The organism is Nocardia carnea NBRC 14403 (genome assembly GCF_000308515.1).
GTDB classification, from domain to species: domain Bacteria; phylum Actinomycetota; class Actinomycetes; order Mycobacteriales; family Mycobacteriaceae; genus Nocardia; species Nocardia carnea.
Window position 1 is genome coordinate 1 of the sequence record NZ_BAFV01000073.1, and the last position, 57,054, is coordinate 57,054.

The 57,054-nt window shown below is 67.3% G+C and carries 55 protein-coding genes and 1 pseudogene (1 of these 56 only partly in view); 27 read left to right on the forward strand and 29 right to left on the reverse strand.

The annotated features are described in order from the left end of the window. Positions 1 to 972, forward strand: a pseudogene (locus ON22_RS37635) (hypothetical protein); the annotation flags it as partial. 417 nt (positions 973 to 1,389) lie between these two features. On the opposite strand, the gene ON22_RS25790 reads toward ON22_RS37635, so the two are convergent. Then, a complete protein-coding gene (locus ON22_RS25790; protein WP_051158083.1) occupies positions 1,390 to 2,088 on the reverse strand; it encodes a DUF1707 SHOCT-like domain-containing protein in 699 nt (232 codons plus the stop codon). 75 nt (positions 2,089 to 2,163) lie between these two features. Beyond that, positions 2,164 to 3,561, reverse strand: coding sequence for an AI-2E family transporter (locus ON22_RS25795; RefSeq protein ID WP_081595843.1), 1,398 nt, complete (start codon positions 3,559 to 3,561; stop codon positions 2,164 to 2,166). A 147-nt stretch (positions 3,562 to 3,708) separates the two neighbouring features. Here ON22_RS25795 and ON22_RS25800 point away from each other — a divergent pair, with 147 nt between their 5' ends. From ON22_RS25800 to ON22_RS25810, 3 genes are all read left to right on the forward strand, one after another. Then, positions 3,709 to 5,256 (forward strand): adenylate/guanylate cyclase domain-containing protein, encoded by a 1,548-nt coding sequence (locus ON22_RS25800; protein ID WP_051158094.1) that lies wholly within the window; start codon positions 3,709 to 3,711, stop codon positions 5,254 to 5,256. Between the two features lie 68 nt (positions 5,257 to 5,324). Further along, a complete protein-coding gene (locus ON22_RS25805) occupies positions 5,325 to 6,428 on the forward strand; it encodes a lysylphosphatidylglycerol synthase transmembrane domain-containing protein (protein ID WP_051158084.1) in 1,104 nt (367 codons plus the stop codon). 73 nt (positions 6,429 to 6,501) lie between these two features. Next, positions 6,502 to 6,873, forward strand: coding sequence for a DUF3054 domain-containing protein (locus ON22_RS25810; RefSeq protein WP_373280892.1), 372 nt, complete (start codon positions 6,502 to 6,504; stop codon positions 6,871 to 6,873). Between the two features lie 9 nt (positions 6,874 to 6,882). Here ON22_RS25810 and ON22_RS25815 read toward each other — a convergent pair whose 3' ends face one another. After that, positions 6,883 to 8,499 carry an NTF2-like N-terminal transpeptidase domain-containing protein gene (locus ON22_RS25815; protein ID WP_255218558.1) on the reverse strand — a complete coding sequence of 539 codons (1,617 nt, stop codon included), beginning with the start codon at positions 8,497 to 8,499 and terminating at the stop codon, positions 6,883 to 6,885. A gap of 367 nt (positions 8,500 to 8,866) precedes the next feature. On the opposite strand from ON22_RS25815, the gene aroQ reads away from it, so the two are divergent. Continuing rightward, a complete protein-coding gene (gene aroQ / locus ON22_RS25820) occupies positions 8,867 to 9,340 on the forward strand; it encodes a type II 3-dehydroquinate dehydratase (protein WP_033246524.1) in 474 nt (157 codons plus the stop codon). Here the strand turns inward: aroQ and ON22_RS25825 are convergent, their stop codons facing one another. After that, the gene (locus ON22_RS25825; protein ID WP_033246525.1) at positions 9,341 to 9,796 is read right to left on the reverse strand and encodes a nitroreductase family deazaflavin-dependent oxidoreductase; all 456 of its coding nucleotides are present in this window, start codon (positions 9,794 to 9,796) and stop codon (positions 9,341 to 9,343) included. Positions 9,797 to 10,068: 272 nt separating this feature from the next. Between ON22_RS25825 and ON22_RS25830 the strand changes: the two genes are divergently transcribed. Together ON22_RS25830 and ON22_RS25835 are read left to right on the forward strand one after the other, a co-directional pair. Beyond that, positions 10,069 to 11,166, forward strand: a complete 1,098-nt coding sequence (locus tag ON22_RS25830; protein WP_033246710.1) for a zinc-binding dehydrogenase — start codon at positions 10,069 to 10,071, stop codon at positions 11,164 to 11,166. A 73-nt stretch (positions 11,167 to 11,239) separates the two neighbouring features. Further along, entirely contained in the window at positions 11,240 to 11,551 is a 312-nt protein-coding gene (locus ON22_RS25835; RefSeq protein ID WP_033246526.1) for a GNAT family N-acetyltransferase, read from the forward strand. Positions 11,552 to 11,836: 285 nt separating this feature from the next. Here the strand turns inward: ON22_RS25835 and ON22_RS25840 are convergent, their stop codons facing one another. Then, positions 11,837 to 12,598, reverse strand: coding sequence for a lysophospholipid acyltransferase family protein (locus ON22_RS25840; protein WP_033246527.1), 762 nt, complete (start codon positions 12,596 to 12,598; stop codon positions 11,837 to 11,839). A gap of 160 nt (positions 12,599 to 12,758) precedes the next feature. On the opposite strand from ON22_RS25840, the gene ON22_RS25845 reads away from it, so the two are divergent. Further along, a complete protein-coding gene (locus ON22_RS25845) occupies positions 12,759 to 13,418 on the forward strand; it encodes a YqgE/AlgH family protein (protein ID WP_033246711.1) in 660 nt (219 codons plus the stop codon). 55 nt (positions 13,419 to 13,473) lie between these two features. On the opposite strand, the gene ON22_RS25850 is transcribed toward ON22_RS25845, so the two are convergent. The 3 genes from ON22_RS25850 to ON22_RS25860 all read right to left on the reverse strand — a co-directional run bounded on the left by ON22_RS25850 (position 13,474) and on the right by ON22_RS25860 (position 15,856). After that, complete coding sequence (locus ON22_RS25850) at positions 13,474 to 14,262, reverse strand: ABC transporter permease (protein ID WP_033246528.1); 789 nt, start codon at positions 14,260 to 14,262, stop codon at positions 13,474 to 13,476. Further along, a complete protein-coding gene (locus tag ON22_RS25855) occupies positions 14,259 to 15,221 on the reverse strand; it encodes an ATP-binding cassette domain-containing protein (RefSeq protein WP_033246529.1) in 963 nt (320 codons plus the stop codon). The genes ON22_RS25850 and ON22_RS25855 overlap by 4 nt, the downstream gene beginning before the upstream one ends. 122 nt (positions 15,222 to 15,343) lie before the next feature. Continuing rightward, positions 15,344 to 15,856, reverse strand: a complete 513-nt coding sequence (locus ON22_RS25860) for an EXLDI protein (RefSeq protein ID WP_033246530.1) — start codon at positions 15,854 to 15,856, stop codon at positions 15,344 to 15,346. A gap of 329 nt (positions 15,857 to 16,185) precedes the next feature. Here ON22_RS25860 and ON22_RS25865 point away from each other — a divergent pair, with 329 nt between their 5' ends. Beyond that, a complete protein-coding gene (locus tag ON22_RS25865; protein ID WP_033246531.1) occupies positions 16,186 to 16,938 on the forward strand; it encodes an SDR family oxidoreductase in 753 nt (250 codons plus the stop codon). Positions 16,939 to 16,995: 57 nt separating this feature from the next. Here ON22_RS25865 and ON22_RS25870 read toward each other — a convergent pair whose 3' ends face one another. The 3 genes from ON22_RS25870 to ON22_RS25880 are packed head-to-tail and all read right to left on the reverse strand — an operon-like array spanning position 16,996 to position 19,145. Beyond that, positions 16,996 to 17,364, reverse strand: a complete 369-nt coding sequence (locus tag ON22_RS25870) for an SCO6045 C-terminal-like domain-containing protein (protein ID WP_063820661.1) — start codon at positions 17,362 to 17,364, stop codon at positions 16,996 to 16,998. Continuing rightward, positions 17,361 to 18,230 carry an MbnB/TglH/ChrH family RiPP precursor modification enzyme gene (locus ON22_RS25875; protein WP_033246532.1) on the reverse strand — a complete coding sequence of 290 codons (870 nt, stop codon included), beginning with the start codon at positions 18,228 to 18,230 and terminating at the stop codon, positions 17,361 to 17,363. Before ON22_RS25875 ends, ON22_RS25870 begins: the two co-directional genes overlap by 4 nt. 3 nt (positions 18,231 to 18,233) lie before the next feature. Beyond that, positions 18,234 to 19,145 (reverse strand): TIGR04222 domain-containing membrane protein, encoded by a 912-nt coding sequence (locus ON22_RS25880; RefSeq protein ID WP_063820662.1) that lies wholly within the window; start codon positions 19,143 to 19,145, stop codon positions 18,234 to 18,236. Positions 19,146 to 19,614: 469 nt separating this feature from the next. On the opposite strand from ON22_RS25880, the gene ON22_RS25885 reads away from it, so the two are divergent. Next, the gene (locus tag ON22_RS25885; RefSeq protein WP_231508741.1) at positions 19,615 to 20,310 is read left to right on the forward strand and encodes a glycoside hydrolase family 25 protein; all 696 of its coding nucleotides are present in this window, start codon (positions 19,615 to 19,617) and stop codon (positions 20,308 to 20,310) included. A gap of 40 nt (positions 20,311 to 20,350) precedes the next feature. Here the strand turns inward: ON22_RS25885 and ON22_RS25890 are convergent, their stop codons facing one another. Then, the gene (locus ON22_RS25890; protein WP_086007811.1) at positions 20,351 to 22,393 is read right to left on the reverse strand and encodes a PhoX family protein; all 2,043 of its coding nucleotides are present in this window, start codon (positions 22,391 to 22,393) and stop codon (positions 20,351 to 20,353) included. A 203-nt stretch (positions 22,394 to 22,596) separates the two neighbouring features. Next, positions 22,597 to 25,488 (reverse strand): leucine--tRNA ligase, encoded by a 2,892-nt coding sequence (gene leuS, locus ON22_RS25895; protein ID WP_033246534.1) that lies wholly within the window; start codon positions 25,486 to 25,488, stop codon positions 22,597 to 22,599. Positions 25,489 to 25,831: 343 nt separating this feature from the next. Here leuS and ON22_RS25900 point away from each other — a divergent pair, with 343 nt between their 5' ends. Next, on the forward strand, positions 25,832 to 26,254 hold the full coding sequence (locus ON22_RS25900; RefSeq protein ID WP_033246535.1) for an SdpI family protein: 423 nt from the start codon (positions 25,832 to 25,834) through the stop codon (positions 26,252 to 26,254). Positions 26,255 to 26,256: 2 nt separating this feature from the next. Here ON22_RS25900 and ggh read toward each other — a convergent pair whose 3' ends face one another. Further along, on the reverse strand, positions 26,257 to 27,597 hold the full coding sequence (gene ggh, locus ON22_RS25905; RefSeq protein ID WP_033246536.1) for a glucosylglycerate hydrolase: 1,341 nt from the start codon (positions 27,595 to 27,597) through the stop codon (positions 26,257 to 26,259). A gap of 402 nt (positions 27,598 to 27,999) precedes the next feature. On the opposite strand from ggh, the gene ON22_RS25910 reads away from it, so the two are divergent. Continuing rightward, on the forward strand, positions 28,000 to 28,701 hold the full coding sequence (locus ON22_RS25910) for an SDR family oxidoreductase (protein ID WP_051158086.1): 702 nt from the start codon (positions 28,000 to 28,002) through the stop codon (positions 28,699 to 28,701). Between the two features lie 252 nt (positions 28,702 to 28,953). After that, the gene (locus ON22_RS25915) at positions 28,954 to 29,604 is read left to right on the forward strand and encodes a DUF8020 domain-containing protein (RefSeq protein ID WP_033246538.1); all 651 of its coding nucleotides are present in this window, start codon (positions 28,954 to 28,956) and stop codon (positions 29,602 to 29,604) included. Between the two features lie 270 nt (positions 29,605 to 29,874). Here the strand turns inward: ON22_RS25915 and ON22_RS35990 are convergent, their stop codons facing one another. Continuing rightward, positions 29,875 to 30,171: a hypothetical protein gene (locus ON22_RS35990; protein ID WP_081595844.1), complete on the reverse strand. Its 297-nt coding sequence runs from the start codon at positions 30,169 to 30,171 to the stop codon at positions 29,875 to 29,877. 464 nt (positions 30,172 to 30,635) lie between these two features. Between ON22_RS35990 and ON22_RS25925 the strand changes: the two genes are divergently transcribed. After that, positions 30,636 to 31,280 (forward strand): DUF8020 domain-containing protein, encoded by a 645-nt coding sequence (locus tag ON22_RS25925; protein WP_033246539.1) that lies wholly within the window; start codon positions 30,636 to 30,638, stop codon positions 31,278 to 31,280. 87 nt (positions 31,281 to 31,367) lie between these two features. On the opposite strand, the gene ON22_RS25930 is transcribed toward ON22_RS25925, so the two are convergent. The 5 genes from ON22_RS25930 to ON22_RS25950 form a co-directional block, all read right to left on the reverse strand. Further along, positions 31,368 to 32,162, reverse strand: a complete 795-nt coding sequence (locus ON22_RS25930) for an LLM class F420-dependent oxidoreductase (RefSeq protein WP_033246715.1) — start codon at positions 32,160 to 32,162, stop codon at positions 31,368 to 31,370. A gap of 168 nt (positions 32,163 to 32,330) precedes the next feature. Then, the gene (locus tag ON22_RS25935) at positions 32,331 to 33,767 is read right to left on the reverse strand and encodes an MmgE/PrpD family protein (RefSeq protein ID WP_051158089.1); all 1,437 of its coding nucleotides are present in this window, start codon (positions 33,765 to 33,767) and stop codon (positions 32,331 to 32,333) included. A gap of 51 nt (positions 33,768 to 33,818) precedes the next feature. Next, the gene (locus ON22_RS25940; RefSeq protein ID WP_033246540.1) at positions 33,819 to 34,658 is read right to left on the reverse strand and encodes a cyclase family protein; all 840 of its coding nucleotides are present in this window, start codon (positions 34,656 to 34,658) and stop codon (positions 33,819 to 33,821) included. Then, the gene (locus ON22_RS25945; RefSeq protein ID WP_033246541.1) at positions 34,655 to 35,494 is read right to left on the reverse strand and encodes an HpcH/HpaI aldolase/citrate lyase family protein; all 840 of its coding nucleotides are present in this window, start codon (positions 35,492 to 35,494) and stop codon (positions 34,655 to 34,657) included. Before ON22_RS25945 ends, ON22_RS25940 begins: the two co-directional genes overlap by 4 nt. Continuing rightward, positions 35,491 to 36,273, reverse strand: a complete 783-nt coding sequence (locus tag ON22_RS25950; protein WP_033246717.1) for an IclR family transcriptional regulator — start codon at positions 36,271 to 36,273, stop codon at positions 35,491 to 35,493. Before ON22_RS25950 ends, ON22_RS25945 begins: the two co-directional genes overlap by 4 nt. A gap of 245 nt (positions 36,274 to 36,518) precedes the next feature. On the opposite strand from ON22_RS25950, the gene ON22_RS25955 reads away from it, so the two are divergent. The 4 genes from ON22_RS25955 (at position 36,519) to ON22_RS25970 (ending at position 41,970) form a co-directional block, all read left to right on the forward strand. Next, the gene (locus tag ON22_RS25955) at positions 36,519 to 37,886 is read left to right on the forward strand and encodes an FAD-dependent oxidoreductase (RefSeq protein WP_033246542.1); all 1,368 of its coding nucleotides are present in this window, start codon (positions 36,519 to 36,521) and stop codon (positions 37,884 to 37,886) included. Between the two features lie 79 nt (positions 37,887 to 37,965). Beyond that, entirely contained in the window at positions 37,966 to 39,426 is a 1,461-nt protein-coding gene (locus ON22_RS25960) for a dihydroorotase (RefSeq protein WP_033246543.1), read from the forward strand. Between the two features lie 11 nt (positions 39,427 to 39,437). Then, positions 39,438 to 40,646, forward strand: a complete 1,209-nt coding sequence (locus ON22_RS25965) for a CaiB/BaiF CoA transferase family protein (protein ID WP_033246718.1) — start codon at positions 39,438 to 39,440, stop codon at positions 40,644 to 40,646. A 31-nt stretch (positions 40,647 to 40,677) separates the two neighbouring features. Beyond that, the gene (locus ON22_RS25970; RefSeq protein ID WP_033246544.1) at positions 40,678 to 41,970 is read left to right on the forward strand and encodes an MFS transporter; all 1,293 of its coding nucleotides are present in this window, start codon (positions 40,678 to 40,680) and stop codon (positions 41,968 to 41,970) included. 135 nt (positions 41,971 to 42,105) lie between these two features. Here ON22_RS25970 and ON22_RS25975 read toward each other — a convergent pair whose 3' ends face one another. After that, positions 42,106 to 42,417 carry a hypothetical protein gene (locus ON22_RS25975; RefSeq protein ID WP_033246545.1) on the reverse strand — a complete coding sequence of 104 codons (312 nt, stop codon included), beginning with the start codon at positions 42,415 to 42,417 and terminating at the stop codon, positions 42,106 to 42,108. Continuing rightward, complete coding sequence (locus tag ON22_RS25980; protein WP_033246546.1) at positions 42,414 to 42,722, reverse strand: AbrB/MazE/SpoVT family DNA-binding domain-containing protein; 309 nt, start codon at positions 42,720 to 42,722, stop codon at positions 42,414 to 42,416. Before ON22_RS25980 ends, ON22_RS25975 begins: the two co-directional genes overlap by 4 nt. Before the next feature lie 108 nt (positions 42,723 to 42,830). Here ON22_RS25980 and pip point away from each other — a divergent pair, with 108 nt between their 5' ends. Beyond that, a complete protein-coding gene (gene pip / locus ON22_RS25985; RefSeq protein ID WP_033246547.1) occupies positions 42,831 to 43,802 on the forward strand; it encodes a prolyl aminopeptidase in 972 nt (323 codons plus the stop codon). 132 nt (positions 43,803 to 43,934) lie between these two features. On the opposite strand, the gene ON22_RS34950 is transcribed toward pip, so the two are convergent. Continuing rightward, the gene (locus ON22_RS34950) at positions 43,935 to 44,630 is read right to left on the reverse strand and encodes an Rpn family recombination-promoting nuclease/putative transposase (RefSeq protein WP_051158090.1); all 696 of its coding nucleotides are present in this window, start codon (positions 44,628 to 44,630) and stop codon (positions 43,935 to 43,937) included. Positions 44,631 to 44,638: 8 nt separating this feature from the next. Between ON22_RS34950 and ON22_RS25995 the strand changes: the two genes are divergently transcribed. Then, positions 44,639 to 45,280 (forward strand): SMP-30/gluconolactonase/LRE family protein, encoded by a 642-nt coding sequence (locus ON22_RS25995; protein ID WP_255218559.1) that lies wholly within the window; start codon positions 44,639 to 44,641, stop codon positions 45,278 to 45,280. Positions 45,281 to 45,353: 73 nt separating this feature from the next. Here the strand turns inward: ON22_RS25995 and ON22_RS26000 are convergent, their stop codons facing one another. After that, a complete protein-coding gene (locus tag ON22_RS26000; protein ID WP_231508737.1) occupies positions 45,354 to 45,836 on the reverse strand; it encodes a hypothetical protein in 483 nt (160 codons plus the stop codon). A 195-nt stretch (positions 45,837 to 46,031) separates the two neighbouring features. Between ON22_RS26000 and ON22_RS26005 the strand changes: the two genes are divergently transcribed. Next, a complete protein-coding gene (locus ON22_RS26005) occupies positions 46,032 to 47,105 on the forward strand; it encodes an ABC transporter ATP-binding protein (protein ID WP_033246548.1) in 1,074 nt (357 codons plus the stop codon). Positions 47,106 to 47,237: 132 nt separating this feature from the next. Here the strand turns inward: ON22_RS26005 and ON22_RS26010 are convergent, their stop codons facing one another. Next, on the reverse strand, positions 47,238 to 47,735 hold the full coding sequence (locus ON22_RS26010; protein WP_033246549.1) for a winged helix-turn-helix transcriptional regulator: 498 nt from the start codon (positions 47,733 to 47,735) through the stop codon (positions 47,238 to 47,240). A 105-nt stretch (positions 47,736 to 47,840) separates the two neighbouring features. On the opposite strand from ON22_RS26010, the gene ON22_RS26015 reads away from it, so the two are divergent. Next, the gene (locus ON22_RS26015) at positions 47,841 to 49,010 is read left to right on the forward strand and encodes a thiolase family protein (protein WP_033246722.1); all 1,170 of its coding nucleotides are present in this window, start codon (positions 47,841 to 47,843) and stop codon (positions 49,008 to 49,010) included. 17 nt (positions 49,011 to 49,027) lie between these two features. Here ON22_RS26015 and ON22_RS26020 read toward each other — a convergent pair whose 3' ends face one another. Further along, entirely contained in the window at positions 49,028 to 50,302 is a 1,275-nt protein-coding gene (locus ON22_RS26020; RefSeq protein WP_033246550.1) for an SGNH/GDSL hydrolase family protein, read from the reverse strand. After that, a complete protein-coding gene (locus ON22_RS37640; protein ID WP_051158092.1) occupies positions 50,299 to 50,886 on the reverse strand; it encodes a hypothetical protein in 588 nt (195 codons plus the stop codon). The genes ON22_RS26020 and ON22_RS37640 overlap by 4 nt, the downstream gene beginning before the upstream one ends. 82 nt (positions 50,887 to 50,968) lie before the next feature. Between ON22_RS37640 and ON22_RS38155 the strand changes: the two genes are divergently transcribed. After that, the gene (locus ON22_RS38155) at positions 50,969 to 51,277 is read left to right on the forward strand and encodes a helix-turn-helix transcriptional regulator (protein WP_051158093.1); all 309 of its coding nucleotides are present in this window, start codon (positions 50,969 to 50,971) and stop codon (positions 51,275 to 51,277) included. Between the two features lie 94 nt (positions 51,278 to 51,371). Beyond that, positions 51,372 to 52,352, forward strand: a complete 981-nt coding sequence (locus ON22_RS26035; protein ID WP_033246725.1) for an o-succinylbenzoate synthase — start codon at positions 51,372 to 51,374, stop codon at positions 52,350 to 52,352. Positions 52,353 to 52,372: 20 nt separating this feature from the next. Here ON22_RS26035 and ON22_RS26040 read toward each other — a convergent pair whose 3' ends face one another. Next, a complete protein-coding gene (locus ON22_RS26040; RefSeq protein WP_033246551.1) occupies positions 52,373 to 52,903 on the reverse strand; it encodes a TIGR04338 family metallohydrolase in 531 nt (176 codons plus the stop codon). A gap of 133 nt (positions 52,904 to 53,036) precedes the next feature. Continuing rightward, a complete protein-coding gene (locus ON22_RS26045; protein ID WP_033246552.1) occupies positions 53,037 to 53,906 on the reverse strand; it encodes a DUF2786 domain-containing protein in 870 nt (289 codons plus the stop codon). Between the two features lie 262 nt (positions 53,907 to 54,168). Between ON22_RS26045 and ON22_RS26050 the strand changes: the two genes are divergently transcribed. The 3 genes from ON22_RS26050 to ON22_RS26060 all read left to right on the forward strand — a co-directional run. After that, complete coding sequence (locus ON22_RS26050) at positions 54,169 to 55,452, forward strand: ABC transporter substrate-binding protein (RefSeq protein WP_033246553.1); 1,284 nt, start codon at positions 54,169 to 54,171, stop codon at positions 55,450 to 55,452. 148 nt (positions 55,453 to 55,600) lie between these two features. Further along, a complete protein-coding gene (locus ON22_RS26055) occupies positions 55,601 to 56,527 on the forward strand; it encodes a carbohydrate ABC transporter permease (RefSeq protein ID WP_033246726.1) in 927 nt (308 codons plus the stop codon). After that, on the forward strand, positions 56,524 to 57,054 hold the 5' portion of the coding sequence (locus ON22_RS26060; protein WP_081595848.1) for a carbohydrate ABC transporter permease. The gene runs 357 nt beyond the window's last position; 531 of the gene's 888 nt are visible here — the first part of the coding sequence; it begins with the start codon at positions 56,524 to 56,526; the stop codon falls past the right edge of the window. The genes ON22_RS26055 and ON22_RS26060 overlap by 4 nt, the downstream gene beginning before the upstream one ends.

Consider the following 57,054-nt stretch of genomic DNA (forward strand, 5'->3'; position numbering starts at 1 on the left):
CTCAGGCGGTCAATCAGGCCCGGCACGCCCCGGCAGCCAGCCCGGTTCACCGCGACCCGGGAGCCCGTCGGGCCCGCCCGGCCCGGCAACCAGCCCGGAGCCGGCCGGCCGGCGAATCAACCCCGCCCCGACCAGCCCGGAAACCAGGCAGGGCAGCAGACCCCGCCGGGTAGTGGTGCGCCCGGCCGCCCGAACGCCGGACCGCAGCCGGGTCGATCCGGATTCGCGACGCCGACGCTGCGTGGGCTGTTCGCCTCCGAACCGGTCGAGGACGCCGAGAGCCGCGAGGTATCCGGCCGCACGGTCTACCCGACCGCCGCGGACGCCCCGCCGCTGCCGCCGACACCGCAGCAGGCGCGGATAAACAACGATCCGGCAGCACCGCGGCAGGACAACTCCCTGCGGCTACCCGGCGTATCCGGCCGGCCCCCGGCGCCGCCGCGCCCGGCCGGTCCACAGCCGTCCGGTGGCAGGCCCGGCCCCGAGCCCGGTCGGCCGCCGGCCCCGCCGCGCCCGGTTCAGAACCAGCGGCAGCCCGGTTACCCGGACTCGGGTTCCGCACCCGATCAAGGCTCGCAACCGCGGCCGATGCCCCGCGTTTCCAACCCCGGCAGTGGATCTCCGGCCGCGCCGCAGTCGGGCCTGCCGGACCTGCCGCGCCGCGTACCGCGTGGCCTGCCACCGGAAATGCCCGCGCAGTCCCGTAATCCGGAACCGCCGGCGCGACCTGCCCCGCCGGCCCGGCCGCGACCCGACAGCTTGGCCGAGCAATCCGCCGGATCGGCGGGCCCACAACAGGAACCGGACCCCCGGGAACGCAACAGCATCGAATCCTGGATGGCAGGTCTGCGATCGGCGCGCCGGCAGCAGGCCGGGACGCCGGCTACCGCCGATGAGACGGGCCGGCACCACGGTGAAGGACGTTCGGTCAGCGTGAACGAATTGCTGCGCCGCCGCGAGGATCCCGAGTAGCGCTGCTGTTCGTGGGGTTATCGTGCTCTGGGCGAGGCTCGTGCACGTCGGTTGCACACCCGTGGCGTCCGCTGTCTCGGGTGCTGGTCGGCATTGCGGCGCCCGGGCGATGACCGTGCTGCAGATCGCTCCCGGCGACCGTAGTTCCGAGACCGGCTGTTACCCCGCCGATATCGGGGCGCTACGCAGCCGGTCGAACCACCGGCTGACCGCAGCCTCGAACGCGTGCGGGATGTCGCGGCCCAGTCGGGTCGCCGAGGGCCGTTCGAGGCACCACATCGACAGGTCACGGGAGGCGCTTGGCCTACACCGGTTCGAGCGATCGGTCAGTTGTGCTGTTTGCTCCCCCCGTGAACTTGTGCCGCGGCAACACCGCGAGGCTCGCGCCACGGCAACGCCGCGAGCCTCATACCCGGTTCAGTGGCCGAGCAGGCGCCGCCAGTGCGCCATGAAGGGCTGTTTGGCGGTGACCGATCCGAACCGGACCCGGCCGTGCACCAAGAGATGTAGCGGACCGATCGGGGGACCGCTGCGTACCTTGTTGTTCACGCTGGACCCGATCAGTTCCAGCCGGTCCAGGTCGACCGTCGCCTCCTGCGGAACGATCAGGGTGAGCGAACTGGCGTAATCGTCCACTTGGATCTCCACCACCTGGGTGGTCATCACCGCCTGGGTGAAATCCAGGGTTACGCCGGAGAGCCAGCTGTTGACCCGCAATACCGGCGCGACCTGCCAGTCGCCGCGGCGGGTGACCCCCGACATCCGCGGGCGGATGATTCCGCCCTGCACGACGCCCGACAGCGGCGCCCGCGCGGTATCGCCGGGCTGCGGCAGCGGCGCGGGTTTGCCCGGGCCCGCCTGCGGCGCGCTGGGTTCGCCGATCAACCGTACGCCCGGCAGATCGACGAGCACGGAATTCAGCTCACCCCGGGTCTTGGCGGCGAGCGCGGTATCCATCCGTTCGGTGAACTCGCCCAGCGACAGCATGCCCATACCCACCGCGCGTTGCAGCAACTGTCCGACGTGTTCCCGTTCGGCATCGGAAACACGCAGGTCCCGGTTGCCGACCTGGCTACCGGGACCCGCACCGTCGAATACCGGATCGGGGCCATTCATGGTGTCGAGATTACCCAGCAGCGGCCCGGTCCCGCATCAGGGCATTCCCCGATACGGTGGGCCTTCGCTGCCGGATCAGGCCTGGTGACCTCCGGTTTCATCGGCGGCCGCCGGATCGGACGGCGGAGTTTTCCCGGGGTGCCCATCCGATGGGCCGGCGTCCCCGACGGTGGTGGGCTCCGCAGCGGTGGCGAATACCGGCTTCGGCGCCGATTCCGGTGCGGGCGGATCCAGAGGTTCAGCGTCGGCCGACCGCGGCAGGACCAGCCTGCGCTGCGCTTCGGCGAGCAGCGCGGCGATCGCGAATCGCCCTGTCCCCTCCGAACCGGCGGCCGTGGGATATTCGGGTGAATCGGGTTCGGCCGTATAGATACCCTTGCGGTCCGCGGCCAATTCCGCGATCAGTTCCTCGGGGTCCTCGGCGAGTAGTGAGCGGATCGCGGTGTTCAGCACCGCCACCAGCGGTACCGCCAGCAGACCGCCCGCGATACCGCCCAGTACCAGGCCCGCGGCGATCGCCAGCACCACCGCGAGCGGGTGGATCCGCACGGCCCGGCCGAGCAGCAGCGGTTGCAGGACATGGCCTTCCACCTGCATCACCGCGACGATGATGCCCAGCACGATCAAGGCGGTGACGAAACCTTTGGTCACCAGGGCGATGAACACCGCCACGAAACCGGCCAGGAACGCGCCGATGATCGGGATGAACGCGCTGATGAACACCAGCGAGGCCAGCGGTAGCGCCAGCGGGACCCCCAGCAGCGCCAGTCCGGCGCCGATACCGATCGCGTCCACGGCCGCGACGGCGACGGTGGCCCGCACGAAGCCCACGAGCGACCCGAAGCCGAGTTCCCCCGCGGTCCGCACCCGTTCGCGGTGCGTGCGCGGCACGATCCGGGTCACGAATTCCCAGATCTGATAACCGCTGTAGAGGAAGAAGATGAGGATGAACAGGGTGAGGAAAATCCCGGTGAGGATATGGCCGATCATCGTCGCGGTGGTCAGCGCCCCGCTGGTCAGCGTGTCCTGATTGGACTGGATGGCCCGGATCGCCGCATCGCCGGCCGTACGGATCTGGTCGTCGCTCAGATGCATGGGGCCGTTGATGAGCCAGTCCTGCACCTTGTGAATGCTGCCGGTGAATTCGTCGGACAGCTGCGGCACACCCACCACGAACTGTTCCACCACAAAGGTGACGACCCCCGCCACCAAGCCGAGCGAACCGACCAGTGCGACCAGGACCCCGAGCCCCCGCGGCACACCGCGGCGCTGCATCCAATCCACCAGCGGAGCCAGCAACGCGGCCGCCAGCAACGCGATGGCCAGCGGAATCACCACGGTATCGAGCCTCCGCACGGCCGCCGCGAGCACCGCCACCAGGGCGAAGATCACCAGCAGACGCCAGGCCCATTCGGCGGTCTGCCGCACGATCGGGTGAACGGCGTCTGCAGCAGTCGGTTTCGGCTCGGTCACCCGGCCGAGCCTAACGAGCGCAGCGGGAACAGGCCCGGCACCGGGCCGCGCCCGGCCTGCGGCGCCCAACCCGGGAGCGCCGGGTCGTCGGGGCCGGACGCTAAGTTAGTACTTGTGTCAGCGCCATTGGAAGCGGTCAAACAGACCATGCATACGCGCTGGCCGCTGTACCTCACCTCGATGTTGCTCGCGAACGCTTTCGGTGCGGTGCTGGTGTGGGCGTTCATCCAATACGGGCTGCCGGTGCCGGAGGGCGAGCAACCCGGAACCCGCCAGATCGGGCTCCTCGTACCCGCGGTGGTGTTCGTCACCGGCGGGGTACTCAGTGTGGTCGCCTCGGCGCTGATGCTGCGGCCGGTGATGCGCTGGCAGGTGCGCGGCGGACCACCCAGCCGGCAGGAACAGATGGCGACCCTGCACGCTCCGCTGCGGCAGGCGATCCTGCATCTGGCGCTGTGGATTCTCGGTGGCGCCGTCCTGGCCACCGCCATCATCTCCGAGACTCCGGCGCTGGCCGGTACGGTGATCATCACCGAATGCATGGCCGCGACCATCGTGTTCGGTTTCACCTACATGCTGGGCGAACGGATTCTGCGCCCCGTCGCCGCCGAAGCTCTCAGCGCGGGCCGTTTCGACCACACCCTCACCCCCGGCGTCGGTACCCGGATGGCGATGACCTGGGGTATGGGGACCTTCGCCCCCACCATCGCGATCGTGCTGCTGTGCGTGACCCAGATCTCGTCGGACGTCAAATTCTCGGCGCAGTCGCTGGCTGTTTCGATCCTGCTGCTGTGCGGGGTGGTGATAATGCAGGCGCTGGCGCTGTCCATGCTGACGGCGTCGAGTATCTCCGACCCGGTCCGTCAGCTCAGTCAGGCCATCGACCAGGTGCAGAACGGTTCCCGCGATGTACAGGTCGAGGTTTTCGACGGGAGCGAGATCGGGCTGCTGCAGGTCGGTTTCAACCGGATGATGGAGGAGGCCGCGAGCCGGCAGCGTCTGCAGGAACTCTTCGGCCAGCATGTCGGCGCCGAAGTGGCGCAGCGGGCCCTGGATTACGGTACCGAGCTCGGCGGGGAGACCCGGTTCGTGGCGGTGCTGTTCGTCGATATGGTCGGTTCCACCGCGACCGCCGCCGAACATCCACCGACCGAGGTGGTGAATCTGCTCAACGAATTCTTCCGCGTGGTGGTCGATGTGATCGATCGCCATCACGGATTCGTGAACAAGTTCGTCGGTGATGCCGCGCTGGCGATATTCGGTGCCCCGCTGGACCGCCCGGACGCGCCGACGGCGGCGCTGGCCGCAGCCCGGGATCTCCGCATGGCATTGCGATCGGTTCCCGGCCTCGATATCGGTATCGGAGTTTCGGCCGGGTTGGCGGTGGCGGGCAATATCGGTGCGGCCAACCGATTCGAATACACGGTGATCGGTGACCCGGTGAACGAGGCTTCACGGCTCACCGAACTCGCGAAAGATCATCCGGGCCGGACGCTGGCCTCGGGGTCGGCGCTGTATTTCGCCGAGGAGAGCGAACAGCGGAATTGGACCGCCGGCGAGGAAGTGCAGTTGCGCGGACGGCGCCGGAAGACGAGATTGTCCTGGCCGAGCGATTCCGTGGACGCAACCAGCACAGTGCCGGCCGCGGCGGCCATCGAATCGGCACCCCCCGTCGACGAGGCGGAACGCGCATAGCACGCGCTCCCGGGAGCCCCGGCTGCGGGGCCGGGCCGCAGGCCACCGGCGTCCATTAGGCTGGGCTCGTGACTGCCAACGGTGATACAGCGGATACGCCTGCTGTGTCCCGGGCAGACGAAACGCCGGAGAATCGGAAACGCTCCCGGAGATTCCGCTGGCTCAAATGGCTGGCCGTTTCCGTACTGCTGCTGTTGTTGACCGGGGAAGGGATTTATCTCTATCCCCGGCTGCATGAGTCGTGGCAGAAACTGACCGAAATCCATTGGGGCTGGGTTGCGGCGTGTATCGCATTGCAAATGCTGTCCATGTCCGGTTTCGGCCGGGTGCAGAAGCAGTTGTTGAAAGCGGGCGGCGTCGAGGTCAGGCAGCATAAATCGGTGGCCGTTGTGTACGGCGCGACGGCCATGTCGGTCACGTTGCCGGCCGGCCAGGTCTTCTCCACCGCGTTCACCTACCGCCAGACCAGGCGCTGGGGCGCCAGCCCGGTGGTCGCCTCGTGGCAGCTCGTCTTCTCCGGGGTCGTATCGGCCGCCGGACTCGCCCTGCTCGGTGTCCTGGGCACGGTGCTGGCCGGTGGGCGGATCGGCCCGGTCAACCTCATCGTGTCGGTGGCCGCCGTGGTGGCGCTGGTCTGGGCGGGTAACTACGCATCCCGCCATCCGGGCACCCTCGAAGGGGTGTTCCGGCGCGGGCTGGCCCTGGCCAACCGCCTGCGCAAACGTCCCTCGGATGCGGGACGAGAGAAGATCCGGGAGATGCTGGCCCAGGTCGAATCGGTGGATATGGGCACCCGCGACGGCGCCTGGGTCACCGGTTGGGCGGTAGTCCACCGGCTCGCCGATGTCGCCTGCCTGGGCGCCGCCTGTTATGCCATCGGCGGCGACCCCCGGTGGGCAGGTCTGCTGATCGCCTTCGCGGCCGGTAAGGCGGTGGGGTCCATCCCGTTCGCACCCGGCGGCATCGTCTACGTGGACGCGACCTTGATCTACGGGCTCACCGCGGCTGCGGGGCTGCCCGCGGCCCAGGCGGTCGCCGCCGCGTTCGTCTACCGGCTGGTGAGTTTCGTCCTGATCGCCGTCATCGGCTGGGTCGTCTTCGCCTTCCTGTTCCGCAATCGCAATGCCGAGGACGACGAATACGAGCAGGAGTTCACCCGGCGCAACGCCTGACCCCCGTGCGGACGCATCGGGGACAGGTCTGCGGACGGAGTTCGCCGGATTGCGACCCATTATGCTGCGCAGTGTGAGATGGCTGGGACCGATCGTTGTCGATGCGCTGCTGGTGGTGCTGTTCTGCGTTATCGGGCGCCGCAGCCACGACGAGGCGATACTCGCCGGTCTGCTGCGTACCGCGTGGCCGTTCGTGATCGGACTCGCGGTCGGCTGGATCGCCGCCTACCTGCTGTACCGCCGGCGCCGGGAAACCGAATCGTTCAACGGTATGCGCCTGCGGCCGACCGGCCTGGTGATCTGGTCGAGCACCCTGGTCGTCGGTATGGCGCTGCGGGTGGTCAGCGGCCAGGGCACGGCGGTCAGTTTCATCATCGTGGCGGCGTCGGTACTGGCCTTGTTCCTGCTCGGCTGGCGGGCGGCGATCCGGGCGCTCAACCAGTAACGCCGGACCTCACTCGTCGGGTTTCGCGAACGATGCGAGCATCCGCTCACCCATCCGCACGACCATATCGCCGCTGTCGACATCGGCGATATGGATGGCGAAGGCCAGATCACCCATGGTGGCGATGAGCCAGCCGTCGTCGCCGGCCTTGGCGGAATACCCGGTGACATCGCGGAACCCGCGCAAGCGCGCCATCTGCGGTGCCTTCATCCCGTCGTGCAGCACCCGGCGCGCCGCATCGGCGACCGGTCCGGGTAGCGGCCCCGTCGGGGCGTCGGTTTCGCTCGGGCGGCCCCGTTCGATCATCGGTGGCCGCAGCGTGCCGTCACCGATGGCCGCCGCCGCGATCGCCATGCCGAAGGGGCTGGCCAGCAGTGCGTCCGAACCACCGCCCTGACGGACCGGTTCGGCGTCGCCGGCGCCCACGGGTCGACCGGTGACCTCCTCCAGGCCGGGCACCCGGAAGTCCACGCCCACACCGAGTGTGGCCGCGGCTTCCACTGCCTCGGCATCGGAGACATCCTTCGCGGACTTCCCCTCGGACGCCGCGGCGACCGCCCGGAACAGTTCCATCATCCCGCCCGCCGGGTACAACCCGGTGAACGCGACCGGCCCCTGGGCGCTGGAATAGTTGTTCTGGGCCACGGCTACCACAGCCCCGGTGGACGGCTGGGTGACCACGATCGAGGCCGGTGAACCGACGCTGACCACCGCATCCTCGGCGGCGCGTTGTAGCCGCTGGTCCATGGTGCCGGCGATATCCGGGCCGGCCGGGCCTTGATGACCGGCCAATTGTTTGACGAATTCCCCGTTTTCGAACAGTTGGACCGCCCAGCCGGAATGCTTGTCCTGGCTTTCCTCGAAAACATTGGTCATGGCGTCGAGCATCGGGGAGAAGACCCGGCGATCGGAGACGATCAGCCGCGGCTCCTTTTTCATCACGACACCCGGAATCGGGGCCATCTCGGGTTCCAGGATCGCGAAATCGCCTTCGCGCAGGCTCACGGCCGTAATGGGTTCACCGCCGGACGCGGCCAGCTTTTCCCGCAGCGCCGCACCGGTGATCAGCGGGGCGACCGGTTCGATGGCACGGGACAGTGCATCGGTGGAGGCGACCTGGTCGGGCATCCGCGCGGGATCGAGCTGGATGACATTGATCGTCTGCTGGGTCATCAGTGGTTTGCCGATATTGTCCACCACGCGCGGCGCCGGTTCGGGCGTGGTCCGCACCAGCCGGACGGTGCGATCGTGCTCGAGCTGCGGCATCACCACGGCCGGATCCCAGGAGATCTTCCACCCGTCGGAGAGTTTGCGGATGGTGCCTTCCAGATTGTAGGACCAGTCCTTGCGCTCGCCGAAGCTCCAATGCACGTCCAGGTTGAAGATCCCGGTTTCGGCATCCAGTCCGATGAATTGCGTTTTCTCGTAGTCGACATGGCCGGTTTCGAGCCCGTCGAACATTTGCTCCAGAGTTGCCGATGCGGCAGACGGGTAGGAGGTCAGTTCGGCTGCCGCGGTGTGATCACCCTCGTCGAGCAGTTCGGTGAATTGGTCGACGACCGATTCGGGACCGGCCTGCTCGGTGCCGGACCCGCACGATCCCATCGCGATTGCCAGAGCCGCCACCCCCGTAAGGGCCACTGCGCCCCGGAAGCGAAAGCGGCGGGATCCCCACACATCCATGTCGCCCACTCTTCACTCTTGCCACTCCAGTAACAAGACCACCGTACCTGAAAAATGCCTGCTTGCGAGTGCCCGCAAACCCGAAACCATAGCTCGTTCCACTGTGTGTAGTTGTGGCCGTACCCAACTCGCCGCCGAACCGGCCGTGATCGTTTACCGGACCGTCGGAGGACACCCGGCTTCGCTACGCTACCGATCGATCCACGGCGCTGTGGCGTTACCCCGCAAGTCCGGTTCCACTGCAGAGATACCCCGTAACGGTAGCCCAGAACCCTCGGCGCGCGTTCGGGGTGTCGGTAGGGTTGCTGTCATGCCCGACGCCTCCTTCCCGCAAACCTCGAGCAGTCCGATCCTCGTTCTCAACGGGCCCAATCTGAATATGCTCGGTACTCGCCAGCCCGCGGTGTACGGCACGGAAACCCTCGAGGATGTAATCGAATTGTGCCGTCGGGCCGCCGCGGCGCGGGGCCGGGAGATCGCGCATTTCCAATCCAATTCCGAAGGCGAGCTGATCGACCGTATCCACGGCGCGCGCGGGACGACGTCCGGAATCGTGATCAACCCGGGCGGGTTGACCCACACCTCGGTCGCGTTGCGGGACGCATTGGTCATACCGGAGGTGCCGATCGTCGAGGTGCACATCAGCAATGTGCACGCCCGTGAAGAGTTCCGCCGGCACTCCTACATCTCACCCATCGCCGAGGCGGTGGTCGCCGGAATGGGCAGCTACGGCTATGTCGCCGCCATCGATTTCCTACTGTCCCGCGGCGCGACCACAGCCTGATCAGCGCTCGGAAGCCAACCGGAAAACCGGGAACCCCGGCGCGATTTCGGCGAGCTGCGCGTCGGTGGCGTTCTTGGTGACGCCTTCGAAGAACCGGTCGACCTCCCAGCCCCAGCGTTCCAGGTAGTGCCGCAGCAGCGGGATCTTGTCGGCATCGGCGACCTCGGCCGCGGTGAACGTCTCGGTTTTGCGACCGAGCCGCAACTCGCCCGTACCGGCGACCCGCAGATTGCGCACCCATTGGGTATGCCCGCGCGGCGCGACGAGATAGCGCTCACCGTCGGCAGCGGTCATCACATTGACCATCGTGGTCCGCCACTCGCCGGATTTGCGGCCGCGTACGGCCAGCAACCGGGAGCCGGCGATGCTGATGCCCAGTTTGGGCAGCACATTGACGATGCGGTTGAAGATCGGGTCGAAACCGGTGGGGGCGAGGTAACGGGTGGCGGCGGTCATCGAGTCCTCCTTAGCGAGCAGTGCTCTCTGTTGTGAATAACGATCGCACTTTGCGGCCACTAAGTCAAGAGCACTGCTCTCTGAAATGTCGCGCAACAAACGTCCACTGGGTGGGTTGGCGGATATCAGCACGGCGGAGGGCCGGCGGCCGGGACGGGGTGTCGGGGGATTTCGCCGAAGTAGGTCCCGTGGCGGGGTGGTTCTGAGACGGTGATGGGAGCGCCCCCAGTCGCGAGTTCGGGGGCAACGAGTGAGTGGCGGAGGAGGATGCTGTGCAGGCCGCAGTTTTCTACGGAGGCGAACCCCGGCTGGTCGTCGAGGACATCCCGGTACCGCAGCCCCGGCGGGGCGAGGTACTGCTGCGGGTGACCGCCTGCGGGGTCTGCCACACCGACCTGCATGTTCTCAGGTCCGAGGTGAAGTTCCCGGCCCCCGCAGTGCTGGGCCACGAGGTTTCCGGTGTCGTCGAACAACTCGGCGAAGGCGTGGCGAATATAGCGGTGGGCGATAACGTGGTGTGCAGCTTCATCATGCCGTGCGGGGATTGCCGGCACTGCGTGCGCGGAGCCGAGGATCTGTGCGAGAAATTCTTCGCACACAACCGGCTCAACGGCACCCTCTACGACGGTACGAGCCGACTCGCCCGCCACGACGGGACACCGCTGGCCATGTACTCGATGGGCGGACTGGCCGAATACTGTGTCGTGCCCGCCTCCGATGTCTTCGCCGTGCCCGCGGAGGTCGGCCTCGACGCGGTCTCGATCCTGGGTTGCAGCTCGTTCACCGCGCTCGGCGCGATCCACACCGCCGAACTCGGTCTCGGCGATCGGATCGCGGTGGTCGCGGCGGGCGGTGTCGGCTCCTCGATCGTGCAATTCGCGGCGGCCGCGGGGGTCGCCCAGATCATCGCCGTCGATATCAGCGACGAAAAGCTTTCCGCCGTCGCGAAACTCGGCGCAACACAGACGGTGAACTCCCGCACCGAGGACGCCGCCGCGCGCGTCCGGGAACTCACCGGCGGCCACGGTGTGGACGTGGCCTTCGAGGCGCTCGGCAGCCCCGCCACCTTCGCGACGGCGCTGGATATCCTCGACGACGGCGGCCGGGCGGTGGTAGTGGGTATCGCGCCCGCGGGCTCTACCGGCAGTATCGACCTGGCCCGGCTGGTCCGGCGCAAGCTCCAGATATTGGGCTCCTACGGCGCGAAAGCCCGCACCGATATGCCGGCCCTGTTGCGGATGGTCGCCGCGGATACGGTGCGACCGCAGGAGGTCATCACCCGCCGCTACCCCCTCGCGCAGGCCGACGAGGCGTACCAGGCGCTCGCCCGCGGGGAGATCGTCGGGCGAGCGATCATCGAAATGTCCTGACGCCAGAGGCGACTCGCCGCACCGACTACCCGATCGAGGCGAATTTTCGTGGTCGAACGAGTAGCGTCGAGCCATGCCGACGGACGTCCGCAACAACACCGCACTGGAACGCTTCGAGATCACGGTCGACGGCGAGGTAGCGGGCTATATCGAATATCAGGACACCGCCGGTGAACGGGCGTTCGTCCATACCGAGATCGACCCGCGCTTCGAAGGCCAGGGTTACGCCCGCGACCTGGTCGAAGCGGCATTGCATGCGACCGGCGCCGAAGGGCTCGGCGCGCTGCCGATGTGCCGGGTGGTCGGGCATTTCATCGAAACCCGGCCGCAGTACCTGTCGATGGTCCCGCACTGGGCCCGCGACCGGCTCGGACTGCCGCAATGACGCGCTCCGCTGCGCAGGCAGACGCAGCAGGCCGCTGGAAACGCGGTACGCACACCGCACTGTTGCGCCGACGTCTCAGAACTACCCCGCCACGGGACCTACTTCGGTAGAGATCCCCCGGCATTCCCGCCCGTCCCCTCCGCCGTACCGATACCCACCCAATAGACGTTTGCTGCGGCCCAACCCGCCCCTTTACGGATGGTCGACCCCGACGGCAGGGATATCCGGATAAGACTGCTCGGCTCGAGCGGGGAGACTGCCGACGCGACGCGGCACGCCCTCCGATCAGTACCCGGCGACCGCTCCGTCCAGCGCCAGCTGTAGATCGGTGCGGACCAGGCGGGCGATCTCGGCCGGGCGGGCCGGTAGCTCGGTGCGGGGGACGGTGAAATGGAAGCTCGCCGATTTCGCTTCTTCCTTGGTCGGCTCCACGGTGGGGTCGGCGCGCGGACCGTAACTCAGCCCGAGGCACAGCAGCGCGGGCGCGACACCCAGCTTGGCGGCCCGGAACGCGATATGCCCGATCCCGGTGCCGACCGGCTGAACCTGTGCCGGGTCCACATCGTTGCAGGTGCCCTCCGGGAAAACGGCCAGGCTGTCGCCCTCGGCCAGGCGTTCGGCGCAGATATCCATCATGCGCTGCCCGGCGGCGTTCACCGCCCGCAATCCGTGATCGGTGCCGCGGAACACCGGGATCCCACCCATCATGTCGATCCGACGCCGCAGTTTCTCCTCGACGAACAGTTCGTCCTTGGCCAGCACGCGGGTCCGCCCGATAACCGGCCGCAACTCACTGCGCCACGCGGCCGCCGCCAGCGTGTACGGATCCAGCCGGGAGAGGTGGTTGACCGCGACCAGCAGCGGAGTGCGGGCACGAACGAGTTCGCGGATGGCGGTGCGGGCACCGTCGGAGTAGCTGACCCGCGGCCGGTAACGCCGCCCGAGCAGGGCATAGGCCCCCGTCGCCTGGATCCGGTTCTGCCGGTGCGCACGGTAGAAGTCGTACACGTCGTCGCTGTTGCCGAGAAGCACCTCAGGGGGTCGCATACGGCTGACTCTACGAGCATGGGGCAGGCGCGTCAGGCCGGGAGTCGGCGGGCAGCGGCGTATGTCCGGATGGCCCGGAACCGGCGCCCATCCGAACACTGCGTGAAGCGAACGGGTGATCAGAGGGGCGCAATCGCGCAATAACTGCGATGATGGCCTGGTGGCGCAGGCAGATGACCCCGATGATCGCAAGACCCGGGGCGGCCGCGGTGGCGGGCACGAACCCGACCCTGGTCGTCGCGGTAGCCGGCAGGACGAGCAGATGGTGCGGGCCGGCTCACTACTCGTTTCCTCGACCGATCTGGCCGAGCCGACGTTCCGCCGGACGGTCGTCTACATCATCGAGCACAACGACGCCGGAACCCTGGGTGTGGTGCTGAACCGGCCCAGCGAAACCGCGGTGCACGATGTGCTGCCGCAGTGGAGCGAGGTCTGCGCGCAGCCGCGCATGCTGTTCGTGGGTGGCCCGGTCAAACGTGATGCGGCGCTGTGCCTGGCTACCGTCCGGGTCGGTGCGTCCATCGACGGCGTGCCCGGCGTACGGCGGGTCGACGGCCGGGTGGTGCTGGTGGATCTGGACGCCGCCCCGGAGCGGATCGGAGCACTGGTCGAGGGTGTCCGGATTTTCGCCGGGTACGCCGGCTGGACCTTCGGTCAGCTGGACAGCGAGCTGGACAACGAGGATTGGATCGTGGTGTCGGCGCTGCCCAGCGATCCGATCACCAGCCGACGCACCGATATGTGGGCCGAGGTGCTGCGCCGGCAGCCGTTGCCGTTGTCGCTGCTGGCCACCCACCCGATCGAGGTCGAACGCAACTAGACGCCGAGATCCCCGCCGCAGGACGGCGGGGATCCGGGGGTGTCCGGCAGTGGTCTCAGCGGCCCTGCCGCCGGAACACCGTGGTCGACCAGAGGAAACCGCCGAGGCCGAGCACCAGGCACCAGCCCAGCGAGATCAGTGCGTTGTTGCCGATCTCGGAACCCATCAGCAGGCCGCGCAGGGTTTCGGTGAACGGTGTGAACGGCTGATAGTCGGCGAACCAGCGCATCACGGTCGGCATGGTGTCGGTCGGCACCAGGCCGGACCCGAGGAACGGCAGCATCATGATCGGGAACGGCAGATTGCTGGCGCTCTCCGGATTCGGTGCGATCAGGCCGAAGGCAACCGACAGCCAGGTCAGTGCGAACACCACGAGCAACAGGAAACCGATCGCGAGGACCCATTCCACCGGGGTCGCCGACGGCCGGAAACCCATCAGCAGCGAAACCCCCAGCATGGCGGCGACGGCCAGGAAGGCCTGGATCAGCACACCCAGCACATGCCCGGTGAGCAGCGCGGACTGGGCGATGGCCATGGTCCGGAACCGGTTGACGATGCCCTTGGTGACATCACTGCACACCGAGACCGCCACCGATGCGGTCAGGTAGGCCGGCAGCATCAGCAGCATCCCGGGCACCAGATAATCGATGTATTCGCCGCCGAGACCGGGCTCCAGGGCACCGCCGAAAACGTAGTTGAAAATGGCCAGCAGGACGATCGGCATGACCGTGACGGAGATCGTCATACTCGGGTAGCGACGCGCCTGCAGGAGGTTGCGGCGCAGCATGGTCCAGGAATCGGCCAGTGGGGCGGCCGCGCGCGGCGCGTGGGTCAGGGTGGTCATCGCACGGGTTCCTTGTCTGCGGTGGGGGTTCCGGTGAGGGTGAGGAAAACATCGTCGAGGTTGGGGGTGTGCACGGACAGGCCTTCGGCGGGCAGTCCGTAGGAATCGATCCGGTCGAGTACCGCCCTGAGCGAGCCGAGGCCGCCGTCGCCGGGGACGGCCAGGGTGAACTCGTCGGTGAGCGGGCGCGCGGCGGAACCGAAGACGTCGGCCGCGGCCCGGAGTCCGGCGGCGTCGGCGAACTGCACCCGGATATGACCGCCCGGTACGAGCCGTTTCAGCTCCGCGGATGTGCCCTCGGCGACGATCCGGCCCTGGTCCAGTACCGCGATCCGGTCGGCCAGCTGGTCGGCTTCCTCCAGGTATTGGGTGGTGAGGAAGACGGTGACGCCGTAATCCTGGACCAGGCCGCCGATGATGTCCCACATGGTGCGCCGGCTGCGCGGATCGAGCCCGGTGGTGGGTTCGTCGAGGAAGATGATGCGCGGATCGCCGACCAGGGTCATCGCCAGATCGAGCCGGCGGGTCATACCGCCCGAATAGGTCGAGGCGGGTTTGTCACCGGCGTCGGTCAGTTCGAAACGGTCCAGCAGTTCCTGGGCGAGTTCCTTGGTGCGCCGCCTGGGCAGGTGGTGCAGATCGCCCATCAGGTGCAGGTTCTCTCGCCCGGTCAGGAGTTCGTCGACGGCCGCGAACTGTCCCGTGACCCCGATGACCGAGCGCACGGCGTCGGGTTCTTCGGCGGGGTCGTATCCGCCGACGCGGATCTCGCCGGCGTCGGCGGCGATGAGGGTGCTCAGGATCTGCACCGTGGTGGTTTTCCCGGCACCGTTCGGGCCGAGTAGCGAGAATATCGTCGCCTCGGGGACGGCGATATCGACTCCGCCGAGCACGATCTTGTCCCCGTAGGATTTCCGCAGGCCGGTGGCGCGGATCGCGGGGCTGCGCCCGTTGTTCATGATGTTCCTTCCGTGTAATACATATTCGAATGCGAATAAGGGCATGTTTTATCGACACCGCTCCCCCGGTCGCGGTGTGGGTGTTTCAGTCGGTCAGCGGCGCGCGCCGCATCCGGAAAAGATCAGATATCGAGTTCTTCCACCTGGGGCCGATCGGCTATATCGGAGACCCGCCGGTACAGCTCATCCGGGATCTTTCCCTTCAATTCCGCCAGCGTGTCGGTGACGGTGAGCTGGTAATCGCCCCAGTCCTGTTCGATACCGAGCATGCGCCGCCAGTTCTTCAGATCGCGCAACCAGTTCTGCGATTCGGGATAGTCCGACCACTTCGAATACTGCGCATGCAAGGCAAATTTGCCTTTCCTGCCCTGGAACACCCGCAAGTGCTCCATCCCTTCGTCGTTGACGTCCCGGTGTTCACCGAGCAGCGAACCCTGGAATCGCACCTGCCGGACCCCGTTGTGACCGACCCGAAGCACCACTTCGTCGAAGCCTTCGAGCCGGCCTTCTTCGAGCTCGATGAATCGCCGCAGCGCGGTGACCACCGCGCCGGACAGATTGCCGCCGACGAGCTCCTGCGCTCGCTGGAACAGGGGCAGATCGTCATCGGCGACGTAGATGGTCTTATTCGGCATGAACCCACTATATGTAGAAGTATACGTATAGACAAGAGGGTGGTTCCGATCAATCGGAAAACCCATCTTCAACAGGGAGGATGCCGCCGACTTCTACCGAGGTGACAACTGCTGGATACAGGCCGTCCGGCCAACCTCACCCGAGCCGGGTGATCCCCTACCGGGGCCTGCTCCTGGTTTCCTTGAACCCGCAGCGCGGTGACCGATAGCCCGGCCACCGCAGCACGGCGGGACCACTCCCGCGCCGTGCGCAACACCGGACACCCAGAGCAACCGACTTCCGTGAAATTCCCCGGCGCGACCGGGGCCATGCCGTGAAAGGCGGGAGAATGAAACACGTAGTCGTAGGCGGTACCGGACGAATCGGCTCGCAGGTGGTGCAGAAACTGGCGGCGGCCGGCCACGAGGCCGTTCCCGCGGCACCGTCCACCGGCGTCGACCTCATCACCGGGAAGGGTTTGGACGAGGTGCTGGCCGGCGCCGATGTGGTGACCAATGTGGCCAACTCGCCCACCTTCGGCGAAGCATCCCTGGATTTCTTCCGCACCTCGATGGACAACCTGCTCGCCGCGGGCGAGCAAGCAGGTGTGAAACATCAGGTCGTGCTCTCGATCGTCGGCGTGGACAAGGTGCCACAACTGGACTACTACCGCGCCAAAGCGCGGCAGGAGCAGATGGTGAAGTGGGGTCCCACGCCGTACTCCATCCTCCGGGCCACCCAGTTCTTCGAGTTCATGGATTCGGTGCTGTCCTGGACCGCCGACGGAAATACCGTCCGGCTGCCCGGCACCCGTCTGCAGCCGATGGCGGCCGCCGATGTCGTCGACGCGGTGGTCGAAGTCGCCACCCGCGCTCCGCTACAGGGGATCCGCAATATCGCCGGGCCGGAGGTCTTCACATTGGACGAACTCGGCCGGATCACCCTGGCGGCGCAGCACGACGACCGTCTCGTCGTCACCGACGAATCGGCCGGTATGTTCGCTGCCGTCCCCGGCGACGCCCTCCTCGCGAGCCCGGACACCCCGCTGGCCGGTACCCACTACCGCGATTGGCTCCGCGACCACGCCGCGGCCGCCCCATAGACCCGGAACCGGTCGAACGCCGCCCTCCGAGCCCCGGCACTCAGGCCGTCGGACTGCTCAACGACTACGGCAGCCACTCAGCATGCGACGGAACCGGGACAACAACATGGTGCGTCCGCCGGATGGCTGCGGCTCCGGCGGCCACTGCACACCGTTGTCGCGGGCGAACGCGAGCGCGTCGGCCACGGTGGTTGCCTTCGGGCGGCCACGGGCCCAATCGATGTAGCGGGCAGTGAAATCCGGACCGGTGGCGTGGACCAGGGCGGGATAGTGCACGGCCGTTTCACGGGCACGTTTGCGCAGGAGCGCCTCCGCTGTGGCCTGCACTGTGACCGGGTCGAAACCGGGCGGCACGGGTCCACCCGCCACCAGTGCGCGCACCAGCGCGGCCTGCCGCTCGGCCAGGCCGGAACCCGGTTCGGTCATCGCCGGACCGCCCGGGCCGTCGCAGTGATCGGGGCGCGGGCGGCGGCATTGCTGATCGCGTCGAGTTCATCGAGCAGTTCGTCGGCCGGTGGGTAGTTACCGTCTCGTTCGAGCATCAGTGGAACAGGGTGGTCGCGGACGAATTCGGCGACGAGTGTCAGGACCTCGGCCGGGACCGGATGCAGGTGGGTGTCGTGATACCGGCCGCCGGCTTCCACACCACCGGCGATATGGCAGTAGGCGATTCGCTCGGTGGGCAGCCGGCGCAGTTCGGCCAGCGGGTCGCGGCCCCGATTACGAGCATTGGCATAGACATTCGCGATATCCAGCAACAGGTGGACCCCTGTCCGCTCGACTATTTCGGTGAGGAATTCCGCCTCGGTCAGCTCGTCGTCGGGCCATTCGAGCAATGCGGCGATATTCTCCACCGCCAGCGGAACCCCGATGCCGTCCTGGGTCCGGGTGATATTGGTGACGAGCACCTCCAGCGCTTCGGCCGTCCGCGGTACCGGAAGCAGATGGCCGGCCTCCAGGCCACCGGCCCGTACGAAGGCGATATGTTCGCTCACCAGCGGCGCCGCGAGGGCCTCGGCGCAGAGCGCTAATCGGCGCACGCGGGCTTCGGACACCGGTTCCGCGCCGCCGAGCGACAGCGAGACACCGTGCGGCACAACATACGTGCCGTGCCCCCGGAGCGTAGCCAGCTCCACCGGAACGACAACCTCATTCGCATTCGGCCCGTTCTTCACAGGCAACGATTCGGCGATGACCTCGCAGAAATCGAGTCCGTCCAGTTCCGCGATCACACCGCATATCTCTGGGCGCCAGCCGATTCCGAGCGCGGTTTCGGGTAGCGGGCCGATCATCGGTCAGCCACCGCATCCACCACCGCAACCACCGCCGCCACAGCCACCACCGTCGCCCCCGCCGCCGCCGCCGTCGCCGCCGCTTCCGCCTTCGCCCCCGCTTCCTGCCGGTTCCGCGCTGTAACCCGACATCGCGGTATTCAACCCGGGATCGATCAGCATCAGTGCCTGCACACCGAACAATGCGACCGCCAGACCGGCGGCTGCGGGGCCGAAGGACGGGTACGACGGTATTGCCGACGGACGCAGGTGAAAGTTTCCGATGAGCGCCTCCTGCTTTGCGGCCTTGCCCCTTCCGGTGACCCGCCGCACGGTCACCACGCGCCACCAGGCCACGCCCAGCAGTACCAGTACAACCCCCAGGAAGAACACCGGATTGCTGTTGGACAGCCCCGCGATCAACCGGACCACCCCGAAGAGACCGACCACCACGATCGGCAGGCCCGCCTCCCGTAGCTCCTTCGAAAACTGCGGCCCGGTCATATATCCGCGGTCCACCAAGCCCGCGCGCAACCGGTCCAGGTCCGTGCGCATACGGCGCGTCACCTCGGTGATGCTCTGCGGCGACTTACCGAGATGGCCTGATACCGCGACCGTGAACAGGTCGAGCCCGGCGGGAGCCCGCGACCCGGTGGAACATCCCTGCGCATCGATCAGTTCATGACTGCGCAGCAGCGCGACCGAGGCCATCACCGCGCGCTCATCGCTGGTGAGCAGGCCGAGCTCGGGTGCGCTCAGATCCGCCGCGAGAGCGCTCGCCGGCGCATGGACGACCCGGTGCCGCAACCAGAACGCGACACCGACCGCGAAAATCGCGACCGGAACATACAGTTGCAGGAAACCGGTACCGGAGATACCCCAGGTCTCCGCCGCCGCCAGCGCGACCTCCGCAGCCGGCCAAGGCACCGTGCGCATACCCACCTCCGGTGTTCCATGTTGTCCAACCAGTATCCGGGCTGTTCCCGACCGCGCCACGCCGATTCGGTGGCAAAACCGTGAACCGCGAATGGCAGCTCGGGTATCCGCCCTGCTCACGCGCGGCGGCGGCCCGAGCCCCGGCGGAACCGGCCGCGACGATATCGGTGCCGATTCACGGCGCGGTCTTACCCGGTAGCCGCCCTGACGGTGCATAGGGTCGGTGTCCATGAACCCTGTCCGTTGGAGACCGACTGCACCGTTGCGCCGCCTCCTGCGGCGCGGACCCGGCGACCCGCACGACCATCGCACGGCGGCGGAAAACCATCCCCCGGCCGCGGCCTGTGCGCCGGGTAGCGAACGAGCGATACCCCGCACAGAGCAGCCGCTATCCCGAGCCCGGACGGTCCTGAACCGAACCGGCAACCGGGTAGGCGGGCGCCTGCTGCGAAAGGCCGCGGTGGGCGGGGTGGTGGTGTGCGCGGCAGCTTTCGGCGCCTGTCCCGCGGCAACCGCCCAGCCGACCGGCCCCGACGTCTCGTCCTGGCAGCACGACAGCGGGCGGCCCATCGACTGGTTCGCCGTGCGCGGCGCGGGCCACGGTTTCGCCATGGTCAAGGCCACCGAGGGCCTGCACTACGTCAACCCGTACTTCGTCCAGGACAGCCTGCACATGCGGGTCGCCGGGATGGCTCGCGGCACCTACCACTACGCCCACCCGGATCTCCCGCCGGAACCGCAGGCTGCGCTCTACGCCGCGGTCGTACTGGGACAGAACGGCCCGCTGGATCTGCCGCCGGTACTGGATATCGAGCATTCCGGCGGACTCCCGCCCGCCGCGCTGATCGACTGGACCCACCGCTACCTCAACACGGTCCAGGCGCTGACCGGCCGCGTTCCGATCATCTACACCTACCCGACCTTCTGGAAGACCGCGATGGCCGACAGCGACCAGTTCCACCGCTACCCGCTGTGGATCGCCGACTACCGCGACCGCCCGCAACCGGAGGTCCCCGGCCGCTGGCCGGCGTGGACGTTCTGGCAGCAGACCGATTCCGGTTCCATCCCCGGTATCCACGGCCCCACCGATGTGAACGTCTACAGCGGTGCCCAAGGAGATTTCAACCGGTTCGCCCGGATGGGCGGTCTCACCGGCAGCGGATAGAACGACCCCGCCTCCGGCCGGAACCGTTGCGGCGCAGCGGTTACTCGACGCCGATCCGGCCACCACCGGCCTTCCAGACCGCCACCACGGCCGGGCGCGGCTGCGAGGTGCCGCCGTCCGGCCAGTGCGACGCCGGTGCCTCCACCGAGGCGTCGTCGGTTTCGCCCGGATGCTGGACGCAGACGATGACCCGTTCCTCGGTGATCACCGGGCCGCAGGTCTCGCCGCCGACGGGGACCGACAGGAACTGTTTGGTCTCGCCGCGGCGGTCACCGTCGAGGACCACCGCGAACAGTCCGTCGTTGGCATCCAGGGCGTTACCGTCGGTGCTGATCCAGAGGTTGCCGTACGGGTCGAAGGCGAGGTTGTCGGGGCAGGAGATGGGGCTGACCTTCGTCTTGTCGTAGCCGGCGAAATAGGTGTCGGCGGCGGCCGGGTCACCGCAGACGAGCAGCAGCGACCAGGTGAATTCGGTGCCCGCGTGATCGTCGGTGAGCTCGAGGACCTGCCCGTTCTTGTTCTCGTTGCGCGGGTTGGCCTCGTCGGCGGCGGCTTCGCCGTCGGTGCCGCGTTTGCTGTTGTTGGTCAGCGCCACGTACACCTTGCCGGTTTTCGGGCTGGCCTCGAAATCCTCGGGACGGTCCATTTTGGTGGCGCCCATCTTGTCGCCGGCGAGGCGGGTGAACACCGCGACCTCTTCGGCGGTCATCCCGTCCACCAGCGATTCTCCGCGGCCGTCTTCCCCGGTGCGCAGGATCGGGATCCACTGCCCCTTACCGGTGAAGCCCTGATCCGAGGGCACGGTGCCGGAACCGTCGATCCGGTCCGGGTGATCGCCGGTGAGTTTCGCGACGTAGAGGGTGCCGACATCCAGGATGGTGCGGTTGTGGCGGCGGCTCGCGGCACCGGTGCCGGGTTCGATCTTGCGGGTGGAGACGAACTTGTACATGTAGTCGAAGCGTTCGTCGTCGCCGCTGTAGGCGACCACGGTGCCGTCGGCCGTGACATGGATATTCGCGGCCTCGTGCTTGAACCGGCCCAGCGCGGTGTGCTTGACCGGTGTGGACTGCGGATCCCACGGATCCACCTCCACCACCCAGCCGAAACGGTTGGCCTCGTTGGGTTCGGCCGCGATATCGAAACGTTTGTCGAACTTCTCCCAGAAATGCGGGGAATCGGATTCGCCGATGCCGTAACGGTCCAGCCGTTCGGCGGCGACGGGGTCGGCTGCCTTACCGATGAAATAGGCGTTGAAATTCTCTTCCCCGGAAAGCACGGTGCCCCAGGGAGTCACCCCGCCGGAGCAGTTGTTGATCGTGCCCAGGACCTTGGTGCCGGTGGGGTCGGCGGTGGTCTTCAGCAGGGCGCTACCGGCGGCAGGACCGGTCAGCTCGAACTCGGTTGTCGCGGTGATGCGCCGGTTGTACTTGCCGAAAACGGGTTTCAGCCGTCCGGTTCCGGGCTCACCGTGCACCTCGACCACCGATAGGCCGTGCGCCGCCATGGCGATGTCGACCTGCTCCTTGCTGATGGCCTCGGGTTCGTACCCGGGGAACATGAACACCTCGGTGGAGTATTCGTGGTTCACCACCAGCAGGTATTTACCGGGCTGTCCCTCGATCGGCAGCAGTCCCGCGAAATCGTTGTTGTAACCGAACTGCCTGGCCTGGGCGGCGGGAGTCTGGCCGTAGAAATCGAATTCGGGTGCGTCCTCGAACAGCGGGTCGCCCCAGCGGATCACCACACCCTGTTCGTAGCCGTCCGGAATGACGACGGCATCCTCGGTGTTCGGCGCGACCGGCGCGAACCCGGTCCCCATTCCCTGCCCGCTCTCGGCGCTCCCGGCCCCGGCGTCGTCACCGCAGGCCGCGAGGGTACCGGCGGCGCCGATCGCGACCACCGCGGCCGCCCCGCCCTGCAGCACCCGGCGCCGGGAGATCCCGGCCACGATATCGCCGAAGTAGGTGTTCGACGAGGTGTTGGGCACCTCGTGGAAGCAGGCGTTACCGCATTTGTACTGGCAGGTCACGCGCGACCGGGATCCGGCCGGTTGGTGTGCGACGAAGAGCGCAAGAGGTTTCACAGTGGACTCCTGTTCCGGGCTGAACGCACGCACGCTAGCCGACGCAGGCAAGTCCGAAGAGTCTCGCAGATTAACTACCGGCCAACACGGTAGCCCGGGAATTGCCGAGCCACCGTGTCGGGCGGTCACGAGTCAGGCCGTGACCCGGCGCATGAGCGAGGGCCAGGTGGTGGCGCTGTGCTACCACTTCCGGGCCGACTCGCTCATGCGACGATATTGACCAGCCGGCCCGGCACCACGATCAGTTTGCGCGGCGCCTTCCCGCCCAGCAGCGCGGCGATCTTCTCGTCGGCCAGCGCAGCCGCCTCGATCGCGGCCTGATCGGCCTCCGGATCCACCTGGATACGGCCGCGGACCTTCCCGTTCACCTGGATCGGATACTCCACGGTTTCCGCCGTCAGCAACGCCGGATCGGCCACCGGGAACGGGCCGTGCGCCAGCGAACCGGTGTGCCCCAGGCGTTCCCACAGTTCCTCGGTCATATGCGGAGCCAGCGGCGCCAGCATCAGCACCACCGGTTCCACGGCCGAACGCGGCGCACCCTTCGGGTAGGCCTTGGTCAGGTGATTGGTCAGCTCGATCAGTTTGGCGCCGGCGGTGTTGTCGCGCATGGCCGCCAGATCCTCGTCGACCCCGGCGATGGTCCGGTGCAGCAACCGCAACGTCTCATCGGACGGATTGTCCTCGGTGACCCGGGTCGCGCCGGTCTCCTCGTCCACCACCAGCCGCCACACCCGCTGCAGGAAACGGTGCGCGCCGATAACGTCCTTGGTGGCCCACGGCCGGGACGTATCCAGCGGGCCCATCGACATCTCGTAGAACCGGAACGTATCGGCCCCGTACAGATCGCAGATCTCGTCGGGGGCGATGGCGTTCTTCAGCGATTTGCCGATCTTGCCGTATTCCTGGTTCACCTCGATCTCGGTGCCGGTGGCGTCGGTCCAGTAGAACTTGCCGTCCCGGTCGACCACCTCGGCCGCGGGAACGTAGACGCCACGTGGATCGGTGTAGGCGAATCCCTGGACATAGCCCTGGTTGAACAGGCGCCGGTACGGTTCACTGCCGCTCACCTCACCCAGGTCGAACAGCACCTTCTGCCAGAACCGGGCGTACAGCAAGTGCAGTACGGCATGTTCGACACCGCCCACGTACAGATCCACACCACCCGGATCGTCCGCACCGTGCTCGGCCGGGCGCGGACCCAGCCAGTAGTTCTCGTTCTCCTTCGCGCAGAACACCGCGGAATTGCTGGGATCGGCGTAGCGCAGCTGATACCACGAACTGCCCGCCCACTGGGGCATGACATTGGTATCGCGGCGGTAGGTGCGCGAGCCGTCCCCCAGATCCAGTTCCACCTCCACCCAGTCGGTGGCCTTTGCCAGCGGCGGGGAAGGTTCGGAATGCCTATCGTCCGGGTCGAAGGTGACCGGGGCGAAATCGTCGAGTTCGGGTAGCCGCACCGGCAGCATGGATTCCGGCAGGGCGTGCGGGGCACCGGATTCGTCGTAGACGATCGGGAACGGTTCGCCCCAGTACCGCTGCCGCGCGAACAGCCAGTCCCGCAGCTTGTACTGCACGGTGCCGGCACCGCGGCCGTCCGCTTCCAGCCGCGCGATCACGGCGGCCTTGGCGTCGGCGATGGTCAACCCGTTCAGGTAGTCGGAGTTGATCGCCGGGCCGTCACCGGTGTAGGCGTCACCGTCGAAATCTTCCGGCGGCTGCACGGTCCGGATGATCGGCAGGCCGAATGCGGTCGCGAAATCCCAGTCGCGCTGGTCCTGGCCCGGTACAGCCATGATCGCGCCCGTTCCGTACCCGCTCAGGACATAGTCGGCGATGAAGACCGGCACCTGCGCGCCGTTCACCGGGTTGGTGGCGAAGGCCCCCAGGAAGACGCCGGTCTTCTCCTTGTTCTCCTGCCGCTCCAGATCCGATTTCGCCGCGATGGCCTTGCGGTAGGCGGCGACGGCGTCGGCCGGGGTCGCGCTGCCTCCGGTCCAGCGGGTATCGGTATCGGCCGGCCAGGTGGCCGCGGTCAGCGCATCGACCATCGCGTGTTCCGGGGCCAGCACCATGTAGGTCGCGCCGAACAGGGTATCGGGGCGGGTGGTGAACACCTCCACATCGCCCGCCGCGGTGGCGAACTCGACCCGGGCACCACGCGAACGCCCGATCCAGTTGCGCTGCATGGCCTTGACGTTCTCCGGCCAATCCACATGGTCCAGGTCGTCGATCAGCCGGTCGGAGTAGGCGGTGATCCGCATCATCCACTGCCACAGCTGCTTCCGGAACACCGGGAAGTTGCCGCGTTCGCTGCGGCCGTCGGCGGTGACCTCCTCGTTGGACAGCACGGTCCCCAGGCCGGGGCACCAGTTCACCATCGAATCGGTCTGGTACACCAGCCGGTACGAGTCGATCAGCGCGCGCCGCTCGGCGGCGGACATACTCGCCCAGTCCTTGTCGCCGGGCGCCGGGCGGGCACCCGAGGCGAACTGCCGCTCCAGCTCCTCGATCGGCCGGGCCCGGTCGGCCTCCTGGTCGTACCAGGCGTTGTAGATCCGCAGGAAGATCCACTGCGTCCACTTGTAGTACTCGGGGTCGGTGGTGGCGAAGGACCGCCGCCGATCGTGCCCCAGGCCCAGCCGGTCCAGCTGCCGCTGCATGGTCGCGATATTGGCCTCGGTGGTGTCGCGCGGATGCGCGCCGGTCTGCACGGCGTACTGCTCGGCGGGCAGGCCGAACGCGTCGTAGCCCAGCGCGTGCAGCACATTGCGCCCGTGCATCCGGTGGTACCGGGCGAACACGTCGGTGGCGATATAGCCCAGGGGATGCCCCACGTGCAGCCCCGCCCCCGACGGGTACGGGAACATGTCCTGCACGAACAGTTTGTCCGCCGGCACGTCCCCGGCCAGCGGGCCCACCGGGTTCGGCGCATGGAAGGTGCCGCGCTCGATCCAGCGCTCCTGCCACCGGCTTTCGATCTCCCCGGCGAGCGCAGCGGTGTACCGATGGGCGGGCGTATCGTCGCCCCGGCCGGGGGCGCCGGTGTCTACCGAGCTCTGCCCGGCCGTCTCGGTTGCGCGGGAGTCCTGCACGGTCCTGCCTTCTTCTAGCTGCTGATGGGGAGAAATCCGTCGTCGAACAGCGTAAGACTTGCCCCCTGACAAGCCCAAAAGGGTGGGTGAATCCGTCGCGCCCAGCCACCGGACCGAATGAGACACAGCCCGCGCGTCGCAGCCAATGCTGCTCGCGGACCTCGGCGCCGACGTGGTCGAGGAGGCCATCACGACCGGTTGGCGCGGTACTTACGGTGCATACCGACGGGCCGATCTCGGTCGGCGACCGGGCCCTTGCACGAGGGTGTGACCTGGGTCTACTTCCCCGCGACCGCTCCGGCCGAGCTTCGGCCCGGCAAACCCTCTGCGGTATTCTCGGCTGGTGCTTGTCGTCGCGATTCTGCTGTTCGTCCTGGCCCTCGTTGCCCTGACGACGGGCGTGCTCGGCTTCTTCGGCCGTCTGCCCGGCAACCGGTATATCGGTGTGCACACCGAAGCCGCCCTGCGCGATGAGACCGCATTCCGCACCGCGAACCGGATCGCTGCCCCCACCTCGGTGGTTTCCGGCGCGCTACTCGCCGCCGGCGGGCTGGTGGTGCTGGCCGCGAGTACGCTCACCGGCATCCTCGTGACCGTGGGCGTGCTGGTCATCGCGCTGTTCACCCTCGGCGCGGGCGCCAATGCGGGCGCGCGGGCCGCCGAGGCCATCGCCCCGCCGCCGGAGACCGGCGGCTGCGGCGGATCCTGCGGGGGATGCTCGCTGAAGAGCACCTGCGAACCGGCCGCCGGCTCACTGCCGGCCTGATCTCAGCCCAGCCAGTCCAGCACGCTGGCCGCCGTCCACGACTGCTGCATACTGCCCAGCGGCTCCCCGGTGAACGGTTCGTAGTACTCCGCGAAACTGCCGTCACTGGCCTGGCGCAACGCTTCGGCGCGCAGCAAGAAGGAACGCTCCGCCCAGCCGCGGTGGGCGAAAACCCAGGAGAACAGCCAGCTCATCACCGGCCAGACCGGGCCACGCCAGTACTCACGCGGGCGGAAATCCTTCGATACCGGCGATGTGGAGGGCGGTAGCGCGTACCGCAGGTCGGGGTGGCCGCAGAACCGCGGACCTTCGAAGATCCGTAGCAGGCTGCGCTCGGTGGCCCGCGGCAACCCGCCACTGATGAGGGGCGCGAACATCGCCAGCGTTTCGGTGGTGATCCAGCGGCCCAGCCGGGTGTCGTAATCGCGGGCGGCGCCGGTGCGGGCGTCGGTGGTGGCGATCACGCCGGCACGGAACCGGTCGGCCCACGCGAAGAGTTCCCGGGTATCGGCCTTCGGCTGGTGGTATTCCTCGCCGATCTGCCCCAGCACTTCGCAGGCCATGGCGAAAATCGCGGTGACGAACACATCCTCCACGGCGAAATCCATCACCGTACTCAGTTCGGCGTCGTCGTAGCGGGAGCGCCGCATCTGCTCCACCAGCCACAGGTACCGGTCGTATTCGCGGTCGGTGGGGCGCTGGGTGGGGTCGTCGATGACGAGCACATCCTCACGCCGATACGGCGGCAGATCCAAGCCGGGCGCGACATTGCCGTAGGCCCGGTCCCAGCGCGGCGAATTGTCCATCCCCGACTCCCAGCCGTGATACAGGGTGATCCGGCCGTTGCCGAGCGGGTCCCGGGCGTGTGCCAGCCAGCGATGCCAGCGCACGAGATCGGACCAGCGGCGGTTCAGGAACTCCTCGGCCACGGCGCGGGTGCTGCGGCCGTGCCGGCGCGAATGGTCCAGGATCCGCTGTACCGCGATGGCATGTACCGGCGGCTGGGTGATCCCGGAGGTATCCGGGCCGTCGGGCGCCTGAACTGCCAGCAACCGGCATTCCCAGCGGGCCGGGCCCGGGAAATAACCGTCCACGCCGTTGGCGAATACGATGTGCGGGATCATCCCGTTCTTCCACTGCGCCGAAAGCAGCGTATCGAGTTCCATCACCGCGCGTTCCACACTCAACGGCGCCAGACCCACCGCAACGAAGGCCGCGTCCCAGCTCCACATATGCGGATACAGTCGCGGGGCGGCGCTGGTCATGGTTCCCAAATCGTTGCCACGCAGCAGATATGCCGCGCGGGCAGCGAGCTGCGTCGGGGTGAAGCCGGGATGTGCCATTTCTATATCTTGCTCGCTGTCTCCCTGGCGCCCCTCGGTGCCGCGGGATCGGCGGGGCGTAGATCGGGGTATGTCCGGAGCAATTGCTCGAAGGGTGGGGGCTGTAATTTTGGAGACGCTCCGCGTCTCGAGGGTGGGGCCCTTATGGGCCCGGTTCTTCACTCCTGCGCTCCTCCGCTTCGCTCCCCCGCTCCGTCGCTCCAGAACCGGGCGGGCCCCACCCAGGGATTCAGAGGTGAACGAGGCTGGCCGTCTTTCTGGGTTCGGCGGGGTTCGGGCTGGTCATAATCTTTACCGGGGCGGGTTTCACCGGGATGAGGACACTGTTAATTCGGGTTGTCTCCGGCGCGGCGAGAACAGGGCCTGGGTCAGCGCAGATCTGTGCGGCAATAGACTTCTGCTGTGCAACGTGGAGCTGAAGGGGCCGACCGGGACCGTGCCGTCGCATTGGTCACCGGAGCGGGGCGCGGGCTGGGGGCGGCGATTGCGCGGGAGCTGGCTCCCGACCACGAGCTGCTGCTGGGCGCGCGGACTACCGCGAGCCTGGAATCGATTCTGACCGAGCTACCCGGAGCGACGGGCTGGCCGGTCGAGCTCACCGACTATCCGGCCGTGGCTGCCGCGGCGGCGCCGATCGAGCGACTCGATGTTCTCGTGCACAACGCCGGGATCGCCGACCTGGGCACTATCGCCGAATCCTCGGTACGCCAGTGGCGCGAAACGCTCGAAGCCAACCTGATCGCGGTGGTGGAGCTGACCAGGCTGCTGCTCCCCGCCCTGCGCGCGGCGCACGGTCACGTGGTCCTGATCAATTCGGGGGCCGGGCTGCGTGCGAACGCCGGATGGTCCTCGTATGCGGCCAGCAAGTTCGGTCTGCGGGCGTTCGGGGACGCGCTGCGGCTGGAGGAGCCGTCGATCCGGGTGACCTCCGTCCATCCCGGGCGGATCGATACCGATATGCAGCGCGAGATCGTGGCCGGGGAGGGCCGGACCTACGATCCGGCCCAGTTCCTGCGTCCGGAGACCGTCGCTCGTACTGTCCGGACCGCAATCGACACCCCGCGGGACGGCCATCCCACCGAGATCGTTCTGCGCCCACGCTGATCCGCCCGGACCGCTTCGCTCGGCGGATAGCTGGACATTCACCGATCCGCCGATATACAGTGCGGCCCACTACGCCTGGTACCGCGGCGTTTCCACGAAATCCGGCCACCCGCAAGCCTGCCGGAGCGTAGTGTCCCGAATGTTCGATTATGCCGGTGAGCAGGTAATTGATCCCGGCGTACCGGACAGCGTGCTCGTACCGGCTGTAAACCATCCTTTGCGACGAAGTGATCAGATCGGACGTGTGAACTCATGAGGATCCGCAAGTTTGCCGCGGCCGTCGTGCCGCTGATAGCCACCGCGACCTTCGGCGCGGCAACCGCATACGCTGCGCCCGCCACCACCCCGGATATCGGTTACCGCACCGAACTGGCCGGCGAAACCGTTATCACCTCCCTCACCCACGGCACCTTCGAACTGGACGGCGAAAACGTCGATATCGTCGACGAATCCGGTGCCACCGTGGTCACTCTGCCGCTGGCCGTACGCGAGGGCACCACCGAATACCCTCTGCCCCACGAGATCCGGGAGGAGGGTCGAGTCCTGGAGCTCACTGCGGTGAAGGACCCCGCGACAGCGCGGCCGGCCACCGAATTCGTGGCTTCACCGCAGGAGAATTTGGCGGCCCAGAACAATTTCGCATCGCAGTTCGGCATCGCGACCGCCATCGGCGGCTTCGTCGGTACCGCAATCGGCGCGCTCGTGGGTCTCACCGGAATCGTCACCGGGCCGGGCGTTGTCGCCAGTGTTATCGCCGGGGCCACCATCGGTGGGATCATCGGCACGATCGCCGTCGGCGGCCCCACGCTGGTCATTGCGGCGGTGGAGCTGGTCAACACCCTCAATGCGGCACCGGGGACCACCCAGTGGGCGCCGAAGAACCAGGCGACTCCGCAGAACTGACACCCGGAGGAATCGAACGCCGGACCCATTGCGTATTCATCGGGACCTGCCGTTGCGGCAGGTCCCGATGAATACAACCGGGGCCGGCCTGTTCAGTGAGATTCTCGATGTCCGGCCGGTCGGCACCGACGCTTGAATTTCGTCGTTTCGAGGGCCGGACGACAGGTCGAGATCGCCCCCGCACCGCGGCCCGATATGCCGCGAACAGTTGCCCGCCCGAGTAATTCCGTCGTTACCGGCAGTCGACGCGCGACGGTCGGATTCTCCGGGTCAGTGTTCGTCGTAGTGCCCGTCGTGGGGCGCGTGGCGGTGGCCGTCGTGGATGTAGTCGACATGATCGCCGTGCGGGACGGCCACGTGGCCGCAGCCCTCGCCGTGCACATGGTCATGGCTGGCGTGTTCGGTATGCGCTGCGGGCTCACATTCGTCGTAGTGGCCGGCATGCTCGCGGTGTAGGTGGCCGTCGTGGACGTAGTCCACGTGGTCGCCGTGCGGTACCGCGACATGCCCGCAGTCCGGTCCGTGTTCGTGCCTGTGTTCGGTGTGCTGAGCATGCGCCGTAGTCATGGGTGTTCCTTCTTTCCTCGAAACGGTCAGCTGGAACTACGCACACAGTTACATTATCAAGTGCGCATCAGTGCAGGTAGCCACATATTCGCCGATCTCGCGACCTGGGTCGCGAGCGACACGCATGCGGAGACCGATTCCACGCCGGAAGGCGGGTAGCGCGGTGGTTTCTCCGGATGCCAGGGCGACCGCTACCCCGACGTCTGCCACAGTCGGCGAACTGTTGCCGGCAGCCGCTCGAGCCTCGACGGCGCTTTGGTATTGCCAATTCATCCCATCTTTAAACTTTACCGGAAGAAATTCCACTAAAATATGTCGCACTTGCGCCCTCGGCGGCGTAGTGTCTCAAATGTTCGAAACCGCCGGGACCCAGCCGTTTCGGTCCGGCGGAACTCGGTCGGCGCGGCCGTCCCGACGGTCAACCACCCTTGGCGACACCGTGATCAGATCGGACATGTGAACCAATGAGGATCCGCAAGATTGCCGCGGCCGTCGTGCCGCTCATAGCCACCGCGACCTTCGGCGCGGCAACCGCACAAGCGGTACCGGCCGCCGCGCCCGATATCGGTTACCGCACCGAACTGGTGGGCAAAACCGTTGTCACCACCCTCACGCACGGCACCTTCGAGGTAGCCGGGGAAACGGTCGATATCGTCGACGAATCCGGCGCCACCGTGGTCACCCTGCCGCTGTCGATCCGTGAGGGCGGCACCGAGTACCCGCTGCCGCACGCGGTCCGCGACGAGGGCCGCGTCCTGGAACTCACCGCAGTAAAGGACCCGGCGGCAGCGCGACCGGCCGCCGAACTGGTGGCTTCCCCGCAGGAGAACCTCGCGGCCCAGGACAATCTCACCTCCCAGATCGGTCTCGCCTCCGCCATCGGCGGGCTCATCGGCACCGTTGTCGGTGCAGTTGCCGGGCTGCTCATCACCGCCGGAAGTGGCGTCGGAATACCCGCAATTCCTGCCGGGATCGTCGCAGGCGCGGCCCTCGGCGGCGTGATCGGCACGATCGTCGTCGGCGGTCCCACCCTGATCATCGCCGGGGTGGACATGGTCAATACCTTCACCGCGCCCCCGGGCACCACCCGCTGGGCGGAGGACAAGTAGGAAGCCGTCCGGTAGCGGACCCCTGAAAGCGAGTACGGCCATGTCCTGAACTGTTCAGAACATGGCCGTACTGCGTGACAGCGACTCTCAGGCGATACCGCTGACCGGCTCCGGGTTGGTCCGGTCCCGCCAGGCGACCGCCTCCCGGACCTGGGTCAGGTCGTAATCCGGCCCGTTGATCCCCACGGTGAACAGCGTCGCCCCCGCAGCGTGGTAGGCGGGCGCCGATTCGACACCCGGCCAGGCCACCGACCGCTCGATTTTCGCCGGTTCCGTACCGACCCGGGAGCAGTGCTCCTCCAAGACCTGGCTCTTGTGGGTGAACACATCCAGTTCACCGAAGCTGTGCCAGATATGGGCGTACTCGGCGACCAGCCGCAGCGTTTTCTTCTCCCCGCCGCCGCCGATGAGGATCGGGATCTCGCGGACCGGCTGCGGATTCAGTTTCCCCAGCCGCCCGGTGATCCGGGGCAGGTATTCCTTGAGCAGGTCCAGGCGGCTGCCCGCGGTACCGAAGTCGTAGCCGTATTCGTCGTAGTCGCGCTCGAACCAGCCGGAACCGATACCCAGGATGAGCCGGCCGCCACTGATCTGATCGACGGTGCGCGCCATATCGGCGAGCAGATCGGGATTGCGGTAGCCGCCGCCGGTGACCAGGGCACCGATCTCGACCCGTTCGGTCTGCTCGGCGAACGCGCCGAGCATGGTCCAGCATTCGAAGTGGGCGCCGTCGGGGTCGCCGTAGAGGGGATAGAAGTGGTCCCAGTTGAACACGATATCCACGCCGGCGTCCTCGGCCCGCAATACCGCGTCGCGAATGAGTCCGTATTCGGGGGCGTGCTGGGGCTGGAGTTGAATTCCGATCCGGACCGGTCGGCTCATCTGCATGACTCCTCGTCGTCGCGTTGATCTCCCGGACCGAGGCTACCGGCGGGGCATCGCCCGGGCCGGTTTGTTCGCGCTGGGCGCAGCGTCACCTCGCGCTGAACCGCGGCGGACCGCGTCCCCCGTTGTGCGGGGTGACGCGGTCCGCTGCGAGGCCGGGCGGGATCAGCCGCGCACGGCAGCCATGAGGGTTTCGAGAGAATCGGCCGCGGGGAGCGCGAGCGCGTAGCCGGCGACGGTACGGGCCGCTTCCGGCGTCAGCCGGTCCTCGACATTGAGATCGAACTTGAGGGTCAGTTCGTCGTCGGAGAGCGGATTCGCCGGGCCGCCGCGGTTGTGGTCCACCCGGGCCTGATGCCAGGCTCCGTCGCGGGTGCGCACCCGCAGGACCGCCGGGAACTGGTGCGGGTAGATCTCGTCGCACCGGTCGTCGCTGTGGCTGGTGACCAGCCGGGCCAGTTCGAGGGTGCGCGGATCCTTCGCTGCCTCATCGGTGAAATCGGCATGCCCCACACCGAGACCCGAGCCGCCGAGCAGCGCGCGCGCCACCGTGAACGGGCCGGAGAATGCCGCGTGATAGCCCGATTCCGGGGCGGCCTTCGCCGCGGGCGGTTCGGCAATGGTGCGCAGGACCGGTTTCGGTACGCCCAGTTCGATTTCCACGATATCGGCGGGGTCCACATCGCGACGCAGGATACGGGCCGCGTCGATACCCGCGTGGGTGAAGTGATTGCAGGGGTAGGGCTTGAAGAAGATGCCGGGGAGTTCCCAGTGGTCGCCGAGCCGATCGAGAACTTTCGCGGTGTCGGCGCGGTCACCGCAGAAGGCGTGCAGGAAACCGAAGCGGCCTTCGATCACCGTGGGCGGACCGGTCAGACCGTGCCGGGCGAATTCCGCTGCAGTGACAGCGGAATGGGCGGCCCAGCCGCAGTGGGCACGTTTGACGGTGCCGCCGGTTCGGTTGGCCTCCAGCAGGCCCGCGCCGAAGCTGGCCGCGATACCCATGGCATCGGCAATACCTTCGACATCCAGGCCGTACAGCATGGCCGCGGCGGCGGCCGACCCGACGGCACCACAGATGGACGTAGCGTGCTGGCCGCGTTCGAAGAACTCCGAATTGCCGAGTTCTTCGTCGTAACCGCCCATACCGAGCCGGACGGCGATTTCGATACCCACGCCCGCGGCGTCGAGGACGGCGGCACCCGTGGCACCGGTCGCCTCACCGACCGCCAGGGCGGCGGGGACCACCGACGCCGAGGGGTGCAGCACCGACGGGAGGTGCGTGTCGTCGGAATCCATCGAATGGGCGAGGGTGCCGTTGACCAGGGCCGCAGTGGCGGCGGGGAATTGTTCGCCGGTGCCGATACCGGTGGCGCGGGGAGCACCGGCCCAATCGCGGGCCACTGCGGTGACCGCTCGGGCCGAGGGCTGGTCGTGTGCCGCGAGGGAGTTGCCGAGAACGTCCAGGACGCGGCGGGCCACGTCGGTGCGGAGGTCGCCGGGGAGCCCTTCGGTGCGGGTCCGGACGGCCAGCGCCGCGAGGCGGCCGACAACGGTGTTCTCCAGATCGTGGCGAGTGTTCGCGCCGCGCTGATCAGGCATTACAGAATCCTCCGTGGTTACGTTTCACTGCCGCTTCCGGGCCCGATCGGCTCATTTGGCGACTACCGCGACCGGGCGCACGGGCGAACCGGTGCCGCCGGTGATCCGCAGCGGCGCCATGACGAAGGTGAACTCGGTGAGGCCGCGTTCGCTCGCCGCCTCCAGGTTCAGATGCTCGATGATATGGATCCCGTTCTCCACCAGCAGCACCCGGTGCACGGGGAGCACGCTGTGCCCCTTACCTGCCGGAATGTGTTCGAAAGCAGTGGTATCCGCACCGGCCGCGACGATTCCCGCGTCCGCCAGCCACTGCGCCGCGGCCACATCGGGACCCGGAACACCGTCCTGCTGGCCGAGATAGCGTGGGGCGTCGTCGAAGTGCCGGGCCCAGCCGGTGCGGATGAGCACGACATCGCCGCTGCGCGGAGTCACGCCGGCAGCGTCGGCGGCATCGCGCAGATCCTGTTCCGTAACGGCCTGGCCTGCCTCGAGGGCGTCGACGCCGCGCACCCGCGGAATATCCAGCAGCACACCGCGGCAGAGCATGAAAGGGATGTTCTCCGCGCCGTGTTTCGAATGGCGGCCGCCGCGCTGCGCTTCCTCGGCGTCGATATCACCGTGCAGTTTGCCGCAGTGGCTGACATGCGAGAGGGCGTCCACATGGGTGCCCACGTGACCACCGGTCACGATGATCTCGTTGGAGGCCGAGCCGCCGTCGGGGCGGACCATATCGCCGTGCCGGCGGATGAGGGTCATCCGGAAACCGGGGTGGTTGGGCGAACACGGCATACCGGTCGTATACGGATGCCCGAGCTCGACCACGTCGAGTTCGCTGCCCACCACGGCGTTCAACAGGGTGTCGGGGCCCGCGGTGACGGTTTGTTCGGTCATGCTTTCACTCCTCGTGCTGCTGTGGCCTGCGCTCGATCGAGGACCACGCGGGCGTTGGCGACCACGGCGGGGTCGATGAATCTGCCGTTCTCGTCGAGAACCGCGGATTCGCCCGCCGCCATGGACGCGGCCGCGCGGTCGACGATCCGGCGCGCCCGGTCCTGTTCCTCTGCCGTCGGCGTGTAGGCCGTATTGACGATGTCGATCTGATTCGGGTGGATGACGGAGCGACCGAAGAACCCCTGGGCGCGGCCGGCCCGCGAGGTTTCGGCCAGGCCTGCGGAATCATCCACAGCCGTCCACACGCTCTGCACAGGTGAAGACAGGCCGGCCGCCCGGGCCGCGGTGACGATCCAGCCGCGCGCCCAGGCCAGCCCTTCGGGTTCGGTGCGCATATCGGCGGCGAGATCCGCTTCGCCCAGCGCGATTCCGGTGACCCGCGGGTGACAGCGGGCGATTTGGGGGGCGGCGAGCAGGCCGGCGGCGGATTCGATGGTGGCATGTACTGGGCAGCGAAGGCGTTCCGCGGTGGCGGCCACCGATTCCGGGTCGTCGGATTTCGGCAACCGGACCCCCGCAGGTTCAGGCCCATCGGCAAGTGCGGACAGTTCGCGATCGAGCCATTCCGACCCGATCGCGTTGAGCCGCAACCACACCTGCCGTTCCGGCGGCGCCGCCCACAGGGCTTCGAGTGCGTTGGCGAGCGCCTGGTCCTTCGCGCCGACCGGAACCGCGTCCTCGAGGTCGATCACCACGGCATCGGCGGCGCTGTCGATGGCCTTGCCGATCCGGTCCGCGCGGTGTCCCGGTACGTAGAGCCAGCTCCGCGGGGTCATTTCACTGTCACCGCCGACCGGTAGCCGAGGGCGCGGGACACCCGCTGGGCCGCTTCGCGCAACGCATTCTCGTGCCGGTCGCAGGCTTCCTCGGTCATCCGGTAGCTCGGTCCACAGACCGAAACCGAGCCGATCACCGCGCCGTCGGCGCCGAACACCGGCGCCGCGATCGAGCCGGCGCCTTCCTGCCGTTCACCGGTCGACCGGCACACCCCGCGTTCCCGGGCTTCGCGCAAGGCCGCGCGCAGGGAGTCCGGGTCGATGATGGTGGTGGCGGTGAGGCGCGGCAGCGGCCGGGACAGCAGATCTTCCTGCTCGGCCTCGGAGAGGTAGGCCAGGATGATCCGCCCCGACGAGCCGCTGTGCAGTTCGAAGCGGCGGCCGAGTTCCACGGTCATTTTGATTTCCTGCGTGCTCTCGACCTGGTCGAGGTATACCCGCCCGCCCGGCAGGCGTCCGGTCACCGTGGCGGTCTCGCCGGTGGTGCGCTGGAGTTCGACGAGCGCTTCCCGGGCCATCCGGCGCAGCGGGGAGACGTCCAGCGCCCGTGCGCCCAGGGTCGCGGCGGCCGGACCCAGCAGGTAGCGGCGGGTTTCGGGCTCGTAGAGCAGCAGACCGCATTCCACGAACGTCGTGACTATGCGGTGCGCGACGGCCTTGGAGATACCGGTCGAGCGGGCGATCTCCGAGACGCCGAGTGCGCTGGACCGCCGGCCGAACTCGAGCAGTACCTCCGCTGCCCGTGCGGCGGATGTGGTGCCGCCACTCGTGGGCTCCATCGTGGCTCCGTTCTCCGGGGTGGATTCGTGTTCCGCCGGCCCCGCCGCATGGGACGAGACCGACCAAGCGCTGAACAAGTTGTACCGCTTAGCGAAACGATTGTCTAGCCACCGTCTGCGACGGCGTACCGAGTTTCCAGCGAGTAAATCCCTCCAACAGGCACTTGTGTACAGATTGCCGAACGTGCATAGTGCAGGGGACCACATTCTTGCGTTCCGCTTGCCGGAACACGATAGGAGGAAGCGTGGACGGTCCGGATTTCGATCTCGTCGTCGCCGGTGCAGGCGGCGGACTGGTCGCTGCGCTGCGCGCCGCCGAACTCGGCGCGAATGTCCTGGTGATCGACGCCGACGAGCACTTTCAGCGCGGCAACAACACCTCGATGTGCACCGCGATGATCCCTGCTGCCGGAACCCGCTGGCAGGAAGCGGCCGGAGTCCAGGACAGCCCCGGCCGTTTCCTTGACGACATCGCCCGCAAAACCGGTGGCACAGCCGACCCTCGCGTGGCCCGCGCCCTCGCCGAAACCAGCGCACAACTGGTCACCTGGCTGGCCGACAACCAGGAACTCGAACTCGAACTGGTCACCGATTTCCGCTACCCCGGCCACACCGCCGACCGCTGCCACAGCATCCCCGGCCGGCACGGCTCCCGGCTGCTACGGCATCTGGTACAGCGTGCGCAGGCACATCCCCGGATCGAGCTCATCGCGCCCATGAGCCTGCGTAACGTGCACACCAGCGGCGGGCGGGTCACCGGGGTCGAGATCGCCACCCCCGACGGCAACAGTGAAAATCTGACCACCCGAGCCGTCCTACTGGCGACGAACGGGTTCGGCGCCGATCGCGACCTCGTCCGCCACCACCTGCCCGAAATCGCCGGCGCCCACTATCACGGCGGCCAGTTCAGCCGCGGTGATGCGCTACGGATCGGCGGCGAACTGGGTGCCGACAGCGCCTTCCTCGACGCCTACCAAGGACATGCCGCGCTGTCCTCGCGCAGCCAGACGCTCATCGGCTGGGCGACCGTCGTGCACGGTGGCGTCATCGTCGACAGCACCGGCCACCGCTTCGCTCCGGAAACCACCGGCTACTCCGAGTTCGCCGCCATCCTCGCCGGCCGTCCCGGCGGTACCGGCTGGATCATCATCGACGAGCACATCGAGGAACTGTGCTCGGTATTCGACGATTTCCGCACCGTCGCCGAGAGCGGATCGCTGATCCGATCCGCCACCGCGACCGGGCTGGCCGAGAGCATCGGGGTGCCCGCGGCCGCGCTCGACGACGAACTCACCGCGGCCCACCGCGCCGTCGCCGGGGACGAACCCGACCGCCAGGGCCGCACCGACGCCCGCCATCCGCTGACCGCGCCCTACATCGCGATCGCCATCACCCCCGCCCTCTTCCACACCCAGGGCGGTCTCGTCGTCGACGAACACGCACGAGTACTCGCCGGCGGCACGCCGATTCCCGGCCTGTACGCCTCCGGCGGGGCCGCCATCGGTATCTCCGGCCACGGCGCCGGCGGTTACCTCGCGGGCAACGGCCTCATCACCGCACTCGGTCTGGCCTTTCTCGCCGCCGAGCATGTGCGCAGCGCCGTCGCCGTCTGACAGCTCATTGCTGCCTGACAACACCGGCAAGCCCGCCCGCACAACAGAACAACTGTCCAGATATTCGCCAGGAGAAGAAATGACCACCTACCTGATCAAGAACGGCACCGTCGTACGCACCGAGGACACGGCTCCCGCCGAGGGCGAGCTCGCGGATGTCCTCGTCGTCGACGGCAAGATCGCGGCCATCGGCCCCGATCTGAACGCCGAAGGCGCCGAGATCGTCGACGCGACAGGCAAACTGGTCTTTCCCGGCGTTGTCGACGCGCACCAGCACTGGGGTATCTACAACCCGCTGTCCGAGGACACGCAGACCGAATCGCGTGCCAGTGCGCAGGGCGGCGTGACCACCGCGCTCACCTATATGCGCACCGGCCAGTACTACCTCAACAAGGGCGGCGCCTACGCCGATTTCTTCCCCGAGGTACTGGACGCCTCCGCGGGCCGCAGCTATATCGACTACGCCTTCCACCTCGCGCCGATGTCGAAGCAGCATATCGGCGAGATCGGCGACCTGGCCTCGGGCCAAGGCGTCACCTCGTTCAAGATCTTCATGTTCTACGGCAGCCACGGCCTGCACGGCCGCTCCGCCTCACAGAGCGATTTCCTGATGATCCCCGAGGATGAGCGCTACGACATTGCGCATTTCGAGTTCGTGATGCGCGGGGTGCAGAAGGCCCGCGAGCAGTTCCCCGAACTCGCCCCGCATATCTCGCTGTCGCTGCACTGTGAAACCGCCGAGATCATGAGCGCCTACACCAAGCTCGTCGAAGAAGAAGGCAAACTGACCGGGCTCGCCGCCTACAGCGCTTCCCGCCCGCAGCATTCCGAGGGCCTCGCGGTGACCATCGCATCCTTCCTCGCCGACGAAACCGGCCTGCCGAATATCAATCTGCTGCACCTGAGTTCGGCCAAGGCGCTGAAGGCCGCCATGAAGATGGCCGAAGCGTTCCCGCACGTGAACTTCCGCCGCGAAGTCACCATCGGCCATCTGCTCACCGATATCGACAACGCGAACGGCCTGGGCGCCAAGGTGAATCCGCCGATCCGCCCGCGCGAGGACGTCGAGGCGCTGTGGGAGCATCTGCTCGCCGGCAATATCGACTGGGTCGTCTCCGACCACGCCTGCTGCAAGGACGAGGTGAAATTCGGCGAGGACCGCGACGATGTGTTCGCCGCCAAATCCGGTTTCGGCGGTACCGAATACCTGCTGCCCGGCCTGATCACCGAGGGCCGCAAGCGCGGACTGTCGCTGCGCCGTATCGCCCAGCTCACCGCCTCCAACCCCGCCGACCGCTACGGTCTGCCCGGTAAGGGCCGGCTCGCCGAAGGCGTCGACGCCGATATCGCGATCGTCGACCCCAACCGCACCTGGACCGTGCGCGCCGCGGATTCCGAATCCACCCAGGAATACACGCCGTTCGAAGGTTTCGAACTCGGCGCCGCCGTCACCGACACCTTCGTGCGCGGAAACCGGGTCCTGGCCGACGGTGCGGTTACCGGCGAACCCACCGGCCGCTACATCTCCCGGCCGTACTGAGAGGTGTGCAGTTGACTGCCGAGAAACAGCCGACCGGCCCGCTGCGCGGTATCAAGGTCCTGGATGCCTCCACCATCCTGGCGGGACCGCTGACCGCGCAGATCCTGGGCGATTTCGGTGCCGAAGTCATCAAGATCGAACATCCGCAGAAACCGGACGGGATGCGCGGGCACGGTCTCGACAAGGACGGGATCCCGCTGTGGTGGAAGATGGTCAGCCGCAACAAGCAGACCGTCACCCTGAACCTCAGCACGCCCGACGGGCAGGCGATCTTCCGGGATCTGGCCGCCGAGGCCGATGTGGTGGTCGAAAACTTCCGGCCGGGGACATTCGAACGCTGGGGTCTTTCCTACGCCGAACTGTCCGAACGTAATCCCGGCCTGATCATGTTGCGGGTCACCGGCTTCGGCCAGCACGGCCCGTACGCGAAACGTCCCGCGTTCGGCACGCTGGTGGAATCGATGAGCGGTTTCGCCCATCTCACCGGCCAGCCCGACGGGCCACCCACCCTGCCCGCCTTCGGGCTCGCCGATTCCATTGCCGGCGTCGCCGGTTCGTCGGCGGTCTCGATGGCACTGTTCGAACGCGAACGCAACGGCGGCACCGGCCAGGAGGTCGACCTCGACCTGCTCAGCCCGATCATGACCGCCGTCGGGCCCGGCGTGATCTACGCCGACCAGCTCGGCATCGACCAGCAGCGCACCGGAAACAGGTCGCAGAACAACGCTCCGCGCAACCTGTACCGCACCGCCGACGATCACTGGCTGGCGATCTCCACCAGCGCGCAGGCCATCGCCGAACGCGTGATGCGGCTCGTCGGGCATCCCGAAGTGATCGACGAGCAATGGTTCGCCACCGGGCGCACCCGCGCCGAACACGCCGACCTCCTCGACGAATACGTGGGCGGCTGGATCGCCGAACGCACCCGCGACGAGGTCACCACCATTTTCGAAGAAGCCGGCGCCGCCGTGGCGCCGGTCTACCGGCCGAGCGATCTGCTGAAAGATCCCCAGGTCGTCGCCACCGACATGGTCACCACTGTCGACGACGACGAACTCGGCCCCATGCGCATGCAGAACGTCATGTGGCGCATGACCCGATCCCCCGGTGCGATCCGTCACACCGGCCGACCCGCCGGTGCCGATACCGACAAGGTCCTCACCCACCTCGGGCGTACGCCCGAGGACATCGACGACCTGCGGGCCCGCGGGGTCATCTGACCCCGCGACTGCTTCATCCGAGGAGTTCCCTATGAAATCGCGTTGGTGGACAATCACCATCATTCTGGGCCTGGTGGTGGTGAATTACGTCGATCGCAGCGCCATCTCGTACGCGGCCACCGATCTGCGTGCCGAATTCGGCATCACAGACGGTCAGTACGGCGTGATCAGTTCCGCATTCTCGATCGGCTATATGCTGTTCGCCCTGCTCTCCGGGCCGCTGGTCGACCGGTACGGGTCCCGGAAAGTGCTCATGGTGGGCATGTTCATCTGGGCCGCCGCCACGGCACTGACCCCGTTCGCCGGTGGCTTCATCGGCCTCATCCTGCTGCGCATCCTCCTCGGAGCCGGTGAAGCACCCTGCTTCCCGGCGGCCACCCGGCTCGCCAGCCGCTGGCTGCCCGCCCACGAACGAGGTAAAGCACTCGCCCTCATCGGCGGTGTCGCCGTCTCCGGCAGCCTGCTCATCGGTGGCCCGATCCTCACCCAGCTGATCTCACTCACCGGCTGGAAGGGCATGTTCTGGGTGCTCGCGGTCGCCGGCATCGTGTGGGTGGTCGTCGCCTACCCCTTCCTGAAGAACTCGCCCAGCGAGGCGTCGTTCGTTTCGAAGGAAGAACTGGATTACATCCGGTCCGGGCAGGCCGACGGCGAGGACAGCGGTCAAGAATCCAGCACCGACTGGGGCGAGATCCTGCGCAACCGCAACCTGTGGCTGGTCGGCCTCGGCTACTTCGCCTGGGGATTCATGTTCTGGGCGTTCATGTACTGGCTCCCGCAGTACCTGGAACACGAATTCGGCCTGTCCATCAAGGAAGTCGGGGCGTTCTCGGTGGCGCCGTGGGCGGCCGGTGTGGTCGGTGCGCTGCTCGGCGGCATCCTCGTCGACCGCGTCTACAAACGCACCCAGAGCATCCGCTCGCGGTTCGTGATCATCGGTGTGGCATTGCTGCTCGCCGGTATCTCGATCGTGCCGATCCTGTTCTTCGGCAGCAACCTCACCATCGCGTTGATCTGCATCTCGGCCGGTGTCGGCTTCGGGTTCGTCACCGGCGGTATCTGGTGGGTCGCCTCGATCGACGCGGCACCCACCCAGCCCGGCACCGCCGCCGGCTTCGCCGACGCCTGCTTCGCCCTCTCCGGCATCATCGCGCCGTCGGTGATGGGCTTCATCGTGGGTAGCACCGGAACCTACAACGGCGGTTTCGTCGTCATGACTGCCCTGTGCCTGATCGGTGCCGTGGCAATGCTCTTCTTCACCAAGGAGCCGGAACGCACACCTCTCGACACCGACCCGGAAGGTGACCTCGCCCCCGCGAAATAACCCACGTCCGGTGTGCCCATCGCATACCGGTTCGGATGGCACCGCGTGATCGATGAGGGTTCACGCGGTGCCGTCACACCGAACTCCGGCGCCGCTCTCGCCTCCCTCCAGAGAGCGGCGCCGGACGCGTGGGCATCAGGGGTTCTTGAAGACGTCGTGATCGCCCACGCGCCGCCAGCGGCAGCGCAGCTCACCATCGACGGTGACCAGCTCAAATGTCGCACGCCCATCCGGGCTGGTGAACGACCAAGTCATCTCCAACACCCCAGGGGCCGACCGCACGGATTTCACACGCAAAGCGGCGGGCCATGGCGTCGTCGGATCCTTTGCATAGGCATCGCAGGCCGGCGCAAACTTCTCCCGGACAACGGCCTTGAATGCAATTGCATGCTCACGTTTGAGCCGCCGGTAATCGCCGTCGAATGCCGGGGTTGTCTCGAACTTCACTCGGCGTCGAGCTGGTCGAGATGGTCGAGGAAGTCCTCGGTGGACTCGTGAATCGTCACGCGGCCGGCAGCAACGTGCTCGTCGACCTCGAGTTCGCGTTCCTGCCAGCGCTCAGCCCAGAACCAGCGCTGATCCGCGGGCACCGGTAGTGCGGCCCGCAGCTCGATCACACCGTCATCACGCTCGGTCATCTCCAGCTGTGCGCCCGGCTCGTCCAGGTGCAGCCGACGGCGGACGTCCGCGGGCAACGCAATCGTGCCGCGGCCCTGGACGCCGAGGTAACGGCGTTTTGTCGGTGCGCTCATGTCGACCAGTATACGCCGCCGGGCGGAATAGCAGCAATGTTGCAAAGCGGTATTGCCGGTTGTCCGAGTCAACGTAAGTAACCACGAGTTTCGCTACCGTTGGCCGTTATGCCGACCACGCAGCCGAAACTGCCGTTCCCCGATAGCGATCCCTATGCGTCCGGGCTGCTCGATGTCGGCGACGACAACCAGGTGTATTGGGAAACGAGCGGGAACCCGCACGGGCGACCCGCTCTCGTCGTGCACGGCGGCCCCGGCGCCGGCGGCAGCCGCGGATCGCGCCGGACATTCGACCCGGACGTATTCCGGATAGTGCTGTTCGACCAGCGTGGCTGCGGCGAGAGCCGGCCGCACGCCTCGCTCCCGTCGACCGATATGGCGCACAACACCACCGAACACCTGATCGCCGATATGGAGCAGCTGCGAGAACATCTCGGTATCGAACGCTGGCTGCTCTATGGCGGTTCGTGGGGTTCCACCCTGATCCTCGCCTACGCGCAGCGTCACCCCGAGCGAGTCAGCGGGATCGTGCTGGTCGGCGTGACGATGACCCGACCGCACGAAGTCGACTGGCTGTACCACGGCCTACGGTTGTTGCTCCCGATCGAATGGGAGCGGTTTCGCGATGGTGCGCCCGCCGAAGATCGGGACGGAAACCTCGTCGAGGCGTATCGGCGGCTCGTGGAAAACCCCGCCCCCGCAGTCCGCGAGAAGGCAGCACTCGACTGGTGCGCCTGGGAGGACGCCGTCATCGCCCACGAAACACTCGGTGCACCCGGCCAGTACACTGCGCAACCGGATGCCGCCCTGATGGCATTCGTCCGCATTTGCACCCATTACTTCGCACGCACCGCCTGGCTCGGCGACGGCCAACTATTGCGCGATGCACACCGACTCGCCGGAATACCGGGGGTACTCATCCACGGCCGCCTCGACTTGTCCGCACCACTGCGCACGGCCTGGGAACTCGCTCGCGCCTGGCCGGACGCCGAGCTCCGGGTTATCGACGACTCCGGCCATACCGGCAGCCCGGCCATGCGCACCGCAATCTTCGAAGCGATCGACCGATTCGCCCGTTGACCCGGCCTTCTCCAGGTTTGCGACCCGGGCGGCACACGTCACTCGGCGCGAGCTTGCGCTCGAGTCCCCTACCGACCGCTGCTCGCGGACCCGCTCTGCTCCGCAGCCCAACTTTGCGATACTGCGATCGGGTCAGGTAGGACCGAAGACTTCATTCAGCGTGGTCGCGTTGAGCACGCGCAGCATCCACGCCTCCAGTTCATCGGTATTCCCCGAATGCACCCGGTCGACCACGGCGGCAGGCAGCGTCCCGAACTTGGCGACCAACAGCTCGAGCAGTATCCGAGCCGCCACTTCAGCGCGCCCCTGAGCGCGGCCTTCAGCGCGCAGTCGTTCTGCGGTGGTCACAGCTATCTCCTCGGCTCGCGGACCGAGCTGATCCAACAGGGCTTGCAGATCCTCGAGACCGGTATCGCCCTCCAGGAAAATGTACTCGAATACCCGCCACCGGTCATCCACGCTCAACTCGTTCAGATCCGCGAGGAAGGGTTGCAGATCATGGCCGAGGTTCGTGTTCTTCGCAGTGAGTTTGTGCAGAATCAGCACCAGCCGCGCCGGCGGGGTGAGATCACGGGCTCGGATCGCGGCGATATCGACCTGCGAGAGATCGTCGAGCAGGATCTTCAGACTCGGCAGGTGCCCGGCCAGTTCGGCGCGTGCCTCGTTGTCGATATCGATCAGCTCGGCCAGTTCGGTCGGATAGTTCCACCGCTCACCCCTGGGCCCGGAATGCACGACCAGCGGAATGACAGCGGGTAGCGCCTTGCTGTTCGGGTGCGCGTCGAGGTGCTGGGTCCAGATCCCGAGTTCTGGAGAATCTGGCCGCACCGGGTGGCCTGCAGCTCGACGGGACGAATCTTTACGTACTCACCCGCCAGGACGGGAAACTGTGGCGGCTGGACACCACCACCGGTCAGTTCACCTGGCTGGCCGATTTTCCGGGCAACGGGTTGTTGCGGCTGTCCGACGGGGATTTCCTGACGACCTGGGTGGGGACCGAAGGCGGACCGTCACGCGGTGTCTCGCGCTATGACAGCGACACCGGTGCGGTTACCGCGAATTGGGCGCCCGTGCCGCGGGGCGAAGGGCTGGCGCTGAGTCCGGACCAGCGGATTGTGTACACCGATGACCTGTTCACCGGTCAGATCTACCGGATCCCGCTCGATGCCCCGGATCGCTGGTCCGTGGTCACCACTGTGCCTGGGCTGATCCCCGGACTCGACGATCTCGCGACGAGCGCAGACGGTGATATCTATGTCGCCGCACATCTCACCGGCGTAATCCGCCGTGTCGACCCCGACTCGGGCGCGACATGCGCCCTCACCACGGAACTGCCCGTGGGGTGGGCCGGACCGAGTTCGGTTCGCATCGCCCCCAGCAGGGACGGTTACGCGTTGTATGTGACCTCGTTCGACGGCACCCTCCGGCGCTTACAGCCGCCTGCGGACGTGAAGCTCATGCCGGTTCGGGGTTCATGACGGCTGGGCGACGGTGCAGGCCGAGCACACCGGTCGGCCGAGTCTGTGCGCGCTCCACGCTGTAGGCGTGCGCCTACTCACCGCGCGCATACTGAATCGAGGCCGCCACGGCCGCCAGCGCGCCGTCGGGGTCCGGTTCGCCACCGAGTGCCTCGCGGATCTCGAGTATCGAGTCGTCGACGGTGGGGCGGGCCAGCGTGATCAGTTCCTTACGGACATACTCCCCCAGCGGGATCCCGGACGCGGCGGCGCGTGCCGAGAACACACTCCAGGCGTCGGCGGGTAGGTCGTAGACGTCGAGAAGCGCCATGGCACCCGCATCGATCTGCGGTCCGGGGCGCTCCGGCCGCTCGGCGCGCAAGAAGTCCACCACGGCGTCGATCGGTACTCGGCGTGCCGCGAGCGCGATCAGTTCCCGGCGTAGGTGCTCCCGTACCGGAAGCCCGGCGGCATCGGCGCGGCGATGCAGGACACCGGCGGTTTCCACGGGCAGGTCATCGATTTCCAGCAGGGCCATACCGGTCACGCTACCCAGGTCCAGGGTCGCGTGGGGCATAGCCGGCATGCAACCCGGATGACCGGCACGGATGGGTGGACAGTGGATCGGTTCGCTGGCACGATTTGCACCGAAAACCTACAGACCATGCGGAGCCCGAGAACACCGGCGGTAGCCTCTGACGCCATGACCACGCACATGTTGCGAATTCGCTCCACTTCGCGTGTTCCACTCGGTGAAGGGAAGTGAACAGCCGTGGCCACGGTGACCTTTGATCGCGCCACCCGGCAGTACCCGGGTGCCAAGACGCCCGCTGTCGACCAACTGCAGCTCGAGATCGCCGACGGCGAGTTCCTGGTGCTGGTGGGTCCGTCGGGCTGCGGGAAGTCGACTTCGCTGCGGATGCTGGCCGGGCTCGAGGAGGTGACGGGCGGGCGCATCCTCATCGGCGATCGCGATGTCACCGATACCGATCCCAAGGATCGCGATATCGCGATGGTTTTCCAGAACTATGCGCTGTACCCGCATATGACCGTCGGCGACAACATGGGTTTCGCGCTCAAACTGGCCAAGGTGAACAAGGACGAGAAAAAGCGGCGAGTGCTGGAGGCGGCGCGCCTGCTCGACCTGGAACCGTTCCTGGACCGCCTGCCGAAGGCGCTGTCCGGTGGCCAGCGGCAGCGGGTCGCGATGGGGCGGGCGATCGTGCGCGATCCGCAGGTGTTCCTGATGGACGAACCGCTGTCCAACCTGGACGCGAAACTGCGGGTGCAGACCCGCACCCAGATCGCGCAGCTGCAGCGCCGGCTGGCGACCACCACGGTCTACGTCACCCACGACCAGGTCGAGGCCATGACCATGGGCGACCGGGTCGCGGTCATGCGCGACGGTCTGCTGCAGCAATGCGCCTCCCCACGCGACCTCTACCGTGACCCCGCGAACGTGTTCGTCGCGGGCTTCATGGGTTCGCCGGCCATGAACCTGTTCACGCTCCCCGTGGCCGGCGGCGAGGTCCGGGTCGGCGGTTACACCCTGCAGCTGCCGAGGTCGGTGGCCGACGAGGCGGGTACCTCGGTGACGATCGGGATCCGCCCCGAGCACCTCGACACCGGCGAATCCGGTATCGAAATCGAGGTCGACGTGGTCGAGGAACTCGGTTCCGACGCCTTCATCTACGGTCGCCCCGCCGACCACACCGCAGGGGTCGAGACGATCGTGGCGCGCACCGACTGGCGTACTCCACCGGCCAAGGGCAGCCGCGTCCACCTCACCCCGGGCACCGATCACATCTACTTCTTCGCCGCCGACGACGGCCGCCGCCTGAACTAGCCGGAAGTACTGATTCAGCGAGGACGCATCGGCCTCGATATCGGTCTTCGGTCGCCGTGTCCCCACGAAGACGAGTGGTGGACGCGCCACCGGGCCCAGCCGCAACCGCGGCCGAATTCTGCGCTCGCTGCCCTACCTGCGCCGCCGGACCGCCCGCCATTCCTCGTTGAGTCGGACCCCCAGCTCGTCGACCCCGATCTCGCGGCCGGACTCGCTGCGGACCTGCACCCGGACCGGGTCGCCGGTGGCGGCCTCGACCAGGTCCAGCGGTGGGGGGCCGGGCTGGAGGTAGGCGTTGCCCCATTGCATGAGGGCGAGGACTACCGGGAGTAGATCGCGGCCCTTGCGTGTGAGGACGTATTCGTGACGGGTGCGTTTCCCTTCCTCTTGGTAGGGCTGTTTGGTGAACAATCCCGCCTCGGTGAGTTTGCGTAACTGACCGGCGACCGCCGCGTCGGTGAGACCTACCCGGGAGGCGAATCCGTCGAAGCGGGTGGTGCCGTAATAGGCCTCGCGCAGGATGAGGATCGCCGAGCGGGTCCCGACCACATCCATTGCCAACGCGATCGAGCACTGGTCCGGTTTCCACGAGTTCAGATCGGCCAGGGGGCCTTCCATCACGGCTGCCATGCGCTCATTCTATCGATCCTGGCTTGCCTCGGCTCATGTCAGCACCTACTCTGGCTTTAGATAACTTTAGCCAGAATGGAGGCTCTGGTGACGGAAGGAATCACCATGCGAGACGCAGTCATCGTCGACGCGGTCCGGACCCCGATCGGCCGGGGCAAACCCAGCGGAGCCCTGCACTCGGTCCATCCGGTGGACCTCATGGCGCACAGCCTGCGCACCTTGGTCGAACGCACCGGAGTGGATCCCGCACTGATCGACGACGTGATCGGCGGGGTCGTCAGCCAGGTCGGCGAGCAGGGGGTGAATATGACCCGCCGAGCTGCCCTCGCGGCCGGATTCCCGGAATCGGTACCCGCCACCACGGTCGACCGGCAGTGCGGCAGCAGCCAGCAGGCCGTGCATTTCGCGGCGCAGGGAGTGATCGCCGGCGCCTACGACATGGTGATCGCCACCGGCGTCGAATCCATGAGCCGGGTCCCGATGGGCTCGAGCGCACGGGGCGCCGACGATATATCGGGCGTAGGCTTCGCGCAGCGTTACCCGGAAGGCCTGGCCCCCCAGGGGACCAGCGCCGAACTCATCGCCGCGAAATGGGGCATATCGCGCACCGAACTCGACGAATTCGCGCTCGGCAGTCACGAGAAAGCAGCTCACGCAACCAAAAACGGCCGCTTCGCCGCCGAACTCGCGCCCCTCGCCGGGCTCGAAACCGACGAAGGCATCCGCACCGGATCCACCCTGGAAACTCTCGCCACCCTGCGCCCCGCCTATTACGACGAGACCATGGCCGAGCGTTTCCCGCAGATCGGCTGGAATATCACCGCCGCCTCCGCCAGCCAGATCAGCGACGGGAGCGCCGCGGTCCTGATCACCACCGGCGAACGAGCCCGCGAACTCGGTCTGCGCCCACTGGCCCGGCTGCACAGTTTCGCGGTGGCGGGCGACGACCCCCTGCTCATGCTCACCGCGGTCATCCCGGCAACCCGCAAAGTACTCGACCGCGCCGGCCTCACCATCGACGATATCGACCTGATCGAGATCAACGAGGCCTTCGCCTCCGTAGTCTCGGCGTGGACCCGCGATACCGGCGCCGACCCGGAACGGGTGAACGTCAACGGCGGTGCGATCGCGCTCGGCCATCCGCTCGGCGCCTCCGGGGCCCGGCTGCTCACCACCCTGGTCCACGCCATGCAGGATCGCGGCGCTCGTTTCGGGCTGCAAACCATGTGTGAAGCCGGCGGTCTCGCCAACGCCACCCTCCTGGAACGCCTCTGAGCGTCCCGGCCCCACGGCTAGGCGGCTGCGCTCATCAATACGCTCACGGCGGCGCCGGCCATCGCGGAATAGCCGGCGGGACCGGGGTGCAGGTGGTCTCCGCTGTCGAACCGCGCGGCCAGTGAGTCCGGGTCCGCGGGGTCGGCGAGTACGCGTTCGAAGTCGACGACGGCGTCGAACTCACCGGAACCGCGGATCCAGGCGTTGACCGCGTCCCGGACTCGTTCACCGCGCTCGCTGTAATAGGGAGCTCCCCGGTAGGGCAGCAGGGTGCCGCCGACGATGCGCAAGCCGTCGGTGTGCGCCCTCCGGATCAGCAGGCGGTATTCGGCGATCAACTGGTCGGCGGTGACCTCGGGATTCGGGCGCATCCATGGTTCGTGCACTTCACTGGCGCCGATATCGTTGATGCCCGAGAGCAGGATCACGGTGCCGACCCCCTCCTTGTCGAGCACATCGCGGCGGAACCGGGTTGCTGCGCGCGGGCCCACATACGCGGAATCCGATACGACGCGGTTCCCGCCGATCCCGGTGTTGAGCACGGCGCGCGGCCGGCCGGCCACAGCGAGCCGGTCGGCCAGCACGTCCGGGTAGCGATTGTCCATATCGGGCCATGCCCCGGCGCCGTCGGTGAGGGAATCGCCGAAGACGACCACACCGTCGCGGCTCGGCCTGCCCGCTACCTCGACGCCGGTCAGGTAGTACCACGACCTGCTCGATTCGGTGAACGCTCCACCGTCGATATCGGCGCTGTGATCACCGATCGCCCGGTACGTGGTGCTGTTGGCGAGATAGTGGAAGGTGGCGGGCCCGGTGGGCCGGCCGAGATACAGGGTCACGGTGAGTGATTGCCGCGCGTTGACCGGGTAATCGATGGCATCGCCGGTGAGTTCGGCGCCCGGCGCGATCACCACGCCCGGTGCGCCGCCGAAGGAGAGCGGGCGCACCGTGCCCGAACGTACCGCTGCCCCATCGGCTGCCTGCGCAATGGTGGCCGCCGTAATCGGCAACGGTCGATCACCGAAGAGGTTGGACAGGGTGATCCGTACGGATTCGCCGGCAAGGGTTGGGCGCACGGTCTGGCGGATGGTGTGACCGGCGAAGCCGGCGGTCGACCAATTCGGACCGAGCACATCACCGGCAGGTATCTGCGCCGCGGACCAGCTGTCGAGCCAGGTTTCGTTGGGCCCGCTCGATCCGGAGGCGCTGACGTACAACGCCGTACCGGAGACAGTGAGCAGCACTCCCAGTAGCGCCGAGAGCACGACGGTGCGTACCTTCCGGATATTCATCGGCGCACCGGTTCCTCGATACGCCAGGTGATACCGTGCGGCGCAAGCGCGTCGAGGAATTCTCGTGGCGCGAACGCCTCGGCGGCCGCCAGGACTCCGGATTGCACGGTCTCGTTCTCGACGAGAGCCGTGGCAGCGGCCACCGCCATGAGCGCGGAGTCACGGTAGGAGTCGACGCCGCTCAGTACCGCGCGCACGGTCACGCCGTCCGCGCCGATCGCGTCTACCACGAGGTCGTATCGCATATCCGCGGTCGGCGACGGCACCTCCGGCAGCATGTCGACGAGGTCGGGGGTCATCGCGCCCACGGCCGCGTGGATGCTCACGTCCAAGACCCCGCTCACGAAGCGGACCGGGGTGTGCCGGGGAATCGTGAGCACCGGTGGTTGCGGGAATTTGGTCACCGCGGTCTCCTCGGTGTCGCCGGGGAACAGCATCGTGGTGTGCCTGTCGAGGGGGCCGCGCCGCAGCCCCTCGTCCTGATAGTGCCAGCCACCGCTGCGGAACCAGTCCAGGCTCGCCAGCAGGGTCCGGGCGCTCCCCCGCGACCCCTCGCCGCCGCTTCTGGTCCGGTGGCTGATCACGATATCGGCCGGCCCGTCGATTCGACCGTCCGGATGGGCCGCAGCATTCGGCGACCCGGCGGTCGCAACGGCTTTGCGCGCCGTGCACGCCGATCCGGCACGCCCGTGGACCGTAGACGACCTGGCCGCGGCAGCCGGGGTTTCCCGAGCCACGCTGGCCCGCAGATTCGTCGCCACCATAGGCGAAGGACCGTTGTCGTACGTGGCGAGCTGGCGGATGATCCTTGCGGCGAAGCGGTTACGCGAGAGCAGCGATGCCCTGTCCACGGTGGCACGCGGGGTCGGCTACAGCTCGGAGTTCGCGTTCGCCAAAGCATTCAAACGCCGATTCGGCATCGCCCCCGGGCAGTACCGGAAAGAGGCAGAGCGCGCCGAGCCCATCGCGGTCTGACGCACAGCGCATCAACGGCATGGCCTGGACGTATCTCTCGCCCGGCCTGCGGACAGCAGGCGGCCACCCTACTAACGTGAAGAGGGTGACCGAGCTGCCCGAGATCGACTCCATCACCGTCTATGCGATTCCGATGCGGTCGAAGTTCCGGGGGATCACCGTGCGCGAGGGCATAGTCCTGCACGGACCGCGGGGGTGGGGTGAGTTCTGTCCATTCCCCGAATACGACGATCACGAAGCCGCGAGCTGGCTGGCGACCACCGTCGAGCAGATCGGCGCGGGCTGGCCGGAGCCCGTACGTGATCGCATTCCGATCAACTGCACCGTCCCCGCGATTGCGCCGGACCGGGCGCATGATCTCGTCGCCGGTTCGGGTTGCCGGACCGCGAAGGTCAAGGTCGCCGATCACCCCGGCGCACTGCCCGAGGATCTGGCCCGGGTGGAAGCGGTACGGTCGGCGCTGGGGTCCGCCGGCGCGATCCGCGTGGACGCGAACGCGGTATGGGATGTGGACACCGCCGTCCGAAGTATTCGCGAGCTCGACCGTGCCGCAGGTGGTTTGGAGTACGTCGAACAACCTTGCCGAACGGTCGGAGAACTCGCCGACGTCCGTCGCAAAGTGGATGTTCCGATCGCCGCCGATGAATCCATCCGGCGCGCGGAAGATCCGTTGCGGGTAGCCGTCGCCGGCGCCGCGGATATCGCGGTGATCAAATGCACGCCGCTCGGCGGGGTCCGGCGGGCCCTGGAAGTGGCCGAAGCGGCAGGGCTGCCCTGCGTGATCTCCTCGGCACTGGAGACCAGCATCGGATTGTCCGCACAACTGGCTCTGGCAGGCGCGCTCCCGGAACTGGACCACGCCTGCGGGCTGGGCACGGTGACCCTTTTCGAAGGTGATCTGGTGACCGATTCGCTGCGACCGGTGGACGGCTACCTACCCGTCCCGCGCACCGGCCCTCGACCGGACCCCGCCCTCCTGGAGAAGTACCGGCATCCGGACCCGGAACGCACCGCCTGGTGGACCGATCGACTCGCCCGCGTATGGGAGGTACTGGGGCGTCGACGCGGTGAATGAACCACTCGATGAGCACCGGCTCATCCGAGCGAAACGCCGCTGTCGTACAACGTGATACGCAGGAGGAATCCCGCTTCGGGGCCGAGAATGCCCTCGACCAATTCGACGTATCTGCCACAGAATTCCGGGCCGTGCGCGGCGACCGCTTCCGGGCTCGGCTCCAGGTGGTGTGCGATTTCATGCAATACCACCAGCTCCCGCAACGCCCACGGGCCACCGCCGCGTCGGCGCCGGTCGCCGTGGACGGGCACGGCGAGCACACCGCTACCGGGTTCGTAATGGGCCGCAACGGTTCCTGCCCGGGAGCGCACCCGAATCGGCGCCGCGGCCCGCTCCCATGTCGCCACGACCCAATTCAGGGCGAGAACGCGAACGCAATACTCCTGCACCGATTCCACGGAGGCGAATTTCCGTTCCACCGGCAGGGTCAGGCGCGAACCGTGGACTTCGACGGTGCGGCGCCCGAATTCGTCGGCGCGGTCGAATACCGCACGCACCAACTGTTCGGCGTCATATACCTTGGCGCGCTGAGAATCCCGCCTGCCGGTCATATCTCGCGCCGGACGAATTCGGCAGCGGTCCCGGCGATTGCAGTGTGCACGGGGATGCCGGTGGCGCGTACTCGATTTACTCGGTCCCGCGGCGCGCAAGCCATGCTCACCCGAACCCGGTTCCGCGACACCACTACCCGCCCGAGCCCTCGAGCCGCCCACGCGCCGCGTCCAGTTCCGGCGCAAACCCCAGCCGCGCCACCCGGCCCGCCCGGTCCCCGGCCTGCCGGGCATCCGGCGCGTAGCCGGTGGAGGTCTGCGGACCGCGCCAGGTGCCGCGGGCTTCGGAGTTGCGACTGTAGAAATCGGCCAGTTCGAGTTCCTTGCCGCGCAACGCGAGCGCGGTCCCGGCGGCCTGTTCTTCGGAGACCGGTTCGGCAGCGCGGGTATCGCGCGTGGTGGCGGCCCGTTCGACCGCTTTCTTGGTTTCGGCCAGCCGCGCCCCGACCCGCGCCGCGAACGCCATCTGGAAGTTGAGCCGCGCCGTGACCCCCGCCACCGGCACCCGGACCACCCGGCGCATCCGCCGTCCGCGGCGTCGTTCGACGACGACCTTCTCCATCGTCGCCGACCGGTGGGCCCCGGATTTGATGTACCGGTCCGACGCCTGCACCATCTGCACCAGCAGGCTGGAGTACAGGGCCTCGCAGACGTCGATATCGGCGGCGTACCCGTACGCGTACACCTGAGTGGAAGTGCGGGCGACATCACAGCGCACATCGTTGGCGTCGGCGATGGCCACGAACAACTGGACGTAGGTGCGCAGACCTTTGCGGCCGGGTTCGCCGATCGGAATCATCCGCTGGATGAGTGTCGCGCCGCGTTCCCGGTCCCGGGTGTGGGTCCGCGCCACCGCCAGGTCGATCGAGGAGCGGGTGGCCAGGCGCTGGGCGGCGGCCAGGAACGCCTCGGCCTCGTGTTCGTTCTCGGTCGACTCGGCTTGGCGCAGCAGCCCACCGATCCTGGTGAGCAGGCGTTCCGATACAGCGTTCGAGGTCGGCATCGCGGCCCAGCCTAATGCGCGGCGGCAGGAGCGACCCATACCGCTGTCGTACGGGGCCGGCGACCGGAACGTCTTACAGCCCATCCGAGGGTGGGCCGGAAGCGGGCCCGCCACCTGGGGTTACGCTCCCCGCAGGCCGCACACGCTTTCCGGCGTGAACCGTCCGGGCGGTACTTCGCACCAGGAGTACCCCACACGCGACGTTCGCACCATGTAAGTTGCCATGTGCTGCCGCTCACTGTGTCGACTCTGGAGTTCCACGATGGCTTTCAAGAAGGTGCCGTCTCTACGTGCTGCGCTCGTGCTGTTGCCGATCGCGCTGCTGACCGTGACCTTTGCCACCGCGTGCAACACCAGCGATACCGATGAGCAGCTCAGCCGGAACCAGGACGGCCGCGGCCCGATCACCTACGTCGAAGGTAAGGACACCACCGAAACCGGTGCGGTGAAACAGCTGATCGATCGCTGGAACGCCACCCACCCCGACGAGCAGGTCACCTACAAGGAACAGTCCAACGACGCCTCCGCCCAGTACGACGATCTGGTCGAACATATGCGGGCGAAATCGCCGGACTACGACGTGGTGGCCCTTGATGTCCCGTGGACCGCGGAGTTCGCTGCCAAGGGCTGGATCCAGCCGCTGGAGGGACAGTTCGCGATCGATACCGCGCCGCTGCTGTCCCCGCCGGTCGCCAGCGCCACCTACAACGGCACCCTCTACGCCGCGCCTCGCAACACCAACGGCGGCCTGCTGTTCTACCGCAAGGACCTGGTTCCCGCCCCGCCGCGTACCTGGTCGGAGATGCTGGCCAGCTGCCCGATCGCGCGGGAGCAGCAGATCGGCTGCTATGCGGGCCAGTTCGCGCCGTACGAGGGTTTGACGGTGAACACCGCCGAGGTGATCAACGCGTTCGGTGGCACCTTCGTCGGCACCGACGGCCGCACCCCGACCGTGAACAGTGCCGAATCACGAGCCGGACTCCAGCGGTTGGTGGATGCCTACAAAGCCGGCGATATCCCCCGCGAAGCGGTCACCTTCCAGGAGCCGGAGAGCGGCGCCGCCTTCAACCAGGGCAAACTGATGTTCCTGCGCAGCTGGCCGTCCACCTACGGTGATGCCGCCTCGGAATCGTCGGCGGTGAAGGACAAATTCGATGTGGCCCCGCTGCCCGGCGACACCGGGATCGGCGCCTCCACACTCGGCGGCTACAACGCCGCGATCAGCGCCTACTCCGAGAACAAGGCCACCGCACTCGATTTCCTGAAGTACCTGATCAGCGAGGAGGCGCAGCACATCATCGCCTCCGGCGCACTGCCCTCGGTGCGGGCCTCGATCTACGACGACCCGGCGCTCATCGCCAAGATGCCGTACCTGCCTGCCCTCAAGGATTCCATCGCCAGCGCGGTGCCCCGACCGGTCACCCCGTTCTATCCGGCGGTGTCCAAAGCCATTCAGGACAACGCATATGCTGCCCTGACCGGAACCAAGTCCGTGAACGACGCGATCATCGGCATGCAGAAGGGTATCGAGACGGCCGGATCGTAGTTATTGTTCAACCGGACCCGGCGAGCCAGGAGAGAGAACGGTGTCGGATCCTTCCGGAACGGACGCGCAGGCGTCGGTCCGTACAGATGAGCCCGCGAACGCAGCGCGTACCGGCGGGACGGCCCTGAAGTTGCGCGATGACGTGCGGATGACAGGCAGGGCGTGGCTGTTCGTCGCGCCGGTACTGATAGCCCTCGCTGTGGTGATCGGGTATCCGGTGTTGCGGGCGCTGTGGATGTCGTTCCACTACGACGATCAACTCGACGCTGTGACCGGTCGCTTCACCGACAACGGGGAAAGCACCTTCTACAACTACCTGCACTGGCTGGTCGGCCAATGCCAGGTGATCACCGGCGGTGTCACCGAATGCCCCACCGGCAACCTGGGCTCCGAATTCTGGGGCGCGGTCGGGGTGACGCTGTTCTTCGCCGTGGTGACGGTGACGCTCGAGGTCGTGATCGGGCTCGGCATGGCGATCGTCATGGGCAAAACGTTCCGGGGCCGGGCACTGCTGCGCGCGGCGGTACTGATCCCGTGGGCTATCCCGACCGCGGTGACGGCGCGGCTCTGGGAGTTCATGTTCCAGTACGACGGCCTGGTCAACACTATTTTCGATACCGAGATCCTGTGGACCTCCGACACCTGGCCCGCCCGCTTCGCGGTGATCGCCGCCGATGTGTGGAAAACCGCGCCGTTCGTGGCACTGCTGCTGCTGGCGGGCCTGCAGATCATCCCGAAGGATGTGTACGAGGCGGCCCGGGTCGACGGCGCCTCGGCCTGGCAGCGGTTCACCCAGGTGACGATGCCGCTGCTGAAACCGGCGCTGCTGGTCGCGGTGCTGTTCCGCACCATGGACGCGCTGCGTATGTACGACCTGCCCGCCATCATGACCGATAATCTGCCGGCCACTCGGACCTTGTCGGTACTGGTGGTCGAGCAGACCCGGCAGGGTCCCAACAGCGCGGCGGCGCTCTCGACGATCACCTTCCTGTTGATCTTCGCGGTGGCCTTCGTCCTGGTGAAGGTACTGGGCGCGAACGCGGTGCGGACGCAGGAAGAGCAGCGGAAGGCATGACCGCGGTGACTACACAGCAAACCGGTACCCCCGCCCGGCGGCGTCCGTCTTGGCGGCGCCGGCTCGGCTCGGCTCGTATCTACGTCGGCGCGCTCATCGTGCTGCTCTGGGGACTGGGCCCGTTCTATTGGATGGCCGTGACCGCATTCCGCGACCCCGCCTACACCTTCGATCCCACCCCGTGGCCCACACACATCACCCTCGACAACTTCCGCGATGTCTTCGACACCAGCCGCGGTAACGATTTCGGCAGGGCACTGCTCAACAGTGTGATCATCGGCGCGGCCAGTACCGCGATCGCGCTGGTGATCGGCGTGATGGCGGCCTACGCGCTGGCGCGGCTCACCTTCAAGGGCCGCTACCTGGTGTCCGGGGTGATCCTGAGCGCTTCGATGTTCCCCGTGGTCGTCCTGGTGACCCCGCTGTTCCAGCTGTTCACCGATATCGGCTGGATCGGCAAATACCAGGCATTGATCCTGCCCAATATCTCCTTCGTACTGCCGCTGACGGTCTACGTGCTGGCGTCG

Coding starts and splice junctions, on each gene's coding strand:
- ON22_RS26020 (WP_033246550.1), bottom strand. CDS start 50,302: ATGAATATCCGGAAGGTACGCACCGTCGTGCTCTCGGCGCTACTGGGA.
- aroQ (WP_033246524.1), top strand. CDS start 8,867: ATGCCCGACGCCTCCTTCCCGCAAACCTCGAGCAGTCCGATCCTCGTT.
- ON22_RS25880 (WP_063820662.1), bottom strand. CDS start 19,145: ATGCGCACGGTGCCTTGGCCGGCTGCGGAGGTCGCGCTGGCGGCGGCG.
- ON22_RS25825 (WP_033246525.1), bottom strand. CDS start 9,796: ATGACCGCCGCCACCCGTTACCTCGCCCCCACCGGTTTCGACCCGATC.
- ON22_RS26045 (WP_033246552.1), bottom strand. CDS start 53,906: ATGCCGACCTCGAACGCTGTATCGGAACGCCTGCTCACCAGGATCGGT.
- ON22_RS26000 (WP_231508737.1), bottom strand. CDS start 45,836: ATGCCCCACGCGACCCTGGACCTGGGTAGCGTGACCGGTATGGCCCTG.
- ON22_RS26050 (WP_033246553.1), top strand. CDS start 54,169: ATGGCTTTCAAGAAGGTGCCGTCTCTACGTGCTGCGCTCGTGCTGTTG.
- ON22_RS35990 (WP_081595844.1), bottom strand. CDS start 30,171: ATGACTACGGCGCATGCTCAGCACACCGAACACAGGCACGAACACGGA.
- ON22_RS26055 (WP_033246726.1), top strand. CDS start 55,601: ATGACAGGCAGGGCGTGGCTGTTCGTCGCGCCGGTACTGATAGCCCTC.
- ON22_RS25935 (WP_051158089.1), bottom strand. CDS start 33,767: ATGCCTGATCAGCGCGGCGCGAACACTCGCCACGATCTGGAGAACACC.
- ON22_RS25855 (WP_033246529.1), bottom strand. CDS start 15,221: ATGAACAACGGGCGCAGCCCCGCGATCCGCGCCACCGGCCTGCGGAAA.
- ON22_RS25945 (WP_033246541.1), bottom strand. CDS start 35,494: ATGACCCCGCGGAGCTGGCTCTACGTACCGGGACACCGCGCGGACCGG.
- ON22_RS25940 (WP_033246540.1), bottom strand. CDS start 34,658: ATGACCGAACAAACCGTCACCGCGGGCCCCGACACCCTGTTGAACGCC.
- ON22_RS25800 (WP_051158094.1), top strand. CDS start 3,709: ATGCATACGCGCTGGCCGCTGTACCTCACCTCGATGTTGCTCGCGAAC.
- ON22_RS25790 (WP_051158083.1), bottom strand. CDS start 2,088: ATGAATGGCCCCGATCCGGTATTCGACGGTGCGGGTCCCGGTAGCCAG.
- ON22_RS26015 (WP_033246722.1), top strand. CDS start 47,841: ATGCGAGACGCAGTCATCGTCGACGCGGTCCGGACCCCGATCGGCCGG.
- ON22_RS25875 (WP_033246532.1), bottom strand. CDS start 18,230: ATGATCGGCCCGCTACCCGAAACCGCGCTCGGAATCGGCTGGCGCCCA.
- pip (WP_033246547.1), top strand. CDS start 42,831: ATGCCGACCACGCAGCCGAAACTGCCGTTCCCCGATAGCGATCCCTAT.
- ON22_RS25865 (WP_033246531.1), top strand. CDS start 16,186: ATGAAACACGTAGTCGTAGGCGGTACCGGACGAATCGGCTCGCAGGTG.
- ON22_RS25950 (WP_033246717.1), bottom strand. CDS start 36,273: ATGGAGCCCACGAGTGGCGGCACCACATCCGCCGCACGGGCAGCGGAG.
- ON22_RS25960 (WP_033246543.1), top strand. CDS start 37,966: ATGACCACCTACCTGATCAAGAACGGCACCGTCGTACGCACCGAGGAC.
- ON22_RS25860 (WP_033246530.1), bottom strand. CDS start 15,856: ATGCCGAATAAGACCATCTACGTCGCCGATGACGATCTGCCCCTGTTC.
- ON22_RS25835 (WP_033246526.1), top strand. CDS start 11,240: ATGCCGACGGACGTCCGCAACAACACCGCACTGGAACGCTTCGAGATC.
- ON22_RS25840 (WP_033246527.1), bottom strand. CDS start 12,598: ATGCGACCCCCTGAGGTGCTTCTCGGCAACAGCGACGACGTGTACGAC.
- ggh (WP_033246536.1), bottom strand. CDS start 27,597: ATGGCACATCCCGGCTTCACCCCGACGCAGCTCGCTGCCCGCGCGGCA.
- ON22_RS25850 (WP_033246528.1), bottom strand. CDS start 14,262: ATGACCACCCTGACCCACGCGCCGCGCGCGGCCGCCCCACTGGCCGAT.
- ON22_RS25980 (WP_033246546.1), bottom strand. CDS start 42,722: ATGAGCGCACCGACAAAACGCCGTTACCTCGGCGTCCAGGGCCGCGGC.
- ON22_RS25925 (WP_033246539.1), top strand. CDS start 30,636: ATGAGGATCCGCAAGATTGCCGCGGCCGTCGTGCCGCTCATAGCCACC.
- ON22_RS25970 (WP_033246544.1), top strand. CDS start 40,678: ATGAAATCGCGTTGGTGGACAATCACCATCATTCTGGGCCTGGTGGTG.
- ON22_RS25870 (WP_063820661.1), bottom strand. CDS start 17,364: ATGACCGAACCGGGTTCCGGCCTGGCCGAGCGGCAGGCCGCGCTGGTG.
- ON22_RS25930 (WP_033246715.1), bottom strand. CDS start 32,162: ATGAGCCGACCGGTCCGGATCGGAATTCAACTCCAGCCCCAGCACGCC.
- ON22_RS25915 (WP_033246538.1), top strand. CDS start 28,954: ATGAGGATCCGCAAGTTTGCCGCGGCCGTCGTGCCGCTGATAGCCACC.
- ON22_RS26010 (WP_033246549.1), bottom strand. CDS start 47,735: ATGGCAGCCGTGATGGAAGGCCCCCTGGCCGATCTGAACTCGTGGAAA.
- ON22_RS26040 (WP_033246551.1), bottom strand. CDS start 52,903: ATGACCGGCAGGCGGGATTCTCAGCGCGCCAAGGTATATGACGCCGAA.